At 56.9% G+C, this 55,144-nt stretch carries 57 protein-coding genes, 1 tRNA gene and 1 pseudogene (2 of these 59 only partly in view); 26 read left to right on the forward strand and 33 right to left on the reverse strand.

What is annotated here, in order from left to right; all coding sequences use genetic code 11:
- From HLUCCO03_RS04530 to cobA, 5 genes and pseudogenes are all read left to right on the forward strand, one after another.
- Positions 1-404, forward strand: partial view of a DNA translocase FtsK gene (locus HLUCCO03_RS04530; protein WP_027832132.1) — the 3' portion only. It extends 2,185 nt beyond the left edge of the window; only the last 404 of its 2,589 coding nucleotides appear in the window; its start codon lies beyond the left edge, outside the window; the stop codon is at positions 402-404.
- Between the two features lie 12 nt (positions 405-416).
- Complete coding sequence (gene lolA / locus HLUCCO03_RS04535; protein ID WP_027832131.1) at positions 417-1,073, forward strand: outer membrane lipoprotein chaperone LolA; 657 nt, start codon at positions 417-419, stop codon at positions 1,071-1,073.
- Positions 1,073-2,416: a replication-associated recombination protein A gene (locus HLUCCO03_RS04540; protein ID WP_027832130.1), complete on the forward strand. Its 1,344-nt coding sequence runs from the start codon at positions 1,073-1,075 to the stop codon at positions 2,414-2,416. Before lolA ends, HLUCCO03_RS04540 begins: the two co-directional genes overlap by 1 nt.
- A 111-nt stretch (positions 2,417-2,527) precedes the next feature.
- Complete coding sequence (gene serS, locus HLUCCO03_RS04545) at positions 2,528-3,802, forward strand: serine--tRNA ligase (RefSeq protein ID WP_027832129.1); 1,275 nt, start codon at positions 2,528-2,530, stop codon at positions 3,800-3,802.
- 89 nt (positions 3,803-3,891) lie between these two features.
- A pseudogene (gene cobA / locus HLUCCO03_RS04550) lies at positions 3,892-4,638 on the forward strand (uroporphyrinogen-III C-methyltransferase); the annotation flags it as partial.
- A gap of 24 nt (positions 4,639-4,662) precedes the next feature.
- Here cobA and HLUCCO03_RS04555 read toward each other — a convergent pair.
- Positions 4,663-5,736 (reverse strand): 3-deoxy-7-phosphoheptulonate synthase, encoded by a 1,074-nt coding sequence (locus HLUCCO03_RS04555; protein WP_027832127.1) that lies wholly within the window; start codon positions 5,734-5,736, stop codon positions 4,663-4,665.
- Between the two features lie 123 nt (positions 5,737-5,859).
- Between HLUCCO03_RS04555 and HLUCCO03_RS04560 the strand changes: the two genes are divergently transcribed.
- The gene (locus tag HLUCCO03_RS04560; protein WP_027832126.1) at positions 5,860-7,683 is read left to right on the forward strand and encodes a DUF1631 family protein; all 1,824 of its coding nucleotides are present in this window, start codon (positions 5,860-5,862) and stop codon (positions 7,681-7,683) included.
- Positions 7,684-7,714: 31 nt separating this feature from the next.
- The gene (locus tag HLUCCO03_RS04565) at positions 7,715-8,128 is read left to right on the forward strand and encodes a PilZ domain-containing protein (RefSeq protein ID WP_027832125.1); all 414 of its coding nucleotides are present in this window, start codon (positions 7,715-7,717) and stop codon (positions 8,126-8,128) included.
- A gap of 54 nt (positions 8,129-8,182) precedes the next feature.
- Here HLUCCO03_RS04565 and HLUCCO03_RS04570 read toward each other — a convergent pair whose 3' ends face one another.
- The 7 genes from HLUCCO03_RS04570 to gloB form a co-directional block, all read right to left on the reverse strand.
- A complete protein-coding gene (locus HLUCCO03_RS04570) occupies positions 8,183-8,968 on the reverse strand; it encodes an enoyl-ACP reductase (RefSeq protein WP_027832124.1) in 786 nt (261 codons plus the stop codon).
- Positions 8,969-9,031: 63 nt separating this feature from the next.
- The gene (locus tag HLUCCO03_RS04575) at positions 9,032-10,648 is read right to left on the reverse strand and encodes an ABC transporter ATP-binding protein (protein WP_027832123.1); all 1,617 of its coding nucleotides are present in this window, start codon (positions 10,646-10,648) and stop codon (positions 9,032-9,034) included.
- A 1-nt stretch (position 10,649) separates the two neighbouring features.
- Positions 10,650-11,678 (reverse strand): ABC transporter permease, encoded by a 1,029-nt coding sequence (locus HLUCCO03_RS04580; RefSeq protein WP_027832122.1) that lies wholly within the window; start codon positions 11,676-11,678, stop codon positions 10,650-10,652.
- Entirely contained in the window at positions 11,675-12,760 is a 1,086-nt protein-coding gene (locus tag HLUCCO03_RS04585; RefSeq protein ID WP_027832121.1) for a microcin C ABC transporter permease YejB, read from the reverse strand. Before HLUCCO03_RS04585 ends, HLUCCO03_RS04580 begins: the two co-directional genes overlap by 4 nt.
- A 49-nt stretch (positions 12,761-12,809) precedes the next feature.
- Positions 12,810-14,624, reverse strand: a complete 1,815-nt coding sequence (locus HLUCCO03_RS04590; protein WP_027832120.1) for an extracellular solute-binding protein — start codon at positions 14,622-14,624, stop codon at positions 12,810-12,812.
- Between the two features lie 9 nt (positions 14,625-14,633).
- On the reverse strand, positions 14,634-16,367 hold the full coding sequence (locus tag HLUCCO03_RS04595) for a LysM peptidoglycan-binding domain-containing protein (RefSeq protein ID WP_027832119.1): 1,734 nt from the start codon (positions 16,365-16,367) through the stop codon (positions 14,634-14,636).
- Between the two features lie 160 nt (positions 16,368-16,527).
- Positions 16,528-17,322 carry a hydroxyacylglutathione hydrolase gene (gloB, locus tag HLUCCO03_RS04600; RefSeq protein WP_027832118.1) on the reverse strand — a complete coding sequence of 265 codons (795 nt, stop codon included), beginning with the start codon at positions 17,320-17,322 and terminating at the stop codon, positions 16,528-16,530.
- Between the two features lie 95 nt (positions 17,323-17,417).
- Here gloB and HLUCCO03_RS04605 point away from each other — a divergent pair, with 95 nt between their 5' ends.
- From HLUCCO03_RS04605 to HLUCCO03_RS04620, 4 genes are all read left to right on the forward strand, one after another.
- Entirely contained in the window at positions 17,418-18,239 is an 822-nt protein-coding gene (locus HLUCCO03_RS04605) for a class I SAM-dependent methyltransferase (protein WP_027832117.1), read from the forward strand.
- Positions 18,239-18,682, forward strand: a complete 444-nt coding sequence (rnhA, locus tag HLUCCO03_RS04610) for a ribonuclease HI (RefSeq protein ID WP_027832116.1) — start codon at positions 18,239-18,241, stop codon at positions 18,680-18,682. The genes HLUCCO03_RS04605 and rnhA overlap by 1 nt, the downstream gene beginning before the upstream one ends.
- Positions 18,683-18,697: 15 nt before the next feature.
- The gene (gene dnaQ / locus HLUCCO03_RS04615) at positions 18,698-19,408 is read left to right on the forward strand and encodes a DNA polymerase III subunit epsilon (RefSeq protein ID WP_027832115.1); all 711 of its coding nucleotides are present in this window, start codon (positions 18,698-18,700) and stop codon (positions 19,406-19,408) included.
- A 249-nt stretch (positions 19,409-19,657) separates the two neighbouring features.
- Positions 19,658-21,364 carry a hypothetical protein gene (locus tag HLUCCO03_RS04620; protein ID WP_027832114.1) on the forward strand — a complete coding sequence of 569 codons (1,707 nt, stop codon included), beginning with the start codon at positions 19,658-19,660 and terminating at the stop codon, positions 21,362-21,364.
- Positions 21,365-21,441: 77 nt separating this feature from the next.
- Here HLUCCO03_RS04620 and HLUCCO03_RS04625 read toward each other — a convergent pair whose 3' ends face one another.
- On the reverse strand, positions 21,442-21,756 hold the full coding sequence (locus HLUCCO03_RS04625) for an SCP2 sterol-binding domain-containing protein (protein WP_027832113.1): 315 nt from the start codon (positions 21,754-21,756) through the stop codon (positions 21,442-21,444).
- Between the two features lie 198 nt (positions 21,757-21,954).
- Between HLUCCO03_RS04625 and sohB the strand changes: the two genes are divergently transcribed.
- Entirely contained in the window at positions 21,955-23,019 is a 1,065-nt protein-coding gene (gene sohB, locus HLUCCO03_RS04630; protein WP_027832112.1) for a protease SohB, read from the forward strand.
- A gap of 24 nt (positions 23,020-23,043) precedes the next feature.
- Positions 23,044-24,042, forward strand: a complete 999-nt coding sequence (locus tag HLUCCO03_RS04635) for a YhdH/YhfP family quinone oxidoreductase (RefSeq protein WP_027832111.1) — start codon at positions 23,044-23,046, stop codon at positions 24,040-24,042.
- A gap of 219 nt (positions 24,043-24,261) precedes the next feature.
- Here the strand turns inward: HLUCCO03_RS04635 and HLUCCO03_RS04640 are convergent, their stop codons facing one another.
- From HLUCCO03_RS04640 to metH, 4 genes are all read right to left on the reverse strand, one after another.
- Complete coding sequence (locus tag HLUCCO03_RS04640) at positions 24,262-24,762, reverse strand: DUF934 domain-containing protein (RefSeq protein ID WP_036197495.1); 501 nt, start codon at positions 24,760-24,762, stop codon at positions 24,262-24,264.
- Positions 24,755-26,407, reverse strand: a complete 1,653-nt coding sequence (locus HLUCCO03_RS04645) for a nitrite/sulfite reductase (protein WP_027832109.1) — start codon at positions 26,405-26,407, stop codon at positions 24,755-24,757. The genes HLUCCO03_RS04640 and HLUCCO03_RS04645 overlap by 8 nt, the downstream gene beginning before the upstream one ends.
- Positions 26,408-26,735: 328 nt before the next feature.
- Positions 26,736-26,966: a DUF2970 domain-containing protein gene (locus HLUCCO03_RS04650; protein WP_027832108.1), complete on the reverse strand. Its 231-nt coding sequence runs from the start codon at positions 26,964-26,966 to the stop codon at positions 26,736-26,738.
- 42 nt (positions 26,967-27,008) lie between these two features.
- Complete coding sequence (gene metH, locus HLUCCO03_RS04655) at positions 27,009-30,716, reverse strand: methionine synthase (RefSeq protein ID WP_027832107.1); 3,708 nt, start codon at positions 30,714-30,716, stop codon at positions 27,009-27,011.
- 185 nt (positions 30,717-30,901) lie between these two features.
- Between metH and nfuA the strand changes: the two genes are divergently transcribed.
- The 3 genes from nfuA (at position 30,902) to HLUCCO03_RS04670 (ending at position 33,313) form a co-directional block, all read left to right on the forward strand.
- Complete coding sequence (nfuA, locus tag HLUCCO03_RS04660) at positions 30,902-31,489, forward strand: Fe-S biogenesis protein NfuA (RefSeq protein ID WP_027832106.1); 588 nt, start codon at positions 30,902-30,904, stop codon at positions 31,487-31,489.
- Positions 31,490-31,740: 251 nt separating this feature from the next.
- Positions 31,741-32,940, forward strand: coding sequence for a DUF445 family protein (locus HLUCCO03_RS04665; protein ID WP_027832105.1), 1,200 nt, complete (start codon positions 31,741-31,743; stop codon positions 32,938-32,940).
- 43 nt (positions 32,941-32,983) lie between these two features.
- Positions 32,984-33,313, forward strand: coding sequence for a hypothetical protein (locus HLUCCO03_RS04670; RefSeq protein ID WP_027832104.1), 330 nt, complete (start codon positions 32,984-32,986; stop codon positions 33,311-33,313).
- On the opposite strand, the gene HLUCCO03_RS04675 is transcribed toward HLUCCO03_RS04670, so the two are convergent.
- The 5 genes from HLUCCO03_RS04675 to HLUCCO03_RS04695 all read right to left on the reverse strand — a co-directional run bounded on the left by HLUCCO03_RS04675 (position 33,308) and on the right by HLUCCO03_RS04695 (position 35,508).
- Positions 33,308-33,628 carry a TusE/DsrC/DsvC family sulfur relay protein gene (locus HLUCCO03_RS04675; RefSeq protein ID WP_027832103.1) on the reverse strand — a complete coding sequence of 107 codons (321 nt, stop codon included), beginning with the start codon at positions 33,626-33,628 and terminating at the stop codon, positions 33,308-33,310. The genes HLUCCO03_RS04670 and HLUCCO03_RS04675 overlap by 6 nt on opposite strands.
- Positions 33,628-33,909, reverse strand: a complete 282-nt coding sequence (gene tusB / locus HLUCCO03_RS04680; protein ID WP_027832102.1) for a sulfurtransferase complex subunit TusB — start codon at positions 33,907-33,909, stop codon at positions 33,628-33,630. Before tusB ends, HLUCCO03_RS04675 begins: the two co-directional genes overlap by 1 nt.
- 23 nt (positions 33,910-33,932) lie before the next feature.
- A complete protein-coding gene (locus HLUCCO03_RS04685; RefSeq protein ID WP_027832101.1) occupies positions 33,933-34,283 on the reverse strand; it encodes a DsrE family protein in 351 nt (116 codons plus the stop codon).
- A gap of 1 nt (position 34,284) precedes the next feature.
- Positions 34,285-34,710: a sulfurtransferase complex subunit TusD gene (gene tusD / locus HLUCCO03_RS04690; protein ID WP_036197492.1), complete on the reverse strand. Its 426-nt coding sequence runs from the start codon at positions 34,708-34,710 to the stop codon at positions 34,285-34,287.
- A 102-nt stretch (positions 34,711-34,812) separates the two neighbouring features.
- Entirely contained in the window at positions 34,813-35,508 is a 696-nt protein-coding gene (locus tag HLUCCO03_RS04695) for a Bax inhibitor-1/YccA family protein (RefSeq protein WP_027832099.1), read from the reverse strand.
- A gap of 220 nt (positions 35,509-35,728) precedes the next feature.
- Here HLUCCO03_RS04695 and HLUCCO03_RS04700 point away from each other — a divergent pair.
- Both HLUCCO03_RS04700 and HLUCCO03_RS04705 read left to right on the forward strand, forming a co-directional pair.
- Positions 35,729-35,819, forward strand: a tRNA-Ser gene (locus tag HLUCCO03_RS04700).
- Positions 35,820-35,959: 140 nt separating this feature from the next.
- Positions 35,960-36,166, forward strand: coding sequence for a hypothetical protein (locus tag HLUCCO03_RS04705; protein WP_027832098.1), 207 nt, complete (start codon positions 35,960-35,962; stop codon positions 36,164-36,166).
- Between the two features lie 19 nt (positions 36,167-36,185).
- On the opposite strand, the gene hemH is transcribed toward HLUCCO03_RS04705, so the two are convergent.
- The 4 genes from hemH to HLUCCO03_RS04725 all read right to left on the reverse strand — a co-directional run bounded on the left by hemH (position 36,186) and on the right by HLUCCO03_RS04725 (position 38,733).
- Positions 36,186-37,295, reverse strand: a complete 1,110-nt coding sequence (hemH, locus tag HLUCCO03_RS04710) for a ferrochelatase (RefSeq protein ID WP_027832097.1) — start codon at positions 37,293-37,295, stop codon at positions 36,186-36,188.
- 43 nt (positions 37,296-37,338) lie between these two features.
- Positions 37,339-37,770 carry a TIGR01244 family sulfur transferase gene (locus HLUCCO03_RS04715; RefSeq protein WP_027832096.1) on the reverse strand — a complete coding sequence of 144 codons (432 nt, stop codon included), beginning with the start codon at positions 37,768-37,770 and terminating at the stop codon, positions 37,339-37,341.
- A gap of 93 nt (positions 37,771-37,863) precedes the next feature.
- Positions 37,864-38,289 carry a YeeE/YedE family protein gene (locus HLUCCO03_RS04720; protein WP_027832095.1) on the reverse strand — a complete coding sequence of 142 codons (426 nt, stop codon included), beginning with the start codon at positions 38,287-38,289 and terminating at the stop codon, positions 37,864-37,866.
- Between the two features lie 3 nt (positions 38,290-38,292).
- Positions 38,293-38,733, reverse strand: a complete 441-nt coding sequence (locus HLUCCO03_RS04725) for a YeeE/YedE family protein (RefSeq protein ID WP_027832094.1) — start codon at positions 38,731-38,733, stop codon at positions 38,293-38,295.
- Between the two features lie 416 nt (positions 38,734-39,149).
- Here HLUCCO03_RS04725 and HLUCCO03_RS04730 point away from each other — a divergent pair, with 416 nt between their 5' ends.
- On the forward strand, positions 39,150-39,569 hold the full coding sequence (locus tag HLUCCO03_RS04730; RefSeq protein ID WP_027832093.1) for a phasin family protein: 420 nt from the start codon (positions 39,150-39,152) through the stop codon (positions 39,567-39,569).
- Between the two features lie 23 nt (positions 39,570-39,592).
- On the opposite strand, the gene HLUCCO03_RS04735 is transcribed toward HLUCCO03_RS04730, so the two are convergent.
- The 10 genes from HLUCCO03_RS04735 to HLUCCO03_RS04780 form a co-directional block, all read right to left on the reverse strand.
- Entirely contained in the window at positions 39,593-40,222 is a 630-nt protein-coding gene (locus HLUCCO03_RS04735) for a TetR/AcrR family transcriptional regulator (RefSeq protein WP_027832092.1), read from the reverse strand.
- Positions 40,223-40,241: 19 nt separating this feature from the next.
- A complete protein-coding gene (xthA, locus tag HLUCCO03_RS04740) occupies positions 40,242-41,054 on the reverse strand; it encodes an exodeoxyribonuclease III (protein ID WP_027832091.1) in 813 nt (270 codons plus the stop codon).
- Positions 41,055-41,141: 87 nt separating this feature from the next.
- Positions 41,142-41,879 (reverse strand): hypothetical protein, encoded by a 738-nt coding sequence (locus HLUCCO03_RS04745; protein ID WP_027832090.1) that lies wholly within the window; start codon positions 41,877-41,879, stop codon positions 41,142-41,144.
- Complete coding sequence (locus HLUCCO03_RS04750) at positions 41,876-42,397, reverse strand: DUF2878 domain-containing protein (protein WP_027832089.1); 522 nt, start codon at positions 42,395-42,397, stop codon at positions 41,876-41,878. Before HLUCCO03_RS04750 ends, HLUCCO03_RS04745 begins: the two co-directional genes overlap by 4 nt.
- Positions 42,394-43,665, reverse strand: coding sequence for a cyclopropane-fatty-acyl-phospholipid synthase family protein (locus HLUCCO03_RS04755; RefSeq protein WP_027832088.1), 1,272 nt, complete (start codon positions 43,663-43,665; stop codon positions 42,394-42,396). Before HLUCCO03_RS04755 ends, HLUCCO03_RS04750 begins: the two co-directional genes overlap by 4 nt.
- Positions 43,653-44,576 carry a DUF1365 domain-containing protein gene (locus HLUCCO03_RS04760; protein WP_051603973.1) on the reverse strand — a complete coding sequence of 308 codons (924 nt, stop codon included), beginning with the start codon at positions 44,574-44,576 and terminating at the stop codon, positions 43,653-43,655. Before HLUCCO03_RS04760 ends, HLUCCO03_RS04755 begins: the two co-directional genes overlap by 13 nt.
- A 2-nt stretch (positions 44,577-44,578) precedes the next feature.
- On the reverse strand, positions 44,579-45,844 hold the full coding sequence (locus HLUCCO03_RS04765) for an NAD(P)/FAD-dependent oxidoreductase (RefSeq protein ID WP_027832086.1): 1,266 nt from the start codon (positions 45,842-45,844) through the stop codon (positions 44,579-44,581).
- Positions 45,841-46,641, reverse strand: coding sequence for an SDR family oxidoreductase (locus tag HLUCCO03_RS04770; RefSeq protein ID WP_027832085.1), 801 nt, complete (start codon positions 46,639-46,641; stop codon positions 45,841-45,843). Before HLUCCO03_RS04770 ends, HLUCCO03_RS04765 begins: the two co-directional genes overlap by 4 nt.
- Positions 46,638-47,105, reverse strand: a complete 468-nt coding sequence (locus HLUCCO03_RS04775) for a nuclear transport factor 2 family protein (RefSeq protein ID WP_027832084.1) — start codon at positions 47,103-47,105, stop codon at positions 46,638-46,640. Before HLUCCO03_RS04775 ends, HLUCCO03_RS04770 begins: the two co-directional genes overlap by 4 nt.
- The gene (locus HLUCCO03_RS04780) at positions 47,105-48,058 is read right to left on the reverse strand and encodes an acyl-CoA desaturase (protein ID WP_027832083.1); all 954 of its coding nucleotides are present in this window, start codon (positions 48,056-48,058) and stop codon (positions 47,105-47,107) included. The genes HLUCCO03_RS04775 and HLUCCO03_RS04780 overlap by 1 nt, the downstream gene beginning before the upstream one ends.
- Before the next feature lie 72 nt (positions 48,059-48,130).
- On the opposite strand from HLUCCO03_RS04780, the gene HLUCCO03_RS04785 reads away from it, so the two are divergent.
- Complete coding sequence (locus HLUCCO03_RS04785) at positions 48,131-49,147, forward strand: FAD-dependent oxidoreductase (RefSeq protein WP_027832082.1); 1,017 nt, start codon at positions 48,131-48,133, stop codon at positions 49,145-49,147.
- A gap of 6 nt (positions 49,148-49,153) precedes the next feature.
- Here HLUCCO03_RS04785 and HLUCCO03_RS04790 read toward each other — a convergent pair whose 3' ends face one another.
- The gene (locus HLUCCO03_RS04790; protein WP_027832081.1) at positions 49,154-50,620 is read right to left on the reverse strand and encodes an HD domain-containing protein; all 1,467 of its coding nucleotides are present in this window, start codon (positions 50,618-50,620) and stop codon (positions 49,154-49,156) included.
- A 114-nt stretch (positions 50,621-50,734) separates the two neighbouring features.
- Between HLUCCO03_RS04790 and HLUCCO03_RS04795 the strand changes: the two genes are divergently transcribed.
- The 6 genes from HLUCCO03_RS04795 to HLUCCO03_RS04820 form a co-directional block, all read left to right on the forward strand.
- On the forward strand, positions 50,735-51,943 hold the full coding sequence (locus tag HLUCCO03_RS04795) for a SpoIIE family protein phosphatase (RefSeq protein WP_027832080.1): 1,209 nt from the start codon (positions 50,735-50,737) through the stop codon (positions 51,941-51,943).
- Between the two features lie 14 nt (positions 51,944-51,957).
- Positions 51,958-52,449 carry an STAS domain-containing protein gene (locus HLUCCO03_RS04800; RefSeq protein WP_027832079.1) on the forward strand — a complete coding sequence of 164 codons (492 nt, stop codon included), beginning with the start codon at positions 51,958-51,960 and terminating at the stop codon, positions 52,447-52,449.
- A gap of 24 nt (positions 52,450-52,473) precedes the next feature.
- On the forward strand, positions 52,474-53,541 hold the full coding sequence (locus tag HLUCCO03_RS04805; RefSeq protein ID WP_027832078.1) for an NAD(P)H-dependent glycerol-3-phosphate dehydrogenase: 1,068 nt from the start codon (positions 52,474-52,476) through the stop codon (positions 53,539-53,541).
- A 26-nt stretch (positions 53,542-53,567) separates the two neighbouring features.
- On the forward strand, positions 53,568-54,017 hold the full coding sequence (locus tag HLUCCO03_RS04810; protein WP_027832077.1) for a histidine phosphatase family protein: 450 nt from the start codon (positions 53,568-53,570) through the stop codon (positions 54,015-54,017).
- Between the two features lie 89 nt (positions 54,018-54,106).
- Complete coding sequence (locus HLUCCO03_RS04815; protein WP_027832076.1) at positions 54,107-54,676, forward strand: DUF1285 domain-containing protein; 570 nt, start codon at positions 54,107-54,109, stop codon at positions 54,674-54,676.
- A gap of 203 nt (positions 54,677-54,879) precedes the next feature.
- A protein-coding gene (locus HLUCCO03_RS04820; protein WP_027832075.1) for a peptidylprolyl isomerase crosses the window boundary here: on the forward strand, positions 54,880-55,144 show its 5' portion. 197 nt of this gene lie beyond the right edge of the window; 265 of the gene's 462 nt are visible here — the first part of the coding sequence; it begins with the start codon at positions 54,880-54,882; its stop codon lies off the right edge, out of view.

Raw genomic sequence — 55,144 nt, forward strand, 5'->3', positions numbered from 1 at the left:
GCGACATGCTTTACCTGCCGCCCGGATCCGGGTTGCCGGTGCGTGTGCACGGTGCATTCGTGGACGACGACGAAGTCCACCGGGTTGTCAGTGCCTGGAAAGCCCGGGGCGAGCCCGTCTATGTGGACGATGTGCTCAACGGTGCCGAAGGCGAGAATCTGCCGGGTGTGCCTAGCCTGAGTGAAGGGGGTGGCGACAGTGAGGGTGATGCCCTGTTTGATGAGGCTGTGGCCTTCGTGACCGAAGGCCGGCGAGTTTCGATTTCATCCGTACAGCGGAAATTCAAGATCGGCTACAACCGGGCGGCAAACCTGGTCGAGGCTATGGAAGCATCCGGAGTGGTCAGCGCCGCCGGGCACAATGGTGCCCGCGAAGTTCTGGCCCCGCCGCCACCAAGAGATTAGGAGTACAGATCAATGACGCAATCGCAGAAGGGTTTATGGTTGGTATCCATGCTGGCAGCGTTGCTGGTATTTGCATTGCCCGCCCAGGCGGAAGAAAGTGGGGAAGCGGCCGCTGCCGAACTGGCCTCCATGCTGGAAAGTTATGAATCGTTTCAGTCCGACTTCATCCAGATCGTGGTGAATGAAAATGGTAAACGGGTGCAGGAAAGCCGTGGTTCCCTGAAGGCAAAACGCCCGGGCCTGTTTTACTGGGAGACCAGCGAACCCCATTCCCAGTTTGTCGTCAGTGACGGCAGCAAGGTAGAGGTCTATGACCCTGACCTTGAACAGGTGACCGTTCACAGTCTGGACGAAAAGGTCTCTACAACGCCGGCACTTCTGCTGAGTGGCGAAGTGGACAACCTAGATGAAACCTACAAGGTTTCCATGCAGTCCGGCGGCGATGATACCCGTGAGTTTACCCTGGAGCCGAGGAGCGAGGATTCTCTTTTCGTGTCGTTGCGGCTGACCTTCTCCGGAGGCGAGCTTCGCGAGATGCGCATGGAGGATTCCATGTCACAACTGAGCGTGCTCAGCTTTGAAGGCATCGTCCTTAATGAAGATGTCAGTGACAGCGCTTTCGTACTCGAGTATCCGGACGAAGTGGATGTGATCCGGGACGGGGCCTGATGCAGGAGAGCCTGTTCGGCGAACAGCAGGGGTTCCGGCCCCTGGCTGCACGAATGCGCCCCGCCAGCCTGGACGAGTACGTGGGCCAGGCCCACCTGGTGGGTGAGGGCAAGCCGCTCCGGCGGGCAGTGGAGCAGTGTCAGCTTCATTCCATGATCCTCTGGGGGCCTCCGGGCGTCGGCAAGACCACATTTGCCCGCCTGCTGGCCAACCTCGGCGACCTCAGCTTCGAGACTGTCTCCGCGGTTCTGAGCGGTGTAAAGGACATCCGCGAGATCGTAACCCGGGCGAAAGACCGCAAGCACACCGAAGGCCGGGATACCCTGTTGTTCGTGGACGAGGTTCACCGCTTCAACAAGAGCCAGCAGGACGCGTTCCTGCCCCACATCGAGGATGGCACCTTTATCTTTGTAGGGGCCACCACGGAAAACCCTTCCTTCGAACTCAACAGCGCCCTGCTGTCCCGTACCCGGGTTTACGTACTCAAGAATCTCGCGGATACCGATATTCTGGAACTGCTGAACCGGGCGTTAATCTCACCGGAAGGCCTGGGTGGACGCTTTTCAGTTGAGCACCCCGTGCTGGATCTTATGGCATCGGCTTCCGGTGGTGACGCCAGGCGGGCGCTGAACATCCTTGAGGTAGCCACGGACCTGGCCGAGCCCGATGGCGAGAACAGCGCGAAGATTACCCGAGACCACCTGGAGCAGGTGCTGCAGACCAGCCTGAGGCGTTTCGACAAGGGCGGTGATGTTTTCTATGACCAGATATCAGCCCTGCACAAGTCTGTGCGCGGGTCGGACCCGGACGGGTCCCTGTACTGGCTGTGCCGGATGCTCGATGGCGGCTGTGATCCCCTGTATGTTGCCCGCCGGCTGGCAAGGATTGCCAGTGAGGATATCGGTAACGCCGATCCACGGGCGCTGCAGATCTCCATGGACGCCTGGGAGGCCCAGGAACGGCTTGGGTCACCGGAAGGGGAGTTGGCCCTTGCCCAGGCCGTTACCTACCTGGCGATGGCTCCGAAGAGCAATGCGGTCTACAAGGCATTCAACCAGTGCATGGCCGACATCCGCAATGATCCGGACTATGAGGTGCCGGTGCATCTGCGCAACGCCCCTACCAAACTGCTGAAGTCCCTGGGCCACGGGGACGAATACCGTTATGCCCACGATGAGCCCGAAGCCTTTGCCGCCGGGGAATCCTACCTGCCAGAATCCATCCATGGGCGCAGGTACTATGAACCGGTAAACCGTGGTCTGGAAATCAAACTCGCTGAAAAGCGGGAGCGGCTGGATGAGCGCAACCAGGCCAGCCCCCGCAAACGTTATCCCCGGAACTGAACTGCCCCGCCTGCAACGCCTGCTGTAGCCATAGACCTCGTCGCAGGTATAATGCCCAGTCAATCGTGTAAAACAGACATTTACCTTTGAACCGGAAAACTCAGGATAACCATGCTCGATCCCAAACGTGTCCGCACTCAGACTGAAGAGATCGCCCGTCGCCTGGCCATCAAGGGCTTTGATTTTGACAAAGCCACCTTCGATCAGCTGGAAGAACGCCGTCGGGCGATCCAGGTAAAAACGGAAACATTGCAGGGCGAGCAGAACCGCCGGTCCAAGTCTATCGGTAAGGCCAAGGCGGCTGGTGAAGACATCCAGCCACTGCTGGATGAGGTGGAGGATCTCAAGAAGCAGAAGTCCGACGCCGAAGACGAACTGCGGGCATTGCAGGAAGAGCTGAACGGTTTCCTGGCGACCATTCCGAACCTGCCCGACGAGTCTGTCCCTGCCGGTGAGAGTGAAGAGGACAACGTGGAGGTTCGCCGCTGGGGTACCCCGAAACGCTTTGACTTCGAGCCCAAGGATCACGTTGTCCTGGGGGAAGCCCTTGGTGGCCTTGACTTTGAAACCGCCACCAGGCTGGCCCACTCCCGTTTTGCGGTCATGCGTGGCCCGGTTGCGCGGCTGCATCGGGCGCTGGCCCAGTTCATGCTCAACCTGCACACGGAAGAGCATGGCTACATGGAGGCGTACGTACCCTACCTGGTGAATGCAGAAACCCTTTATGGCACCGGCCAGCTTCCGAAGTTCGAGGAAGACCTGTTCCGCATGGACGGGGAAAAACCCCTGTACCTGATTCCCACTGCGGAGGTGCCGGCGACCAACCTGGTCAGCGATACCATTCTTGATGCGAAAGAACTGCCCCTCAAGATGGTGTGCCATACCCCCTGTTTCCGCAGCGAAGCCGGCTCCTACGGCCGTGATACCCGGGGCATGATCCGCCAGCACCAGTTCGACAAGGTGGAACTGGTGCAGGTGGTTCGCCCCGAGGATTCCGAAGCGGCACTGGAGGCACTGACGGGTCATGCGGAGAAGGTACTGCAGTTACTTGAACTGCCTTACCGGCTGGTCGATCTCTGCGGCGGTGATATGGGCTTTGCGGCGGCACGCACTTACGATATCGAGGTGTGGCTGCCGGGCCAGGATAAATACCGGGAAATTTCCTCCTGCTCCAATACCCGGGATTTCCAGGCACGGCGCATGCATGCCCGTTGGCGTAATCCGGAAACCAACAAGCCTGAACCTGTCCATACCCTGAACGGTTCCGGCCTAGCCGTCGGCCGCGCACTGATTGCGGTCATGGAAAACTACCAGCAGGAAGACGGCAGCATTCTGGTTCCCGAGGTCCTGAAGCCGTATATGGGAGGTCTGGAAAAAATACAATGAGTGAGAGATCCGACGATGCACCAGGGAAGGGCATTGGTGCAAAGCCTGCACCAGTCCGGTACCGCAAGAATCCGGTAACGGACAACCCCAACAGTTCCGAGGGTGAGGTGGCCCTTGTCGGCGCGGGCCCGGGCGATCCCGAACTGCTGACGCTGAAGGCCTGGAGGCTGATTCGCGGGGCAGATGTGGTGCTGTACGACCGCCTGGTATCGCCGGAAATCCTGTCGCTCATCCCGGACTCTGCGGAAATGATTCATGTGGGCAAGCAACGTGCAAACCACACCTTGCCCCAGGATCAGATCAACAACCGGCTCGTTGAGCTTGCCCGTCAGGGCCACAAGGTGGTGCGGCTCAAGGGTGGTGACCCGTTTATTTTCGGCCGTGGAGGTGAGGAGATAGAAACCCTCGCTGCTGCCGGTGTGCGTTTCCAGGTAGTCCCGGGGATTACCGCCGCCTCCGGATGTGCGGCCTATGCCGGCATACCGCTGACCCACCGGGACCATGCCCAGTCAGTCAGGTTCGTTACCGGCCATCTCAAGAACGATACCTGCGATCTGCCGTGGAAGGATTTTGTCCAGAACAATCAGACCCTGGTGTTTTACATGGGGCTGGTTGGCTTGCCCATCATCTGTCGCCAGCTGGTAGCCAATGGCATGACGCCGGATATGCCGGTAGCGCTGGTGTCCCGCGGGACCACACCGCAACAGCAGGTTGTCACCGGTGACCTGTCCAATATTGTTGAGCGGGTAGAGGAACATGGGGTGCCTGCTCCCACGCTGGTGATCATTGGCAGGGTGGTAACCCTGAGGAACAGGCTGGACTGGGTCGGCGGCTGAGTGTTCAGCCGCACCAATGAGTTCTTAGCCGCGACGCTTCGGCAACACATCCCTGAGTTTGTCCCGCATCTCGTACAGGGCTTTCTCGGTGGTTTCCCAGTCAATACAGGCGTCCGTCACTGATACGCCGTATTTCAGGTCCGCCAGGTTCTCCGGGATCGACTGATTTCCCCAGTTAAGGTTACTCTCCACCATCAGGCCCTGGATTGACTGGTTGCCTTCCAGGATCTGGTGGGTGATATCCTGGATAACCAGTGGCTGAATCGCCGGATCCTTACTGGAGTTGGCATGGCTGCAGTCCACCATGGTGGACTGACGCAGCTTGGCTTTCTCAAGGGCCTGTTCGCACAGGGCAACACTCACGGAATCGTAGTTGGGCTTGCCACCGCCGCCGCGAAGAACCACGTGGCCGTAGTTGTTACCACGAGTGCGGATGATGGCCACCTTGCCCTGCTGGTCGATACCCAGGAAGCTGTGGGGGTGAGAGACCGACTTCATGGCATTGACGGCGACGTCGAGGCTGCCATCGGTACCATTTTTGAAGCCGATGGCCATGGACAGGCCGCTGCTCATTTCCCGGTGGGTCTGGGATTCAGTGGTGCGGGCGCCGATGGCCGACCAGGAAATGGTGTCCTGCAAGTACTGCGGGGAGATGGGGTCGAGTGCTTCCGTTGCCGCAGGCAGACCCAGCTCCGAGATGTCCAGCAGCAGGCGACGGCCAATATGAAGGCCCTGCTCGATATCAAAGGTGTCGTTCAGGTGCGGGTCGTTGATCAGGCCTTTCCAGCCCACGGTGGTACGGGGTTTTTCGAAATAGACCCGCATGACGATCAACAGGGTATCACTGACCTCGTCAGCGAGTTTCTTGAGCTTGGCGGCGTATTCACGGGCTGCTTCAACATCATGAATGGAGCAGGGGCCCACCACCACAAACAGGCGATGATCCTTGCCGTCCATGATGTCGTAAATAGCCTGACGGCCTTTTTCCACGGTTTCGGCGGCCTTGCCGGAAAGCGGCATTTCCTGCTTGAGCGCTTCAGGGGTGATCAATGGTTCCTGACTCGCCACATTCAGATTCTCTAGTTTGGTGCCCGACATGCTGTTGTTATCCCCGTCGCATAAACATGACTGGCCGGCGTTTAGTTGCAGTAAACCCCGGCGAGTTGGTTATACTGCGTTATTTGATGAACCTTTTCAACGCTTCTGACGCGCGGAGAACGGATGCAGCAGAGCACGCAGAAAAAGCGGGAAGTACTGCCCCGGAAACGGGTTGCAGAGAAGATGGCCGACGTGCTCTCCGGCATCCGTGTACCAGAGCTTCCGTACCCCGCCCGAAAACTGCCACCGGACGCTGTCAGTGACTGGCGCCCCCTGCTGCTGTCGTGCTGGACGGAGCAACGGGACGAGCCGGTCACCCGTGTTATTCGTTCGGTTTCCCTGACCTGGTCCGTCCGGCAGATCAACGCTGCCTATGTTGCCGATCGCATCATGGGCGTGTTCCTGAAAACCAGTGGCCTGCATCCGGAGCTGGCCCGCCGCATTGCCCGGCTCAGATTCTTTTTTGCCTGGCGCATGGACCTGGAAGGCGCCGGTGCTCTCCCTGATACGCTGATCCAGTGGCTGAACAGCCTGCAGGACTGTCGCGGCTGGAGTGCGTCCGGCGGCCGTTCGGCCAGAGCGGTTCTCGACCAGCTGGATGCACTGATCATTGCGGTTTCCGGCAGTTTCGATTCCGGTGATGTGGAACCGGTGCTGGCATTCTGTCGCCAGTGGGAGCAGGACGCCGCCAGACGTGAGCAGCAGAACGACCGGCTTCGCCAGCGCCTTCTAGCCACGGAAGAAGGTGCCGCCAGGCAGCGGCGTGCCGAGCAGACCGCTCGCGCGCTGGTAGGCCGGGCGTTGCAGAATCGCCAATTACCCCAGGCGGTCGTCAGTTTCATCTTTGATCACTGGTTCGGGTTGTTGAAGCAGATTGTCTGGGGGGAGGGTACCGGAGGGGAGAACTGGCGCCATGCCGGCAAACTTCTGGAATGGCTGGTGTGGATCGGCGACCCCGACCTTTCCGACAGTGACCGCAATCGTCTTTACACTGTTGGCGAACAGATTGGAGACCGCATATCCGACGTGTGGAAGCGCGTGCAGAAGAAACCCCTGGAGGAGAAAGCGCTGGAAGGCGTTCAGGCGGTAATGGTGGCCCGTCTCAGAGGAGAAACGCCGGACCTGGTGCCCGCGCTACCGCCTGGTGACCGGTTCTCCTGGAATCCGTCCTGGCTGACCTTTTCCCCGCCCGATGAACATGAGATATCCCCTCTCAAGGGCAAGTGGTACGTGGAAGGTGAGGGCGAAAACGAGCAGCGTCGGTTCTTTTTTGCATTGTTGGAGGACACCGGCGAAGTGCTCTGGACCAACGGCGCCGGTGTCAAACTCCGGGTTTTGTCCTGGGCCCGGTTTGTCGAGGGTCTGGAGAGTGGCACATTGCGGCCGCTGCCACCGCTCAAACCGTTCGGAGAGGTATTGGCGGAAACCATCACGTCTCTCTCAGGGGTGCTTGATCGCCAGAAACAACAGCGGGAGCAGGCGGCGAAGGAAGCCAGGGCCCGTGCCGAGGCGTTGCGTAAGGAAAAAGCCGAAGCAGAGCGGCAGCGCCAGGAAGAAGAAGCAGCGCGACAGGCCGAAATTGCACGCCAGAAAAAAGCGGTGGAAGCGCAGCGCCAGGCCGAAGAAGAGGCGGAACAGCAGCGTCTGTTGCGTGAGAAGGAAGCAGCTGCGCGGGAACTGGTCGATGGCATCAAACTCGGTGGCTGGATAGTCGAAGAGAACAGCGCCAAAGGGCAGGGCCCGGTCCGCCTCAAGCTGGCCGTCCGGATCAACGCCTCACGGAAACTGGTGTTTGTGGACCGGCTTGGGCTGAATCGCCGCGAGTTCCTGGTGGATCAGCTGGTGGACGATATTGTTGCCCGCCGCATTCGTGTACTGGGAGCATCCGCGGAATTTGACGACACCCTTTCCAGGGTTGTGGGGCGAATCCGGGTAGGCCGGAACTGATCCGTTAATGGGCAACGGCAGGTAGAAGACTATGAGCGATGTTGATTACAACTTCGGGAACTACGACGATTCACCTGAATCGGGGGATAACCGTTCCGAGTACCGGCTGACGGCAAGTGCAAAGGTTACGATAGAGCTGGAATCAGCGGTTCCGGACGACGCCGGAGACAGTGCTTCGCGAACCCTGGTCTCCCGGACCAGTGATCTGTCGGCCAGGGGGATCCGGCTGCTGACATCCGAGCCCCTGACAACGGGGGCCATCCTCCCCGCCTGGGTAAACCTGGAGGAGATTTCCGAACCGTTCAGACTGATGGTTGAAGTGGTCTGGTGCCGACCCGCAGAGGAGAGTGGTGGTTGGCTGGTCGGGCTGCAGATTCTGGAATCGGACGATACCGCCTTCCTGGAGTGGGTTGAGGCAGTGGCACGGGCGATGTCAGAGGGGTAAAGGGTAGCGGAAGTTCCCGGCAGGGCTTGCCCCCACCGGGATCACCGGGCGCTCTCAGTCTTCCAGTTCGCCCATGCCGGTAATATTGAAGCCGGCGTCTACGTACATGATTTCACCGGTGATACCGCTGGCCATGTCAGAACACATGAAAGCCGCGGCGTTACCCACTTCGTCAGTGGTGACATTCCGGCGCAGGGGAGCCCTGCGGGCATTCTCGGACAGCATGCGGCGGAAGCTCTTGATGCCGGAAGCCGCCAGGGTCTTGATGGGCCCGGCGGAAATGGCATTCACGCGGATGCCGTCACGGCCCAGGCTGGCTGCCATGTAGCGGACATTGGCCTCAAGGGAAGCCTTTGCCAGCCCCATCACATTGTAGTTCTGCAGTACTTTTTCCGCACCCAGGTAGCTCAGGGTCAGCAGAGAGCTGTTTTCGTGCAGCATCTTGCGCCCGGCCTTGGCAAGGGCCACAAAGCTGTAGGAACTGATGTCGTGGGCGATCCGGAAGCCTTCACGGGTGGTCACGTCGACATAGTTGCCGTCCAGTTCATTGGCCGGTGCATAACCCACGGAATGGACGATGACATCGATATCATCCCAGTGTTTGGCCAGTTCAGTGAAAACCCCTTCGATTTCATCATCACTGGCAACGTCGCACGGAAAGATCAGTGAGCTGCCCCAGCCTTCGGCAAACTTCTCCACCCGGGACTTGAGTTTTTCATTCTGGTAGGTAAATGCGAGTTCCGCACCTTCTCTGGCGAAAGCGTCTGCGATGCCATAGGCAATGGAATGCTTGCTTGCGACGCCAACAATCAGTGCTTTCTTGCCACTGAGTAATCCCATAACGATTCTCCCTGTGTTTCAGTTTAAGGCATTATCCATGAACCGTTGCGGCACGGGTAACGCTCAATTGGTCGTAGTATCCGGCGCAGTTTGCCGAGTGTAGAAGAGTGCCGCGCCAAGAAGTTCACGGGTGTACTCGTGTTCCGGTGCGCTGAAAATTCCGGCCGCTTCGCCATACTCCACCACCTGGCCGTTCTTGAGTACCAGCAATTTATGGCTGAGTGCTCTGACCACAGTCAGATCGTGGCTGATAAACACATAGCTTAGACCATATTTGTCCTGTATATCCCTGAGCAGGGTGATCACCTGTTTTTGCACGGTGCGATCAAGCGCCGAGGTGGGTTCGTCCAGAATGATCAGTTCCGGCTGCAGGACCAGGGCCCGGGCAATGGCGATCCGCTGGCGCTGGCCCCCGGAAAATTCGTGTGGATAGCGGTGGCGGGCGTCGGGGTCGAGGCCCACATCATTCAGCGCCTGAATCACCTTGCGGTCCTGTTCTTCCGGAGTGGCCGGCGAGTGTATCTCCAGGCCCTCCCGGACGATTTCCGCAACGGACATGCGAGGGCTGAGGCTGCCGAAAGGATCCTGGAACACAATCTGAATGCGGCTGCGCCAGGGGCGGAACTGTTTCTGGTCCAGATGGGACAGTTCCTCCCCCATCAGACGGATACTCCCGGTGCTGCCCGTAAGCTTCAGCAACGCATGACCGATCGTGGTTTTACCACTGCCGCTTTCCCCCACAATACCCAGGGTTTCGCCCTGATTCAGGGAGAAGCTGGCATTGTCCACAGCCTGGAACCAGGCTTTCGGTTTGCCCAACAGGCTCTTTCGGGTAATAAATCGCACATCCAGATTCTGAACATCCAGCAGTGGTTTATTATTGATCATGGCACCGGAGGGCGAGGCCGGTGGCTCGGCGTCGAGCAGGCGACGGGTGTAGGGGTGCCGGGGATGATCGAACAGCGTATCGGTAGCGGCCTCTTCAACCAGCAGGCCACTCTCCATAACCACCACATGATCCGCATACCGGCGCACGATGGAAAGATCGTGGGTGATCAGGAGAATCGCCATCCCCAGTTTATGCTGGAGGTCTTTCAGCAACTCCAGTACCTGTTTCTGAACGGTCACATCCAGGGCTGTCGTGGGCTCGTCTGCAATCAACAGGTCGGGCTCATTGGCCAGGGCCATGGCAATCATTACCCGTTGCTTCTGGCCCCCGGACAACTGGTGAGGGTAACTGTTCAGCCGTTCCTCCGGGGACGGTATACCGACAAGTTCCAGTAACTCGATGCAGCGAGCTTTCGCCTGCGGACCTCGCATGCCCTTGTGAAGAGCCAGGGTTTCGCTGATCTGCTTCTCCACCGTATGAAGCGGGTTGAGGGAAGTCATCGGTTCCTGGAATATCATGCTGACCTGGCGGCCACGAATCTGTCGCAGCCGCTTCTGGCTTGCTTTCAGCATGTCTTCACCTTGAAAAAGGATTTCACCTGTCGGGTAGCTGGCGTGGCGCTCGTCGAGCAGGCGCAGAACAGACAATGCCGATACCGATTTTCCGGAGCCGCTTTCTCCGACCAGCGCCACGGTTTCCCCACGGTGGATCGTCAGCGAGAGCTTCCTGACTGCCTGAACGGAGCCATCAAATGTGACGGACAGATCCTTGATTTCCAGAAGCTGCGACATATCAGTTCTTTCTCGGGTCAAAGGCATCACGCACCGCTTCGCCCACGAAGACCAGCAGGGTCAGCATAATGGAAAGCGACACGAATGCCGAAATCCCAAGCCAGGGTGCATGCAGGTTGGATTTGCCCTGGGCGATCAGCTCACCGAGGGACGGAGAGCCCGAGGGCAGGCCAAAACCCAGGAAGTCCAGGGAAGTCAGCCCGGTGATAGCGCCGGTGAGGATGAACGGCAGAAAAGTCAGGGTGGCGACCATGGCGTTCGGCAGTATATGACGGAACATGATCTTGCGATTACCCAACCCCAGCGCTCTGGCAGCCTTTACATATTCGAAGTTACGGGCGCGAAGGAATTCAGCCCGTACCACATCAACCAGGCCCATCCAGCTGAACAGCAACATGATGCCAAGCAGCCACCAGAAATTCGGTTGTACGATGCTGGAAAGGATAATCAGCAGGTACAGCACCGGCAGCCCGGACCACACCTCAATGAATCGTTGCCCGACCAGGTCGATCTTGCCACCGTAGTAGCCCTGGATCGCCCCGACAACGACACCCACGATACAGCTCAGCAAGGTGAGAATCAGACCGAACAATACTGAAATCCGGAATCCATAGATGACCCTGGCAGCCACATCACGGCCCTGGTCGTCTGTACCGATCCAGTTCTCGGAACTCGGTGGTGCCGGTGAGGGCACATCCAGGTCATAATTGGTGGTGTCGTAACTGAAGCGGATCGGCGGCCAGATCATCCAGCCATGGGCTTCAATTTCATCGGCAATGAACGAATCCCGGTAATCCGCTTCCGTTGGCAGAAAACCTCCAAAGGTTTCTTCCGGTACCTTCTGGATCACCGGGAAGTAGAGGTCCCCCTTGTATGAGGCCACCAGCGGGGCATCGTTGGCGATCAGCTCAGCCACCAGGGAAAGGCCGAACAGGGCCAGGAATATCCACAGCGACCAGAAACCGCGTCGATTCTTGCGGAAGTTGCGAAGCCGTCTTTGCTGGATTGGGGTCAGATTGAACAGGCTCATGACCCCTCCCGGCTTTCAAAATCGATACGGGGATCCACCAGAACGTAGGTGATGTCGCTGATCAGCTTCAGTACCAGCCCCATCAGCGTGAAGATATAAAGCGTTCCGAAGATTACCGGGTAATCCCGGTTCAGGGCCGCTTCGAAGCCCAGCAATCCGAGCCCGTCCAGGGAGAAGATCACTTCAATCAGCAGGGAACCGGTAAAAAACAGGGAGACCAGTACGCCCGGCAAACTGGCGATGACGATCAGCATTGCATTGCGGAATACGTGGCCGTACAGAACCTGCTTTTCTTCCAGCCCCTTGGCACGGGCAGTGACCACGTATTGCTTGCTGATTTCATCCAGGAAGGAGTTCTTGGTCAGCAGGGTGAGGGTGGCGAACCCGCCAATGACGTTGGCAGTTACCGGCAGGGCCAGGTGCCAGAAGTAATCGCCGATTTTCTGGTACCAGTTCAGTTCATCGAAGTTGGAGGAAGTCAGGCCCCGCAGCGGAAACCAGTCCAGGTAACTTCCGCCTGCGAAGAGGACAATCAGCAGTATGGCGAACAGGAATCCGGGTATGGCATAACCGACGACAATGGCGGAACTGCTCCAGACGTCGAATCGGGAGCCGTCTGTGACCGCCTTGCGAATGCCAAGGGGAATGGAGATCAGATAGATGATCAGCGTTGACCAGAGCCCCAGGGAAATGGACACCGGCATCTTGTCGAGTATGAGCTCAATGACCGTCCGTTCCCGAAAGAAGGATTCACCAAAATCGAACGTGGCATAGTCGCCCAGCATCTGGATGAAGCGCTCATGGGGTGGTTTGTCGAAGCCATACATGACTTCGATTTCCCGCAGCAGTTCATCCGGCAGGCCGCGAGAGCTGCGGCTGTCACCGCTGGCGGAAGAGACCTCCTCGCCAATGCCACCACCGCCTGCCCGGGCCAGTGCGCCACCGCCATGGCCTTCGGTCTGCGCAATCATCTGCTCAACCGGGCCGCCTGGCGCCGCCTGAACAATGATGAAATTGAGTAGCATGATCCCGAACAGGGTCGGGATAATCAGTGCCAGGCGTCTGAGAATGTAACTGCCCATTCAGCGCAACTCCGTATTCAGAACTTCCGACGTCGTTACGATCATGGGGTTAGCGTTCTATCCACCAGTTATCAATATCCACACCGTTCTTGGGGACAGTGTCAGGACGCTTCAGGAATGACCAGTAGGCGACTCGATCCTTGGGCATATACCAGTTGGGGATCACGTAATGCTGATGCAGCAGAACCCGGTCCAGGGCCCGGACCCGGTGCACAAGCTCTTCCCGTCCCGGCGCCTGGATAACCATCTCGACCAGTTCATCAATCACAGGATCCTTCACGCCCATGTAGTTGCGGGAACCTTTGGCGTCCGCCGCTGACGAGTGCCAGTATTCCCGCTGTTCGTTACCAGGGGAGTCCGACTGGCCAAGGCCCTGCACAGTCACGTCAAAATCGAATTCCCTTACCCGCTGGATGTACTGGTTGGTATCCACCAGACGAACCGACATGTCGATACCGAGTTTCCGGAGATTGTTTCTGAAAGGAAGCACGACACGCTCGAATGTCTTCTGGTGCAGAAGCATCTCGAACTCCAGGGGTTCTCCGTTCTCCTTGTTGACCATTTTGCCGTCCCGGATCTCGTATCCTGCCGCCTGGAACTCTTCCATGGCTTTGCGGAGGTTGCCCCTGAGGCCTTCTTTTCCATCCGTAGAGGGTGGCTCATATTCGTCAGTAAAGACTTCCGGGGGAAGGTCGTCTCGGAACTGTTCGAGGATCTCCAGTTCACGACCTTCAGGCAGCCCGGAGGAGGCCAGTTCACTGTTCTCGAAATAGCTTTTCGTGCGGGTATACTGGCCGTAAAACAGGTTTTTGTTGGCCCACTCAAAGTCAAAGCCATAAGCCAGTGCCTTGCGCACCGCCGGATCGCTGAACTTGTCCTTGCGCGTATTGAATGCAAATGCCTGCATGCCGGCAGGGCGTTCGTGCTCGATGGCCTCGGTTTTTATCTTGCCGGATTCAAACCTGTCGCCAGTATAGGCTGTTGCCCAGTTTTTGGCAGAGGACTCCACACGGAAGTCGAAATTGCCGGCCCGGAATGATTCCAGGGCAACGGTGTCGTCCGAGTAGTATTCATAGCGGATCTGGTCGAAATTGAACCGGCCTTTGCGTACCCCAAGGTCTTTTGCCCAGTAGTCATCCACGCGTTCGTAGGTGATGTCGCGGCCGGCGTCATAATCTTCAATCCGGTACGGGCCGCTGCCCACCGGTATGGTGAGCCCGTTTCGCCCGAACTCACGGTCTTCCCAGTAATGGCTGGGCAATACCGGCAACTGCCCCAGAATCAATGGCAGTTCGCGGTTGCTGGTGTCGCCGAAATCGAAACGGATTCTGTGCTCATCCTCGACGGTCACCTTGCTGACATCCGAGTAATAGTTGCGGAAAAACGGGTGACCTTCGGTGGTAAGTATTTCATACGAAAACTTTACGTCTTCGGCGGTAATGGGTTCGCCATCCTGGAAACGGGCCTCCTCGCGGAGGTTAAATATGACGTAGCTGCGGTCCTCCGGTGTTTCGATGGATTCCGCTATCAGGCCGTAGGCAGAGAAGGGTTCGTCGTCCGAGGATTCAAGCAGCGTGTCGTACAGGTAGCTGTTCAGGCCGGCAGCGGCGACCCCTCTGGTTACGAAGGGGTTAAAGGAATCATACCCGTTTGCGACAACGCTAAGGTTCAGCGTTCCACCCTTCGGAGCGTCCGGGTTGACGTAGTCAAAATGGGAGAACCCGCTGGAATACTTCGGGTCGCCATGCATTGCAATCCCGTGCCGTGGTTCAGGATCTTCCGCATGGGCCTGCCATGGCAACGCAGCCATGGCCAGCATGGTAAGGGCTCTGGTAAGGGACGAGGCTGTTCGGGTTATAGTCATAGATCTCGGTCAGGGGCTGTTTCTGATGTCGACATAGAGTACCAGACTTTGACCGGGCTGAAGATAACGTGACATGTTGAGATCGTTCCAGCTTGCGATATCCCTCACATTCAACGCAAAGCGATTGGCAATGGTCGAGAGCGAGTCGCCCTTGCGGACCTGGTAACCCACTTTGCGGACCATGCCTTTGCCCCGGTCGTTACTCGCCAGCATGGCAGGCTGCTTGGACTTTGACCAGATGACCAGTTTGTTGCCCGGGATCAGCGGGTCGCCAGGCGCCATCCCGTTCCAGGAAGCCACCTGCCTGACTGACACGCGGTGTTCGCGGGCTATATCCCAGAACGTATCGCCGGAACGTACCGTGTAGTCCACGCGTTTGCCATTGCTGTTCTTGCCGCTGCTCTGCTGCTTTCTTGCCAGTCGTTCATTGGCGCTGAGCGCGTAGGTGCCTGATTGCTTGGCTGCGGCAGGGATCATCAGCCGCTGGCCAACGCGAATGATGTGGCTGTCCAGGTTGTTAACCTGCTGGATAACCGATGACTTGGTGGAGTGCCGTTTGGCGATGGTGCTGAGTGTATCGCCGGATTTTACTTTGTAGTTGCGCCAGGACACCCGTTCATCGGGGTCGATCTTGTCCAGGGCGGCGGTGAATGTTTCGGCTTTCTCCCGCGGAATAAGCAGCCGATGGGGGCCGTCGGGTGCAGTGGCCCAGCGGTTGAAGGAAGGGTTCAGCAGGTAAATTTCATTAATATCCACTCCTGCCAGTTCCGCCGCCTGTGCAAGATCGATCTGGGAACCGGTTTCCACAATCTCGAAATAGGGTTCATCTTTCAGGGCCGGCAACTCGATACCATACTTTTCCGGTTCGTTGAATATCTTTGCCAGTGCGATCAGCTTTGGTACGTAATGACGGGTCTCCCTCGGCAAATCCAGAGACCAGTAATCCGTAGCCGCATTCTTGTTGCGGTTGCGTCTCATGGCGCTGGAAACGGTACCACCGCCACTGTTATAGGCAGCCAGTGCCAGCATGTAATCGCCGTTAAAACGGTTTGCCAGCCTGTCCAGGTAGGTCAGCGCAGCATCTGTGGCAGCAATGACATCGCGTCGGTCGTCGTGCCACCAGCTCTGGGTGAGACCGAAATACTTGCCGGTAGTTGGAATAAACTGCCATAACCCGGCCGCGCGCCCGTGCGAGTATGCAAACGGGTCAAATGCGCTTTCAACCACCGGCAGCAGCGCAAGCTCCGTGGGCAGGCCCCGCTTTTCGGCTTCCGTGACTATGTAATGCAGATATCGGCTTCCGCGCTCTACAACCTGGTCGATGTAGCGGGGATGTTTCTTGTACCAGTTGAGCTGGGCCTGAACCCTGGGATCGCTGCCGTCATGATCCAGCGCGAAACCGGATCTCAGTCGCTGCCAGAGGTCGGCTTCCGCGACTTCCTCTTCAGATTTTTCCTGTGTCGGCGTATCCAGCTTCTTTCTGGCGTTTTCAGCAGCTTCCTTGAGGGACGGGTCGATGGCGTCGTCGAGTTCAGTGCGGGAGGACTTGTCCGCGGAGCCGCTGTCCGGGTCCGTTTCTATGGCTTCCTTGAGGTCTTCGTCGCCGGCGGCAACCGTTACTGTCCGGGATTCAAGAGGATTGGCGGAAGTTTTTGATTCGTCCGGCTCTTTGGGCTCGAAGATACTGCAACCACTGGTAAGCGTGCCAAGAAGAAACAGAACTGATAATCGAGAGACCGACATATTACGACTTCCGGTTGGCTGGACGGCGCCGGGACACGTGTCTGGAATCCCGGCATATTTAGTAGTTTACGGAGCAAAGGTTACACGGATTCTATTGGAACGGTTTTCAGAGGGTCAACAAGACTCTCGTTACGTCATTGATAGAATTTGTTACCTGTGGCTAGAAGGTATCCTTGCCATGCCGGGTTACTGCAAACACGTCGCTGTCGGAGTTGATGGTCAGCCCGGCATGCCTGGCATGCCTTTTTGCCGCTTCCACAACGGCGTCATCGTCCCAGCGCAGGAACGGGTTGAGCCGCTTCTCCTCACCGAGAATGGAGGGAACCGTTGGCTCGCCATCGTCCCTGCGTTTCTGGCACCGGGCTTCAAATTCGCGCAGCGGACCATCTTCAGGCAGCCAGTGCCGGGCAAACCTGAGATTGGCCAGTGTGTATTCATGGGCGCAGTAAACGGCGGTTTCATCCGGTAATTGGCGCAGTGTCTCCAGGGACTTCTTCATCTGTTCCGGAGTGCCTTCAAACAGGCGACCACATCCGCAGACAAACAGGGTATCGCCACAGAAAAGCACCGGGCGATCGTTGACGTGGCAATCCGTAAAGTAGGCAATGTGATCCAGGGTGTGGCCCGGTACTGCAAGCACACTGAAGGTGAGATCCTGCCAGACCACTTCGTCGCCCGGGTGAACCTCGCTGTTCGCTCCCTTGAAGGGAGAATTGGCCGGGCCGATGATACGGCAGTCCGAAACCGTGCCGGCCAGTTCGCCAACGCCACCCACATGATCGGGATGGTGATGAGTAATCAGAATCGTGTCGAGTTCCAGGCCGTGTTCTTCCAGAAACCGGATGGCTGGCTCCGCCTGTCCCGGATCCACAATAAGTGCCTTGCGATCTTCGGTATTGAACAGACACCAGATATAGTTATCACTGAAAGCTGGAATGGCGCTAATGGTCAGCATAGGCTCCCACATGTGCTGGACGAGTGTGACTGTTATCATAGTGCATTAATGGCGACGTCCCAACACCGCCCGGGATGGAACAGGGGAACGAAGCAATGACTTCAGCTGGCGAGATTGATTACTCTGCCCGACACGAAAGCTTTGAAAACTGGTTTCAGACCCCCCTCGGGCGCGCCCTGCTGGCTGATCAGAGAGCCTGTGTTGAACATTGTGTTGCAAGCCTTACCGGTGCCAGGCAGTTACAGGTCGGCCTGAGCCACCGCCTGCCACTGGCCAGTACAACGGATTTCGCCCAACGGATTCTCACCACGCCCTTATGGAATTCCGTCATCCCGGATGGTGTGGCTGTCTGCGACGCCGATGAATTACCCTTCCCGGGGGACTCCATGGATCTTGTGATCTTTCACCACACCGCTGACTTTTCTCCCCATCCTCATCAGGCGTTGCGTGAGGCTTCCCGGGTGCTTCGCGGCGAGGGCATGATTGTTCTTATCGGATTCAATCCCTTCAGCCTGTGGGGGCTCCGCAAACTGGTATCCCGCAAGCGGGCCGGCCCATGGGGAGGCCGTTTCATGATGAAGCGCAGAATGGAGGACTGGCTGCGGTTGCTGGATTTTTCAGTGGAATCCGCACATTCCTCGTTTTTCCAGGTGCCACTTCAGGGGGCGGCGGTGAAAGAGGGCAAGGGCCTCGTTGAGCGAATGTGCGGTAACCGGTTTCTGCCCGTTGGCGCCTATTACTGTATCCTTGCCAAAAAACGGGTTTACTCCAGGATCCCCCGCAAACCGGCCTGGCAGAGCAAGAAGGTGATTGCCTTGCCGGGCAGGGGCACCGTTGGAGCGTCCCGTACCTATCCCGGGAAAGGCCGGAGCGGCAACGTTGCCGTGCTGAATCATAATCAAATCGAGGAAAGCTGATGGCGGGTAAGGTTGTTCTCTATACCGATGGGGCCTGCAAGGGGAATCCCGGGCCGGGCGGTTGGGGAGTCGTGCTGAGCTATGGCAACGCCAGCAAGAAGCTGCATGGCGGTGAAGCCAATACCACCAACAACAGAATGGAGCTGATGGCGGCCATCCGCGGCCTGGAAGCACTGAAACGACCCTGTGAGGTGGAGCTTTATACCGACTCCCAGTATGTGCGCAAGGGCATTACCGAATGGATGCAGGGATGGAAACGGAACGGATGGAAAACGTCGGCGAAAAAACCGGTCAAGAATGAAGATCTCTGGCGGGAGCTGGACAATGAAGTGTCCAGGCACAAGGTAAACTGGCACTGGGTAAAAGGCCACTCCGGCAATCCGGGGAATGAGTTGGCAGACGAACTTGCCAACCGTGGTGTGGAAGAACTGGCGAATGCTTAACCAACGGGGCGGATAATGAGACAGATTGTACTGGATACGGAAACAACCGGTATTGATCCGGCGGAAGGGCATCGGATAATCGAAATAGGTTGTGTGGAACTGATGGAGCGCCAGACCACAGGGCGTCACTACCATGTGTATATCAATCCCGAGCGCGAGGTGGAGGCCGAAGCAATCACCGTCCACGGGATAACCAATGAATTTCTCGCCGACAAACCGAAATTCTCGGAAATCGCCGATGAGTTTTTCGACTTTATCAAGGGAGCCGAGCTGGTCATTCATAATGCGGCGTTTGATATCGGCTTTATGGACTCGGAATTTGCCCGTCTGAAACCGGTCCGAAAAACCGCTGATTACTGCGGCGTGGTGGATTCGCTGGCCATTGCCCGCAAGAAACACCCGGGCCAGAAAAACAATCTGGATGCCCTCTGTAAACGCTACGGAGTGGACAACAGTAGCCGTGATCTTCACGGTGCCTTGCTGGATGCCGAGATCCTTGCGGAAGTATACCTGTTGCTCACCGGTGGTCAGACAGCGCTGTCACTGGACGCCGGCAGCGACGAAGCCGGCGGCGAGGGTGGTATTCGCCGGCTGCCTGCAGACCGCAAGCCCCTGACGGTTGTCCGGGCCAGTAATGAAGAAGCGTCTGCGCACGAAAAGTTCATGGCCCTGCTTGCCAAACAGGCGGGTGACACCGTGTGGGACAGGCTGAAAACCGGGGAATGAGGGCCTGACGGACGGGATGAACAGCTGACAATGAGAACTGTGCCGGGCTGTACTTTTTGTTACATTCCTGCTTTCTTGAGGTACTTGAGTTTTGTGTTATAAGTAATGATAAGTTCGCGAGTTTTCGCGAACTTTTATTTTAGCTGGGAAGGGTAAATCCGGCTCATAAAAAGATCTCGAATAAAACCGACAGGGTCACATTCCAAGAACAGGACGCGGTAGTTTCCGCATAATTTACAGGAAGCGTTTATGGTTCAATCGTCTCTGGCGACGAAATCACAGTCATTTGATCTGGTCAAGAGTGAGATCGAGCAGACCATCAAGCAGGCAGAGTCCAGCCTGGAACGCTTTCAGGAAAACCGGGAGAGCGGTGAGGACCTGCAGAACTGTGTGGATTTTCTGAACCAGCTCCGTGGCATTTTCATTCTTGTTGAGCTGCGAGCCGGCACCCTGCTGTGCCAGGAAGCCGTCAGCATGGCGAACGATGTACCTGTCGGCGCCAACGATGACAAGAACATCCTCCTGACCACTCTGAACAGCGCTCTGTTTATTCTGCGCCGTTACGTTGAATACTACCACCAGCAGCGAGCCGATCACCCGGAACTGCTGTTGCCGGTGATCAATGATCTGCGCGAAGCCCGTAAAGAAAAACCTTATCCTGAATCCTGTTTCTTTGATGTGGATGTCAAGGAACGTCCGGACTTCTGTGCCGGTATTTCGGTGTCACCGTTCGAAGGCAACGAGGCCGAGTATGAAATCCTGGCGCGCCGGATGCGCCTGACATTCCAGGTGGCCTTGCTGGGAGTTCTCCGGGACAGGAACGAAGTGGTCAGCAAAAAACTGTTCGGACGGGCCGCCCGCGGATTCGCCCGTTTGTGTCAGGGGCAGCCGATGGGGCAGATGTGGTGCCTGGTGGCGATTGTCGCCGACACCATGCTCGACCGGGCAATGGGGTTCAGCAAAGCCCGCAAGCGCATGTTCATGCGGATTGAAAAGTATTCCCGGGAAGTAGTCTATGTCGGCAAGGTGGCGACAGCCAAGGATGCGCCGGACTCCCTGATAAGGGATCTTGTTTACCTGCTTTACCGCAGCGGGTCCGCGAACCAGGAAGTTACCTCGGTACTGTCTGCATTCCGTCTTGCGCCGGCTGAATTTCCGGACTCCATGCTGGATGCCCATGCCCGACGCCTGTACGGCCCGGGCTCCGATGTGCTCAAGTCCCTCTCCACCGCCCTCCAGGATGAGCTCAACCAGCTGAAGGACAAGCTGGATATCGTCGAGCGCGGTATCGAACCGGACCTGGCTGAACTGTCGTCCATTGCCGAGGCCCTGGAGCGTATGGCGAACACCCTGGTCATGCTCGACCTGAATCAGCTCGGCGCCATGGCCCGCGCAGAGGCTGCCAAGCTGCGGACCTGGGAGGAAGAGAAGCGGCTGCCGGCAGACGATGAGCTCTACAAGCTGGCCGATTCCGTTCTCGGAATTGAAGATGCCGTGATGCAGATTGTTACCCGGGGCATCACCTCCGAAACCGACGCCCTGGCTGGCGGACAAAGAAACCGTGAGGAGTCCCTTTACCTCAAGGAGGCCACCTTCGTGGTGGCCGATGAGGCCAAAAGTGCGCTTACACTGGCCAAACGGGCCATTACCGCATTTATCGAATCCGACTACGACAAACTTCACCTGGCCAACCTGCCGGCAACCCTGCACAGTATCTGGGGTGGCCTGCACATGGTGGATGATCCGGGTGCGGCGTCTGTACTGGAGCGGGTGGCGGCATCTATCCAGGAGCGCCTGCTGGATGCGAGGGAAGCACCGCAGCCTCAGGTTCTGGAAGCACTGGCGGACGCTCTGACGTCGCTGGAGTACTATATCGAGAGTATCGGCAAGCGTGAGGAGCGTAACGGGGATCTTCTGCGGCTGGCTGAATCGTCACTGGATGATGTGGGTTTGTAAAAACATCACCGGATAGCTGAATACGAAAAACCCTGCACGCGGCAGGGTTTTTTTATGGGGAATGTTCCAGGGGGCAATCAGCCCATCTTGAACAGCTCACCCAGTTTGGTAGCCAGCATCATGTCGCCTTCGGCGCGAAGCTGGCCGGCCATGAATGCCTGCATGCCGTCAGTTTCGCCTGACACGATGCCCTGAAGGGTTTCAGAGTTCATGATCAGTGTGACGGACGGGTCATCGTGGGCACCTTCGACGGCTTTGCAGGTGCCATCCTTGATAACCAGGTGATAGGTTTTGTCGTCTTCAATATCAAACTGGAATACCAGGTCCAGGCCTTCGGCTGCGTCTGCGTTGAAATTCTGTTCGAGTTTTTCAAATACCTGATCTACAGACATTATTTTACCCTTATTGATGTTTGTCGTGGCGTATTGACGGCGGGTGAGCCGACGTAGCCATTCGACTTTAGGGTGACTCCAAAGCGGTGTCAAGCTCGATCGAACGCTTGTTTTAATTTTCTTTATCGCCCGGATGGGTTGTACCTCCGGGCACCTCGGTTACAATCGAGCGCTCAAGAATAATCCTGGAGAAGCAACTTGGAATTTCTGACAGAGTTCGGTTTGTTCATTGCGAAAACGGTCACCCTCGTGGTGGCGGTGCTGGTCATTATTTCCGTGATCATGTCCGTCGCCCAGAAAGACAAGGACGACCACGGCGGAGACGGCGAACTGCGGGTTCGAAAACTCAATGAGAAGTACCGCAAGCTGAGGGAATCTCTGCAGGCTAGGCTGCGTAGTGACTCAGAGCGCAAGGCCTTCGAAAAGGCCCGCAAGAAAGAAGAAAAAGCCAGGGAAAAAGCGGCCAAGGCCAAACGTAAAGCCGGTGACACCGAGGAGGACGTAAAGCCACGGGTGTACGTGCTGGATTTTGATGGCGATATCAAGGCCAGTGATACCGACTCCCTGCGTCGCTCCATAACCGCTGTACTGAGCGTTGCGGAACCGGAGAAGGATGAAGTGGTTATCCGGCTGGAAAGCGGCGGTGGGCTGGTTCATTCCTACGGCCTGGCCGCAGCCCAGCTGGACCGTATCCGGGCCAAGGGCATCAGGCTTACTGCCTGTGTCGACAAGGTCGCCGCCAGTGGCGGTTACATGATGGCCTGCGTGGCCGATCGCATTGTGGCATCTCCGTTCGCGATCCTCGGCTCTATTGGAGTGGTTGCACAGTTGCCCAATTTCCATCGTTTTCTCAAAAAGAACGATGTGGATTTCGAGGTGCTGACCGCAGGCGAGCACAAACGCACCATGACCATCTTCGGTGAAAACACTGACAAGGGCAGGGCAAAGTTCCTGGAAGACCTTGAGGATACTCACGTGCTGTTCAAGGAATATGTCGGCGAACGCCGCCCGGGGCTGGATATCACAGCCGTCGCCAATGGTGATATCTGGTTTGGCCGCAGGGCCCTTGAGGTCAACCTGATCGACGAGATCAAAACCTCCGACGAATTTCTCATTGAAGCCTGTGACCGCGCGGACGTAATCTCGGTAAGTTACCAGCGCAAACGCACGTTACCGGAAAAACTCGGTCTTGCCACCAGCGCGGCACTTGAGCACACCGTCTGGCGGGTGCTGGGGGCCTTCCGTAACCAGAAAATCCAGTAAGCCAACGACTACGGGAACAGAATCATGAGCAACGATATCGAGTTCAAGGCATGGCGCGTTCAGGAGCAGGATGGCGAATACAAGGGGGCTGAACAGGTTCTCAAGGTATCTGACCTGCCTGAAAACGAGGTTCTGATCCGTGTTACCCATTCCTCCCTTAATTACAAGGACGCACTGTCTGCGTCCGGCAATAAAGGTGTAACCCGCAACTTTCCCCATACTCCGGGCATAGACGCCGCCGGTGAGGTGGTTGAAGCCTCGGCCGGCCCGTTGTCAGCGGGCGACAAGGTGCTGGTTACCGGATATGACCTCGGCATGAACACCGACGGAGGCTTCGGCGAATACATCCGCGTACCGGCCAGCTGGTGCGTTGCCATGCCAGAAGGCTGGGACGCGCGAACCGCCATGATTTATGGCACCGCCGGGCTCACCGCCGGCCTGTGCGTAAAGAAACTTCTCACCATGGGGGCAGCTCCCGAGCAGGGCAAAGTCGCGGTCAGTGGCGCCAGCGGCGCGGTAGGTAGTGTGGCAGTTGAGCTGCTTGCCAACCTCGGCTTCGAAGTGGTGGCCATCAGCGGCAAACAGGACCACGCCAATGCTCTCAAAGACCTTGGCGCTACCGAAGTGCTGGGCCGCGAAGCCCTGGCCACTGAAAAGAAACCCCTGCTGAAGCCGGTCTTTGCCAATGCAGTGGACACCGTAGGCGGCGGCCCGTTGGCGGAACTGCTGAAACAGATCCAGCCTGGCGGCTCCGTGTCCTGCTGCGGCCTGGTAGCCGGGCCACAACTGGAAACCACCGTGCTGCCGTTCATCCTGCGGGGTAACAACCTGCTGGGTGTCGATTCGGTTGAAATTCCACTGGCGGAAAAACAGGCGGTATGGGACAAGTTCTCTGGCGACTGGGCATGCAGGAAAACCGAGGCCTCGGCACGGGATATTGGCCGTGGTGAACTGGATGAGGCGTTGAAGGCGTTTCTGAAGGGGGAGTCTTCAGGGAAGATTGTTCTCGATCACTCCCTGTGAGGGAGGGAGCTGCTTGTTTGTCGGATTACGGCTTCGCCTAATCCGACCTACGGATGCTGCATCGAGCGGGGTCAGACGCCGAAATTTGCAAGAACGAAGAGGGGGCCGGTAACCAAAACTGTGCGGAGCCAGGGATGGCGGAGCCCAAGCCGAACAGGATGTCTTGAGGCGTGTTTTGGTTACCGGCTCCCTCTTCGTTCGTCAGGGGAGTAGAAATTATCAGGCCCGGCGGCGGAAAAGCGGTATATCTGTATCCGTCGCGGCCTGGTAGCCCTGGGTGAAGAAATTCAGGCAGCGGGCCGCCTTGTTGATGTCCTTGTCAGCCCGAAGCACATAGGTGTCAAAGCCACAGCGCTTCATGAACTGAAGCTGATCCAGCAACACATCCCCCACGGCACGCAGCTCATTCCGGTAATTCAACCGTTCCCGCAAGAGCCGGGCAATACTGTAACCGCGTCCATCACTGAACTTCGGAAAGTTCACCGCAATAACCGGTAACTCATTGACCACACCGGCCAGCATCTCCGGCTCCTCATGGCTGTCCAGCCAGACCCCGATATCATCGCGGCCCTCGTAATGCTCCTTGCCCGCAAGCCAAAGCCCGGCCGGGATAAGTGCCGGCTCCGGGGGCACAACCAGAGATTCGCCTTCAGCAGGCGTGGGGACGATAACCCAGTCGTCCTGACGGACAGAACCGTCGCTGGTGATCACATCAGGCATAAACCCGCTCCTTGAATGGCTCAATGCCGATACGGCGATAGGTGTCCAGGAAAGGCTCTTCCTCGGTGCGGTGATCGACGTATACATTAATAATCTTCTGAATCACTTCAGGCATGTCATCCCGGGCGAAGGAAGGGCCCAGGATCTTGCCGATGGCAGCATCGTGGTGGGACGAACCGCCGAGACTGATCTGGTAGAACTCCTCGCCTTTCTTGTCGACGCCCAGCACACCGATGTTGCCAACATGGTGGTGACCACAGGCGTTCATGCAGCCGGAAATATTCAGGTCAATATTGCCAATGTCGTACAGGTAGTCCATGTCATCAAACTGGCGCTGAATCGCTTCCGCGACCGGTATGGACTTGGCATTGGCCAGGGCGCAGTAGTCGCCACCCGGACAGCAGATCACGTCTGTAAGGGTATTCAGATTGGCCGTTGCAAAGCCCATGGGCGTAATGCTCTGCCAAAGCTCAAACAGCTGATCTTTCCGGACATCGGCAAGAACCACGTTCTGCTGATGTGTTACCCGGACTTCGCCAAAACTGTACTGGTCCGCCAGATCGGCAATCTGCTCGAGCTGACGGTCGCTGACATCGCCCGGGGGTGTGCCGGTTTTCTTCATGGTCAGTGTGACAATGGCGTAACCCGGTTTTTTGTGGGCATCCACGTTGTGGGCAATCCACTGGTCAAACTCACGGTTTTCGAAACGCTGTGTGGCCAGGGTTTCCGTAACATCCGGAACCTGCTGGTAGTCGGGCTCGGTAAAGTAACCCTTAAAGCGGTTAATGGCCTCGTCAGTCAGGCGGGTTGGTGAGTCCTTGATATGGGACCACTCATCCTCCACCTTGGCTGCAAAGCCCTCCGGTGTCAGCGCCTTGACCAGTATCTTGATCCGGGCCTTGAATTTGTTGTCCCGCCGGCCATAGCGGTTGTAGACCCGCAGCACGGCTTCCAGGTAAGTCAGCAGGTCATGCTCAGGCAGGAATTCACGAATCACCGGGCCCACCATGGGCGTTCGGCCCAGGCCACCACCCACATGAACGCGGAAACCCAGCTCGCCCTGTTCGTTGCGTACCATCTGCAGGCCGATATCGTGGACCTGGATAGCAGCACGGTCCGTATGCTCGGAAGCATTCACTGCCACCTTGAATTTGCGGGGCAGAAACGCAAACTCGGGGTGGAAGGTTGACCACTGCCGGATAATCTCGCAGTAGGGGCGGGGATCGGTTATCTCGTCCGCCTGAACACCGGAGAACTGATCCGTCGTGGTATTGCGAATGCAGTTACCGCTCGTCTGGTTGGCGTGCATCTCCACTTCTGCCAGCTCTGCCAGAATGTCCGGTACATCTTCAATAGCCGGCCAGTTGAGCTGGACGTTCTGGCGGGTTGTAAAGTGTGCATAACCTTTGTCATAGTCCCGTGTTATGCGGGCTAACCGGCGCAGCTGGGCAGAACGGAGCATTCCGTAGGGAACGGCAATACGCAGCATTGGTGCCAGGCGCTGCACGTATAACCCGTTCTGCAGTCGCAGCGGAAGAAACTCGTCTTCACGCAGCTCACCTGCCAGAGCCCTTTCGGTCTGATCACGGAATTGTGCAACGCGCTCGGCTGCTATTTGCCGATCGTGTTCGTCATAAACATACATAGTGGAACGTCCTGCTGAAACGCTGGAAATACAGCTTTGGTGCCTGTTCTTGCGGAGGAGAATATCACCGTGCCATTATTCTTAAAATGATTATTTCAAAATATGTTTATCGATTTGAGTGATATAGAAACCGATATATTGCTGGACGAATGTCAATTTTCCGCCTAGATTTAAACGAGCGTGCTCGAAAAAACAGATAACAAAACCATGGGGAAAGCGTATGAAGAAGACAATGAAATCCGATAGCCAGGCAGACGCGGTAGCAGCAGTATTACTGGTGATGCTTGCGGTAGCCTTCGCCGTGATCTGGGTGTCCGGTCAGTAGGATTTACTGCCCGGCCAGCACCAGTTTGACCACGACGATCAGGGCAACGACAAAACCCACGGTAAACAGAATGCCGGCGATGATGTAGGGCCAGGGGCTGTGGCTCGAGAAGTCTTCCTCCCGGCGCTTGTCGGACTGCACTCCCAGTGCGCCGGCAAGAATGCTCTGCATCACTTTCAGGACACCCGGTCCCTTTCTTGCGGGTGTTTTGTCGCTGTCCTGCTTCTCTTTCATGCTTTCGTTCCGGCCAATCAGATGTGAATCTCCCGGCGAATGTTATTCCGCCGGGTCGTAGGCGAGACTGGGCGCGAGCCACCGCTCAGCCTCGGCTTTGGATATCCCCTTGCGCTCAGCATAGTCCTCAACCTGGTCAGCGCCAATTTTGCCCACGGCAAAATATTTCGACTCGGGATGGGAAAAATACCATCCGGAAACGGCTGCCGTCGGAAACATCGCGAAGTGTTCCGTCAGTTCCAGGCCTGCATTATTCGGCGCATCCAGCAATTCAAACAACGTGGCCTTCTCGGTATGATCGGGGCAGGCCGGATAACCCGGCGCCGGGCGAATGCCCTGATACCGTTCGCGAATCAGGTCCTCGTTTTTCAGTGCTTCATCCTTTGCGTAGCCCCAGAATTTCTTCCTGACCCGCTCATGAAGATGTTCCGCGAACGCTTCGGCGAGGCGATCAGCGAGGGCCTTGACCATAATGGCGTTGTAGTCGTCATTTCGTTCCTTGAACTCAAGTGAAAACTCTTCCGCGCCAATGCCGGTGGTGACTGCAAAGCCACCCACGTAATCACAGGGGCCATCGCCTTCCGGTGCCACGAAGTCTGACAGTGCCATCATCGGCTTTCCGGGTGCCTTGTCATCCTGCTGACGCAGATGGTGCAGGGTGGTCAGCTCGGTTTCGCGGCGCTCGTCGGTGTAGAGCACAATGTCATCACCGCGGCGATTGGCGGGCCAGAAGCCAATAACGGCTTTCGCCGAGATCCTTTTTTCGTCAATCATTTGCCGCAGAATCTTCTGGGCGTCATCGAAGAGCGTCCTGGCTGCTTCGCCCCGTTTGGGGTCGTCGAATATGGCCGGATATTTGCCAGACATATCCCAGGAAATAAAGAACGGGGTCCAGTCAACGTAGTCGAGCAGCTTTTCCAGATCGTAGGTTTCGAACGATCTGACACCAATAAAGGACGGCCTGGGCGGCTCGTAATGGTCGAAGCCGAAGTCCGGTGCACGGTCACGTGCCTCTTTAAGGGAGATCAGCTTGGTGCGTTCACCCCGGTTCTTGCGGCGCTCGCGAATGTCGTGGTACTCGGTTCTTGCTGCCTCCACCAGGGCCGGTTTCGCGGTTTTGCTGAGCAACTGGGATGCCACGTTAACGCAACGGGAGGCGTCCGATACATAAAGGGCAATGTCGTTCTTGTACTGCTGCTCGATCTTCACAGCCGTATGGGCCTTGGATGTGGTGGCGCCGCCAATCATCAGCGGGATATGGAAGTCCAGCCGCTGCATCTCTTTTGCCACATGCACCATTTCATCCAGGGAAGGGGTGATCAGCCCGCTCAGGCCGATGATGTCCACATTCTCCCTGCGGGCGGTTTCCAGGATCTTGTCGCAGGGCACCATAACGCCGAGGTCCAGCACCTCGTAGTTGTTGCACTGCAGCACCACGCCCACGATATTCTTGCCGATGTCGTGGACATCGCCTTTTACCGTGGCCATCAGAATCTTGCCCTTGGCCTTCTGTTCCTCGGTTTTCTCTGCCTCGATGTAGGGAATCAGGTGGGCAACCGCCTGTTTCATGACCCGGGCACTCTTGACCACCTGGGGCAGGAACATCTTGCCGTCCCCGAACAGGTCGCCGACCACGTTCATCCCGTCCATCAGCGGGCCCTCGATAACCTCGATAGGGTGCTCGGCGCGCAGGCGGCAGGCCTCTGTGTCGTCGATGATGTAACTGGTGATGCCTTTGACCAGGGCATGTTCCACTCGCTTCTCGACCGGCCACTCGCGCCAGGCGAGGTCTTCCTCCTGGGTTTTTCCACCCTTGCTGCGGTAGCGCTCGGCGATCTCCAGCAGGCGGTCAGTAGCGTCGGCCCGGCGGTTCAGTACGACATCCTCGACCAGCTCCTTCAGCTCGGGCTCGATCTCGTCATAAATCACCAGCTGCCCCGGATTGACGATACCCATGTTCATGCCGGCCTTGATGGCGTGGTAGAGGAATACCGAGTGGATAGCCTCCCGCACCGCGTCATTGCCACGGAAGGAGAAGGACACGTTGCTCACACCCCCGGAAATAGACGCGTGGGGCAGGTTGTCCCGGATCCAGCGGGTGGCATTGATGAAGTCCACCGCGTAGTTGTTGTGCTCTTCTATGCCTGTGGCAATGGCGAAAATGTTGGGGTCGAAAATAATATCCGCGGCGTTGAAACCGATGTCTACGAGCAGGTCATAGGAGCGCTTGCAGATTTCAGTCTTGCGCTCAAAGGTGTCCGCCTGCCCATCTTCGTCAAAGGCCATCACCACCACGGCAGCGCCATAGCGCATGCAGTCCCTGGCGCGTTTGAGAAACTCCTCTTCGCCTTCTTTCAGGCTGATGGAGTTCACTACCGCCTTGCCCTGGATGCAGCGTAGCCCGGCTTCGATCACATCCCACTTGGAGGAGTCGATCATCAGGGGAACCCGGGAGATGTCCGGCTCGGAGGCCACCAGGTTCAGGAAAGTCACCATGACTTCCTTTGAATCCAGCATGCCTTCATCCATGTTGATATCGATGATCTGGGCACCGTTTTCAACCTGGTCACGGGCAACGCTCAGAGCTTCCTCGTACTGCTCCTCCTTGATCAGGCGCAGGAAACGCTTGGAGCCGGTAACGTTGGTCCGCTCGCCCACGTTGATAAACAGGGTGTTCTCGTCGCCGGTGAAGGGCTCCAGGCCGGACAGGCGCAGGGCTTTCTTCGGTTTGGGAATCCTGCGTGGCGGATACTTGGACACCGCATTGGCGATGGCTTCGATATGGTCCGGGCGAGACCCGCAACAACCGCCGATGATATTCAGGAAGCCGTCGCGGGCGAATCCCTCAATGATTTCCGCCATCTCCTCCGGCGTCTGATCGTATTCACCGAATTCATTGGGCAGCCCGGCGTTGGGGTGGGCGCTGACGTAAGTGTCTGCCTTGTTGGATAATTCTTCCACATAAGGACGGAGGGCATCAGCACCGAGGGCGCAGTTGAGACCCACCGAAATGGGCTTGGCGTGGGCTATTGAGTTCCAGAATGCCTCGGTGGTCTGGCCCGACAGGGTGCGGCCAGAGGCATCCGTGATGGTTCCGGAAATCATGATCGGCAGTTCAATGCCGCTGTCGATGAAATACTGCTGGGTCGCGTAGATAGCCGCCTTGGCATTAAGGGTGTCGAAAATGGTTTCGATCAGGATCAGGTCACAACCGCCCTCAACCAGGCCCTCGACCGCCTCGTAGTAATTGTCCACCAGGGTCTGGAAATCGACGTTGCGGTAACCCGGGTTGTTCACATCGGGTGATATCGACGCCGTACGGGAGGTAGGCCCGACAGCGCCTGCCACAAAGCGTGGCTTGTCCGGATTACGGGCGGTGAACTCGTCGGCCACCTGGCGCGCCAGTTTCGCCGCTGCCACGTTCAGCTCCTTTGCGATCGATTCAAGGCCGTAGTCTGCCTGGGACAATTGCGTTGAGTTGAACGTGTTGGTTTCGATAATATCTGCACCGGCGTCCAGGTAATCCGCATGAATATTGCGGAGCAGGGCAGGCTGGGTCAGGTTGAGCAAGTCGTTGTTGCCCTGGACTTCCCGGTCATAATCGGCGAATCGTTCGCCGCGGAACGCTTCCTCGTCCAGTTTCAGGTTCTGGATCATGGTGCCCATACCGCCATCAAGAATAACGATACGTTGCTTCAGGGCGTTACCAAGCTGTTCCAGGCGGTCCAGACGAGAGTTGCGATCGGTCATAGAAATTAATTCCGGGTGTCGTATTAGTCACAATGGCGCGGGATCATAGCAAAATTGGCGGATGTCGTCCCACGGCTTGATGATGTTCATCAATTAACCGCTTAAAGTCTGACTATTTTACTTGGTCTTTCATGTTGGAGCGAACTCACTTAAAATACGGTTAAACTTACTGACAGGTTGCGATTATGGCATTGGTTACGGTGACAGATCCCGCGCGGGATTACCTTGCACAACTTATCGAAAAACAGGATGTCGAAGGCATGGGCGTCCGGATCTTCGTGACCCAGCCCGGAACAAAGAATGCCGAGACCTGCCTGGCGTATTGTCCGCCCAACGAAGTTGTGCCGACTGACGAGCAGATTGATCTTGGCAAGTTCACCCTGTTTCTGGATCAGAACTCGGTTCCTTTTCTGGAGGAGGCTTTCGTTGACTACTCCAAGGACCAGATGGGCGGTCAGCTGACCATCAAGGCTCCCAATGCCAAGGTGCCAAAGGTGGACGACGATGCACCGCTGCCGGACAGAATCCAGTACGTGCTGGCGTCCGAGATCAATCCCAACCTGGCTGCCCATGGCGGTGACGTATCGCTGGTTGAAGTGGTTGACGGCTCGGTTGCCGTGCTGCGCTTCGGTGGCGGCTGCCAGGGCTGCAGTGCTGTTAGCCTGACCCTGAAGCAGGGCGTCGAGTCCACGCTGAAGGAGCGGGTTCCCGAGATTTCCGCTGTACGGGATGTGACAGACCATACGGTAAAAGAAAACGCCTATTATCAATAAGGTAGCGACGGTAATTAAAGTCAGATACGAAGCCGGCAATTGCCGGCTTCTTTTGTTTTGGAGCTGATATTTGTCAGTTGCAGGCGTGCCGCGCTATCGTTCCCATGGTGGCGGCACGGCCAATGCTGATTTTTTTCATTTGCTTCATTATCAGTCACATAATCAGATTCAAACGATGGGCATAATGCCCGTCTGATCTTAACTGGCGCGTCCTCTGAACTGTTCCCGCCACTCATACACTGGGGTTTGTCTTGGTTGATGTCGCACTTCTGTCTGTGCCACTGGTGGCCGGCATGGTTGGATGGTTTACCAACTGGCTGGCCATCCAGATGTCATTCTATCCCGTTCAGTTTGTGGGAATGGGATTCATTGGCTGGCAGGGGGTTATTCCCCGGAAGGCCGAGAAAATGGCCCATATCTGCATTGACCGCACGCTGCAGCAGTTTGGTGACCTGAACGCGGTGTATCAGAAGCTGGAGCCCCACAGAATCGTGGAGCAGGTGATTTCCCAGGTTGGCCCGCGCATGGACGAATACATCGATGAGGTCATGTATGAAATTCAGCCGGTATTGTGGGACAACCTGCCACTGTTTCTCCGCAACCGCATATACCAATGGGGCCGGGAACAGCTGCCGGGACGCATCGAGTCGCTGGTGGAGGATTTTGGCGATGACCTGAACGATCTGGTAGACCTGAAGGCGCTGCTCAGTCGTGAACTGGAGAGTCATCCGGATCTGATGAACCGTATATTTCAGCAGGGAGGTTCAGTGGAGCTGCGGTCGGTTATGAACCGGGGGGCCATCATCGGCGGCATCCTTGGTGCCTTTCTTGCGCCGCTCTGGGCCCGATACCCGGAACCCTGGTTGTTGCCGGTGGGTGGCTTTGCGGTGGGCTTCCTCACCAACTGGATCGCTATCAACCTGATCTTCCGCCCACTTCGGCCACGGCGTTTTCTTTTCTGGAAGATCCAGGGGCTGTTCCTCAGGCGCCAGCCGGAAATCAGCGAGGTCTGGGCGAGGCTGGTGGCAGAGGAACTGATTACCGTCGAGAAAGTTGCTGATGCGATGATCAACGGTGATCATGGTGACCGTACCCGGGCCATCATCCAGAAGCATCTGCGGCCACTGCTGGATAACTCGGTGGTGATGAAGCTTACCGCTCAGGTCACTGTCGGCATGACAGGTTACACCGAGCTGAAAAAAGCGATGAACGACAAGGCAGTGCTGGCTACCGCGGACGTATTCGGAGATCCGGCCTTCAACCGCGAAAGGGCCCCGGTGGTGGCAGGTGTTCTCGCCAGCCAGATGAAATCCCTTGGCCCCGCTGAATTCCAGGACATCCTGAGGCCGGCCTTCCGCGAAGAAGAGCTCCAGCTTATGCTGGTGGGGGGCGTGCTGGGGGCATTGGCCGGAGGGCTTCAGTTTCTGGTATTGGGGAATGTATTTGCATGACAGGCTCAGGCCCGGCTTCGCAGACTGACCAGAAGGGCAGTGTATGAATTTTGGATGGACACTCGTTATTCAGGCGCTTGTAACAGTGGCAGCGGTATTGTCAGCGCTTGCCATATTCTGGTTCGCTGTGGTGAAGCCGTATCTGGATCGCAGGGTCGAGGAAATGATTGAGGCGGCCCGTGCGATAGAGCCCGGCGTTAAAAAAGGCGTGCGGCAGGGGATCGAAGAGACGCTGCGGGAACTGCCTGAAAGCACGGTCAAGGAATCCACGCGCCAGTTCCTGCGGTTCGGGTCGGGGCTTGTCGAGAACGGCCTGAGCAGTTTTCTCGGCGATGTTCCGGGCCAGGGCAAAAAGCCCCGCAAGGACCTATAGGCAGTTTGTCGGCCGGGGCAGGCCGGCAATACGGCAGGCGGTCTTTGCCGGCGTTCCGGGGAACAGCTGCATCAGATAGATGCTGTTGCCCTTTGTTTCACCAAAAGCCTCTTTTACCGCTTTTACGAACAGCCGGTTCGACGGCGGCGACATTTCATGCTGTTTGTAAAAATAACGCAGGAAGTTGATGATTTCCCAGTGATTGTCAGTCAACGTGATGCCGTCTTCGTCGGCAATCGCCATAGCGGCTTCGGGAGACCACGCCCAGGCATCTTCGAGAAAGCCTTCGTTATTTCGTTCCGGCATGGCTGTCATCACCAACTGATCACCCTTTGTGCCCTGGCGGTCAGGGCCACCATTTCATCATAGTCAATTGCCTGGGCAACGCTGGCGTCCCCGGGAATGGCCCTGGCCTTCAGGTCGGGCGACAGGGCATAGACGCAGCCCTCCAGTGTCAGGCCTTTGTCTACCAGCGCCAGAACACCGTTCTCGGTCAGCAGGAGTGCATCCTGGTTCTCCAGTGACGAAAGGCAGCTTTTGAATGCTGGGTGTCCCGGGCGTTTGTTCAGAATATGCAGAGTCCTGATGGATGCCATTGCTTGCCATTCCTTCCTTTATGCTAGCTGAGACTGATGACGTGGTCGTATTCGCCCAGCAATCCGGCATTCGTATCGGCCAGTGTTATGCCGGCAATCATTGTATGCTGATCCAGCCCGAAGCGGTGGCAGGACTGCTGGTCCGCATACAATGCGGTAACGCCGAATATGGTGGCAGCCGCCAGGTTCCGGTCAACAGCCTTCTGGGAAATAGCGGCGGCCTCTTGCTCCCTGCGCAGCCAGTTCACGCCATCGCCGGTAAAGAGAAGGGCGACGGGCTGGTCGAACGCGGCCAGGGAGAATGCCATATCCAGTGCTTCGCGGCCGCTCCAGTCGCCATAGGGTGCCTGGTTCATGATCACAAGGGTTTTCATGTCAGCTTCCACCATGAAAATAGATAACCCGGTCTGAGCGCGCAACTCCTTCCACCCATTCACCCAGGCCGGCTATGGAAAACGGCGCTGCGATATTGTTGGCACCCAGTTCATAGCGCTTTTGTTCTCTCTCATCAACAATCCCCCGCCTCAAAGCCGAGGCAATGCAGGCCACGCCGGGCACCGCGTTCTGGTTGAGGAATTCACACCATTGCCGGGACCAGTTGGGTTCGTCTGACGGAGGGCTGGCCAGGGCGGAAGCAAGATGAACGCCATCACCATAGAGGAATACCCGGTCAATCCTGTGTCCCGCGGCTACCGCGGCCCTGGCAAAGAAAAGGGCCGTCTGTGGCGCCTGTGAGGAGTAGGGGGCGCCTGTGATCACCAGGGTGAACGAAAGCGTGGAATGAGAGATCTTGTTGCTCATCGGGGCTGCTTGCCTGATCCGTGTGAACCGCCAGTTTACCTTAAAACAAAAACCCCGGCGTTAACCGGGGTTTGTGTGGCAGTAGACTGTCACCGACGGTGATCAATCTTCGCCGCTGAACGCCATCAACAGGTGCAGAAGACTGACGAACAGGTTGTAGATGGCCACGTACAGGCCAACGGTTGCGATGATGTAGTTGCGCTCACCGCCGTTAATGATCCGGCTGGTTTCAAACAGGATCATGATGGAAGCGAAGATCGTGAAGCCTGCTGAAACCGCCAGGTGCAACACGGAGCTTTGCATGAAGAAAGCCAGCAGCATCGCGCCGATCAGCACAAAAGCACCGGCTGTCAGGAAGCTGGACATGAAGCTGAAGTCTTTCTTGGTAATGATTGCCGTGGCGGACAGGCCAATAAACGCGGTGGCTGTCAGTGCCAGGGCATTGGCAACGACCTGGGACGCGCCTGCGGCTACCATCTGGCCGATGATCGGGCCCAGCGTGAAGCCCATGAAGCCGGTGAGGGCAAAGGTGGTCACTATGCCCCAGGGGCTGTTTTTCAGCTTATAGGTCGCGAAGAGCAGGCCAATATAGCCCACAATTGTGATCAGGAAGCCGGGGTGAGCACCGTTCATGTTCAGGAATGCGGTCAGCGCGGAAAACGCGAGCGTCATTCCCAGCAGCATATAGGTGTTGCGCAGGACATTCATTGCGTCCGCGCTGACACCCGTCGTCCGAGCTTTGTCGGTGGCAGAATAGGCACCCTGGCCTTGCTGGACGCCGAATCGTCTGTCTTCCATCATAATCTCCGTCTGTGTGTCACAACTGGATAGAATCTAACACTCATCATAATGCCAGATATACAACTTTCAATCATTTACGACAGAAAAGGGTTTCGCGGATTCCATTAAATAGAGTTAATGTTTGTGCCGGGGCGGGTCTGTCTGGCCAGGGCGTTGACAGAGAAAGGAATTCCGGTATCATGCTCCCCGCTGTCGCAATGACGGCTGTGGAGAAAACGGTGGGCTGGCAGAGTGGCTGAATGCAGCGGTCTTGAAAACCGCCGAAGGTTAGTAGCCTTCCCGGGGTTCGAATCCCTGGCCCACCGCCACTTTCTCTTCCTTCTTTTTGAATTCGATTCCCTTATTCAAGCTCGATTCACGCTCGCCGGTCTACTCCGCTCAAAACCTGAGTTGGATTCAGCGCCGTTCGCCCCCACAATAGTATGTGTATTCCACAAAGGGGGCAGCGATGCAGGATTCAAAGACAAACCAGGAAACCAGAACCGACGATGTCCGGCACAACCGGAAATTCTCGGTGTCTGCCAATCGGGGCGGGGCAAGTCATAAGGTCCGGTATGTTGAAGCCGGCGGCGCTGCGGTGGATATGGAGGAGTGTGCGTTCTGTGAGTCGGTGCCTGAACTTTCAGGGAGCCCTGACAAGAACAGGACTCCCTGACGGCATCGCCGGATTCCGGCTATAAATCCCGGCCGGGGTACTGGGCCTGTTTCTGTTCTTCCGCCAGGCGAAGTCTGGTGGCCAGCTCCTCCGGCTGGTTTGTGGGTACTTTCCAGCCCTGCAGGTTTTCCTCGATCAGTTGGGTCAGAGCATTGATATGGCCTGGCGTGGCGTTGAGCGCGGGGATGTAGCTGAAGCCTTCGCCTCCCGCTTCCATGAAATACTCCCGGTTCTCCTCGTCGATCTCCTCAACGGTTTCCAGGCAATCCGACGAAAAACCGGGGCAGAATACATCAATGGATTTCACGCCCTTGCCTGGCAGAGACTTCAGGGTTTCATCGGTGTAGGGCTGCAACCATTCCTCCCGGCCAAAACGGGACTGGAACGTGGTCATGTAATCACCTTTGTGCAAGCCAAGCCGCTCCGCCAGCAGCCGTGACGTTTTATGGCATTCACAGTGGTAAGGGTCGCCCTTCTTCAGGTACTTCAACGGTACGCCATGATAGGAAAGAATCAGCTTCTCATTGCGTCCGTGCTCGTTCCAGTGCGCCTGGATGTGGCTGGCCATGGCCTCGATATAAGGAGGATAGTCCGGGTAATGGGAAATAAACCGAAGATCCGGTAACCAGCGCCTGCGGGTGAAGTCATGGGCAATGGCATCGAAGGTGGATGCGGACGTTGATGCTGAATACTGCGGGTACAGGGGCAGTACCAGCAACTGGCGAACGCCCTGGGCCTGCATCTCGTCAAGCACTTTGGAGATACCCGGGTTGCCGTAGCGCATGGCAAAACCGACCACGATGTTGTTTCCGTACTTCGCCTGTAATTCCTTGCGAATGCCCTCAGCCTGATTTGCGGTATGGGTCAGCAGGGGAGATCCCGCCGGTTGCCAGACACTGGCATAGGCTTTGGCAGAGCGGCTGGGGCGGATTCGAAGGATAATGCCGTGCAGGATCAGCCACCAGATGGGGCGGGGCACCTCAACCACCCTGGGGTCCCAGAGAAACTCAGCCAGATAACGGCGCAGGGCGGAAGTGGTTGGTGCATCCGGAGTTCCCAGGTTGGTAACCAGTACTCCGGTCTTCTCTGGATGGTCATGGCGAAAGTTGGCGGTACCCTTGTACTGCATGGTGCTGGATCCTGGTAGCGTTGGTGTCCGGCGGGAGGATAGCTCAGGACTGCTTCTTTGCCTGCTGGGCCATTCTCGGTGCCAGGCCGCCGATGTCGTAGCCGGCGCCGCGGGCTTTATTGACAATGTCCTGCGCAGGTTCAGAGCGAGCTGAACTCAGAGCCCAGAGAACTGTACAGCGTGTTCCCGAGCGACAGAAGGCCAATACGGGTTTTTCAGCCTCCCGGATCATTGCGTCAAACTGATCCACATCGTTATCCAGGATATTACCGGACTCAACCGGCATATAGACCCACTGCATCCCGTGCTCGCGGGCCGCCGCTTCTATGTCTGCCATTGCGGGCTGGCCGGCTTCTTCACCGTCCGGCCGGTTGGCTACAAGGGTCCTGAAACCCAGTTTTGCCGCTTCGGCAATGTCGTCTACCGATAACTGCGGGGCTACGGAAATGGTTTCGTCGATGCGCCTGATATCCATACAAGATCCTTCAACCTGTCAGAAAAGCCAATGCATGATGCCACAGTCAGCCCACGGTGTCAGAGGGATGTCCGGGCGATATAGTGAGTTATTTCAGTTCGCAACCCTGTTTTTCTCGATCACTTCGAAAATGCCCATACCGGCAACCATTGCCACCACAAATACCAGGGCACCCGTTTCGCCGGCCCCAAGGGCTACCAGACCCGGTCCGGGACAGAAACCGGCCAGTCCCCAGCCGGCACCAAACAGCACGCTGCCGAGAACGAGTCTCTTGTCAGGGCGGTCTGACTCCGGCAGCCGCATATTGAAACCGAGAAACGAGAGGGTCCGTTTCCGGGCAATGGTAAAGGCGAAAAGACCCACAAGGACGGCTCCGCCCATCACGAAGGCCAGTGACGGGTCCCACTGCCCCGCGATATCCAGGAAGCCGAGAACCTTTTCAGGGTTGGCCATGCCGCTGACCAGCAAGCCGAAACCGAACAGCAGGCCGGCGCCGAATGAGGCAATATTGAATTTCATGGGTCAGGCTCCTGTAACAAGATGTCGAACGATATACACGGTGCCAAAACCAACGGCCATGAAGGTCAGCGTTGCAATCAGCGAGCGTGCAGACAACCGTGACAGCCCGCATACACCGTGCCCGCTGGTGCAGCCGGAACCATAGCGTGTACCGATGCCAACAAGCAGTCCCGATATCACAAGCAATGGGTAGCTGGCTTTAATCTCGATGGGGGGCAGGTCGGCTGTCATCATCCAGAGCAGCGGTGCGGCAATCATTCCGGCGAGGAAAGCGACACGCCAGAGTATGTCTGTCTTTCGCGGAGTCAGAAGTCCTCCAATAATGCCGCTGATGCCGGCAATGCGACCATTCAGCAATATGAATGCAGCCGCTGACAACCCGATAATAATTCCGCCTGCCAATGCGGACCATGGGGTGAAATTCTCCCAGGCAATGTCTACCATGCGGTGTATCCTCCCGGATGCATCAGTTTCTAGATATACTCTAATGTAATAACTATATATCTAATTGGTAGTAGGGAAAACCCCGACAGGTTCCGGGCATAAAAAAGCCCGGCACTGGTGGCCGGGCAGAGGCGTGCGAGTAGTATCCATGAAAGACTTCCAGACAAACCGGCGTCAGCAGGGACACCGGTACAGTGAAGTATTGACCATATTTTGAACACTTCAAGCCAGCGAACGATTCGTTTGATCACATTTTTTCATATTGAATGTGTGCTTATACTGAAGCCTGTCGTGATGGGGGTTTCAGGGCAACTGGGTGCCATCGCTTGCGGGAGATTCCGGCAGCTCACTGAAATTCAGGTTCCGCTGTAATACAATCATCGCTAACAGTGCTTTTATGTCTCCCGAGGTTTTGCATGTCTGATGAAAACGAGAACAAGCCGGAAAATGATGAACAGCTGGCGGGCAAGATAAAGGGGTCTGCGAGGCAGATCTGGCTTGCCGGGCTGGGCGCCTATACCAAGGCGGAAGAAGACGCCGGCCGTTTTTTCGAGCGCCTGGTCCAGGAAGGTGAGCAACTGGAAAGCAAAACCCGTGGCGTTGTGGAGAAACATGTCCGTTCGGTAGAGGACCGAGTGGGTGATGTAAGGGAAAAGGCAACGGGCACCTGGGACCGCCTGGAAAATCTGTTTGATGAGCGGGTGTCCGGTGCGTTACGCCGCCTTGGCATTCATCGGCGGGAGGAAATCGAAGCCATGGAACGTCGCATACAGGCTCTGGAAGCAGAGCTTGCCCGGCTGAGGGAAGAGTACGAAGACCGCTCCGAAGAGGAGTGAGCCGTTATCAACTTTATTGATGTTCAGAGGTAGTCCCGGCTCATCAGGTAGATCTGCTCTTTTTCATCCGGCCCCAGATAGGGCAGCATCAGGTACATCATCTGGTAGACGCCGCGGCCGGGGTCCATGGACTCCCGGTCTTCCAGGTGCGACAGGCTGTCGAAGCTGCTCCAGTAACAGGCGGTCAGGGTGAGCTGTTCACACAGGGCCTCAAGCTCACCTTCGGTAATCTCCATGATGCCCTGCCGCCTGAAGCTCTCGCAGATGACCCGGAAGCCGCTGGTTTTCTTCTTGAGTATGCGGCGGAAGCGCGTCTGCAACTGATCGTAGCGCGACAGCACGTTCACCAGGTCCTGGTAGAGAAAGCGGTAGCGGGCGACAGTTTCAAACAGCAGGTGCAGGAAGAAGCTCTGCTGGTCCAGGCTGATATCGGCATCGTCCGGCACCGCCAGAAGATCGTTCATCTCGTGTTCGTAACGGGTGAACAGCTCGCCGACAATATCCCCCTTGCTTTTGAAGTGGTAATAGAGATTACCCGGCGATATATCCAGTTCATCAGAGATCAGAAGGGTCGTGACATTGGGTTCGCCGATGCTGTTGAACAGCATCAGGCTTGCCTCCAGTATCCGGTCGCGGGTTTTGATTTTTTTCATGACGCGGCCTGAATGGGGGTCAGAGGTCGAAACTGGCCCACACCGGACAATGGTCCGAGGGCCGCTCCATGGCACGAATATCGTAGCTTACGCCAGCCGCTTTTGCTTTTGGTAAAAGCGTGTCGCTGGCCATGATCAGATCAATTCTCAGCCCCCTGCGAGGGTCCCGCTCAAACCCTTTGCTGCGGTAGTCAAACCAGCTGAAGGTGTCCGAGTCCTCCGGGTGCAGGTGACGAAACACGTCGGTAAAGCCCCGGCTTTCCACCTGTCCCAGCCACTCCCGCTCCTCCGGCAGGAAGCTGCACTTGCCCGTGCGCAGCCAGCGTTTTGCATTATCCGCTCCGATGCCGATATCCAGGTCGGTGGGGGAAATGTTCATGTCGCCCATCACCAGGATGTCACTGCTGGTTGCCTTCAGCTCATCCAGGTAGCGCATCAGGTCAGCGTAGAATTTCTCCTTGGCGGGGAATTTCACCGGATGGTCACGACTTTCCCCCTGGGGGAAGTAGCCATTGATGACGACCAGCTTGCTGCCATTGACCGTGAAATGCCCGGTAATCAGCCGGCGCTGGGAGGCTTCACCGTCCCAGGGGTAGCCTTTCTGGATACTGTCTGGTTCTTGCCGCGACAGCAGGGCTACGCCGTAATGGGTTTTCTGGCCGTGGAAATGAACGTGGTACCCCAGTTCCCGTATGGCCTCTTCCGGAAAGTCTTCATCCGTTACCTTGGTCTCCTGCAGGCCGATGAAATCCGGGTTGAGCTGGTTGATCACGGCCTCAAGCTGGTGCAGCCTGGTACGGATACTGTTGACGTTGAAGGACACAAACATCATCGGCGGAAACTCTCTGTCGTCGGTATGTCGGGAACAGGAAGTCTACCACAACAGGCCAGGGCATCCGCGTTGGCTGCAAGGACGGTTTCAGCGGGTCAGTTCACATTCCGGAGTAGATTCCACCGTGTAGCGGATATGGGCGGTGTAGTTGGAATCCTTGTCTTTGCGGATATTGGTCAGGCCGACATAATCCGTCAGCAGGCCTTCGTCGTTGTATCCCAGCAGGATCGGATCCACCAGAAATCCCAGGATGGTACCGGAGGGCTTGATGCGGACTTTGTGGGCAGCATCGATACGGTCATCGTCTGCGGGCTCCAGTACAAAGCCGTAGGCTTTACCCCGGGTGGGCGCCAGGAAATCGAACTCTACACGTTCACCGGATTTCACCTCCGACCAGTGCTTCCGGACCAGATGATCGAAGCCTGCATCAGCGACCAGCGTCTCGCTGGCGTCTACTGAAAAGGTCTCGGTATCGCCTTCGGGGGTTTGCCATTCGATCCTCAGCTCGTCATCACCCTCGTTTGTTATAGCCATGACTTCGTCAAAGTCCGGTTGCCGGAAGTCAACGGTGGGGCGCAACAGGGATTCGCTGTAGGAAAGTTTCTTCTTGGCGAACTCGGTGTCTCCATTGCGAACATAGGTAACTGTCTGTTGGCTGGGCCGGAAAACGCCTTCTGAACACTCCCCTTCTACCACGTGACGTTCCTCGTAGAGGGTCTTGCCGTCGTCCTCTGATGTCGCTTCACCGGTAAACCGGACTTCATCGGACGAGACTGCCTGAAGGGGCAGTAAACAAGTTAAAACAAGGAGGGTTGACCGTTTCATCGTGCCAGCTCCGGGTAAAGATATTTGCGCAGGTAAAGCAGCGCCGGGAACACTACGAGCCATCCGGCAGCCAGTGCGACAAGTGATACTGCCGGGTCAGGCAGTTGCACCGCGCCCAGTTTGCTCGCAGACCAGTAGGCAAAAGGCCCTGCAACCGGTGCGCAGACAAATGGCAGCCACGCCTTGCTGCTGATCCAGGACAGGGAATGGGACAGGGTGGTCATGAAAATCGCCCAGATGCCCACCAGCCAGATGGGTGTGAGCACGATGCTGCCCGTGCCATCATCCAGGACTCCGGTCCGGAACCAGATCCCGTCCAGCACGCCACCAATAACGGTGCCGGCACCAATAAACTGCAATTCGGTGAGCCGGTGTTTGCTGATAAAGGCAATGTGAAACACCAGCAACAGCGCTACAAAACCGGCCGCGAGCAAGCTCGGGTAGAGAACACAGACGAGCCAGCCGGCCTGAAACAGCACAAAATTGATGGTCTTTCGGGCAGTATCGGACTGGATCATACGCTTAGAATATTCGCACGCTTGTTGCCGGGCTTGGCAAACACGATCTGGGATACACCTATGGCGCGTTCACTGAACCCCGCCTCACAATAGGCGAAATAGAAGTGCCAGAGCCGCCGGAACGCCTGGTCATAGCCCAGGCTGTCGAGTTTTTCCCGGTGGGCCATAAACCGTTCACACCAGTCATGAAGCGTGCGTGCGTAATGGAAGCCGATGTCTTCAGCGTGAGTCAGTACCAGGTCGGAGCCGGTTCGCACTGAGCCGAGAATTGCGCCAAACGAGGGAATGAAGCTGCCCGGGAAGATGAACCTCTGGATGAAGTCCACATTCTTCAACGCTCTGCTGTATCGCTGTTCCGGCATATTGATCGCCTGGATCAGCGCAAGCCCGTCAGGCTTCAGTAGCCGGCTGATCTGGGAAAAATAGCTGTCCAGGAACTGTGGGCCCACGGCTTCAATCATTTCGATGGACACCAGCTTGTCGAACTGGCCCTCCAGATCCCTGTAATCGTCAAACAACAGGGTGATTCTGTCTTCCAGGCCTTCCGCTTTCACCTTCGCTTTCGCAAGTTCCAGTTGCTCGGAAGAGATGGTCGTGGTGGTCACATGGCAGCCAAAATGTTTTGCGGCATGAACCGCAAAGCCACCCCAGCCGGTACCGATCTCCATAACACGGTCACCCGGGCGCAGGTCCAGCTTCCGGCAGATGGTATCCAGTTTGTGTACCGCTGCTTCATCAAGGGTTGCATCCGGGCGGGGATAGATAGCCGCGGAATACATCATGGTAGGGTCGAGGAATGTCTCGAACAGGTCATTGCCCAGGTCATAGTGGGCGCTGATGTTTTTGCGGGAGCCGTCCCGGGTGTTCCGGTTCAGCCAGTGCAGCCCCTTCAGGGCGGGCTTGGTGATCCAGCTGAACCGGTCTTCGAATTCGTTCATGCGGTCAACGTTGCGGGTAAAGAAGCGCAACAGGGCGACCAGATCCGGCGTCGACCAGTCACCGGCCACATAGGATTCTGCCGCACCGATGCTGCCACCGGTCAGCAGATCCTTCCAGGTACTGTTGTCATGGATAACCAGTTCCGCCGGGGCAAAGCGGATGTCGCCATCACCGAACGCCAGGGTTTGCTGGCCGGCTTCACGGATGGTCAGGGAACCCTCTTTCAGCAGCGACAACTGCTTGCAAACCAGGTTCTTTGCCACCCGGTTACTCAGGGGGACATGTCTGCCGGCGCCTGTGGAATCGAGTGAGGTGTTCAGGTTCTCCATGAGCTTACCTTTCCGGTTGTCTTTGTTCGGTCCGCGGCCTCGGTTACATCGAGGCCTGAATCTTCGCTCCCCAGCCTGTGGGCGGGGTCGCTTTCCGGTAACTTGTCGGGGTGGGTAAAGAAGGGCACACCCTTGAGTTTCAGTTTCAGTGCGTGCCAGTAAATTCCACCCACAACCTTCAGCGCCTCGACGGGAAATTGCCTGAGACTCCTGTGAAGTTCTCTACGATCGAGGGGGGTACGGCGGACCACTAAAGTGGCATCAAAATGTTTGCTATTGTCCTGGAGCACGTTCATGTGGATGCGCACCTCCGGCCCCCTGAAGCTGAAGGTCCATTGATAGTGCTGATCCATCGGGTTGAAGGGCGAGACATGAAACCGTTTGCCAAACCCGAAACGTTCAGTTCGCCAGCCCGCGCTGGTTGGCTCTGCCCCTGTGGTTTCCAGGCAGTACACGTGGCGATCTTTCCAGGGGGTATTGGTAATCTGGGCCAGGATAACCCTTGGTACGGCACCGGTGGCCGGGTCGTCCCCCGCGCTATAGCAGAAGTAGAAACTGACCGGGTTAAACACATAACCGAAATACCGGGGGTGGGTGATCAGCTCCACCGCGCCGTCCGGTTGCCAGCCCGTCGCTGTCCGGACCTGGTCTGTCACTGCCTGGAGCAGGTTGTCCTTCTCTGGCCTGAAGTAGTCCCGGCGTCTCAGGGAAAGCCAGTTGAACTTTTCCAGCGAGAACAGTCGGCTGATGCGGGTAACAGAGTCCCACTCACGGAGGTCCAGCGCCAACATGCCGGTGCTGTAACTGAACTCATGATGAACCGGCGCCAGGCGACGATGGCGAATGGTGCCTTCCAGCCACTGGCTGTGGAGCCTGTTATCCGTATGTCTGTCCAGGACGGCCGCGTTCATCATTAGAGCTCCACACCCAGGGCCCGGGTAACCCGGAGAGCACTGCATACACCGTCTTCATGGAAACCGTTGAACCAGTAAGCGCCGCAGAAATGGCTGCGGTTGTGCCCGCCGATTTCGTCGTAGCGCTTCTGTGCCGCAACTGCCTCCAGGGTGAATACCGGGTGGGCGTAGTCAAATTGCTTTATGATCCTTTCCGGATCAATATCGCGACTTCGATTGAGCGTTACGCAGAAGGTTTCCGGTGCATCATCAAAATTCTGCAGGATATTCATGTTATAGGTGACGGAAACCGGCTCGGTGCTGTGCTGCGGGATGAAATAGTTCCAGGCCGCCCAGGCAAGCCTGTTCGACGGCAGAACCGAGCTGTCTGTGTGCAGTACCACGTCATTACGCTGGTAGGTAATGGCACCCAGTATCTCCAGTTCCTGTTTGGTGGGGTCGGTGATCATCCCCAGGGCCTGATCGCTGTGACAGGCGAATACCACCTGGTCGAACTCCTGCTGTGCATCGTTGACCGTGATCACCACCTTGTCCGGATGGCGCACCACCGAGGTGACGGGGCTGTTCAGATGGGTATGGCCACCCAGCCGTTCCATCATGGCGTCCACGTACCGTGCGGAACCGCCAGAGATCACCCGCCATGTGGGCCTGTCATCCACGGACAGCATGCCGTGGTTATTGAAAAACTGCAGGAAGAAACGGATCGGGAACTGTTCCAGCACAATCTCCGGGGCAGACCAGATGGCCGCCCCCATGGGAACGATATAGTACTTGCGGAAATACCGGGAATAGCGGTTGCGGTTCAGGTATTCGCCAAGGCTTTCGTTGTCACCGATGTTACCCTCCGCCAGGTCCACGCGGGATTCCTTGTTGAACCTGAGTATTTCGCGAATCATCCTCAGGAACGGAAGATTCAGCAGGTTTTTTCTCTGGGCAAACAGCGTGTTCAGGCTGGTGCCGTTGTACTGAAGGCCAGACGCATGACAGTCAACACTGAAGCTCATGTCACTTACCTCGGATTCAACCCCGAGCCGGTCCATAAGCTTGATAAAGTTGGGGTAAGTCCAGTCATTGAAAACAATAAAACCGGTGTTCACCGGCCACTCCCGGCCTCCGGCGGTGACTGATTCGGTATTGGTGTGCCCGCCGGCATAGCTGCCGGCTTCAAACAGTTCAACATCGTATTTTTCCGCCAGGAGCCAGGCCGTTGTCAGCCCCGATACACCCGCACCGATGACGGCAATACGCTCACGCTTGTTACTCATCCATTGGATTCCTGTTCTTTCCTGCTTTGCCGGCTCATGCTGGCTGCCATTCGGTCAATCAGGCCCTGGGGCAGGGCGCCGAGGAGTTTGAGTGTCCAGGTGAAACGCCTGGGAAAGGCGATCTCGGTTCTGCCCTTGCGAAGACCACTGACAATCCGGGTTGCCGCCTCTTCCGATGAGACCAGGAATGGCATCGGGAAATCATTGCGGTCGGTCAGGGGTGTTTTGACAAACCCCGGCGACACAACAACTACATCAATGCCTTCAGACGCCAGATCGGCCCTCAGTGAGTGAGCGAAATACGTCAGTGCTGCCTTGGAAGCGCCATAACCTTCCGCCCGCCCGAACGGGAACCACCAGGCTGAAGAGCTGACAATCACCAGTGTGGCCGGCCGCCCCTGCTGGGCCGTCCGGCGGAGTGCGGGCAGGGCAATGTCCAGACATCGGGCGGTGCCAACCACATTGGTGGTCACGTTATGGTCGATAATGCTGCTGTCGTAGTCCGCAATTTCCAGGTACTCGCAGGTACCTGCATTGAGGATGGCCATGTCCAGGCTGCCGAAGGCTTCAAGGTCGGCGGCGATGGCCTGGAGCGCCTCCCGGTCCGTGGTGTCCGCCCTGGCGGGCTTCATCCGCTCAGGGGCCAGGGCACACAGCTGATCCAGCGCTTCCTGCCTGCGACCGGTGATGACTAGCCTGTGGCCCTGCTGCATCAGTTCCCGGGTGACCGCTTCTCCGATGCCGGAACTGGCGCCGGTAATCCAGATATTAGAGGTTGATTCCAGCCGTTGACTCATCCTGCCTGGCTCCTGATCCAGCGAATCACACCGCCCATGACCGGCAGGTTTTCATAGAGCAACTGACCCACGTCGAAATAGTCCCGATGGGAGGTAACACGCCCCTTGCGGATAACCAGTTGGCTGATGCCATCCACTTTTACAGGTTTACCCTTGCGGATGCGTTTGTGTTGCAGGTGCATGACCCAGGGAATACACACGTCCGGGCCATTGATGACAGGTTCGCCAAAATCGAAGCCGCAGGAAATCACGTTGGCATAGGCATCGGAAAAATAATCGGTGAGTTCAACGATGCCCCGGACGGAGGAAAAGGGATCCGTAAAGCGCACGTCGTCACTGTATACGCTGCCCAGTTCTGCCATGTTGCCAGCGCAAAGGTTATTGAACAGTTGCTTGAAACGGCCGAGGGTTTCGTGAACCGAGGTGTCCTTGTTGCTCATCTCGATGATTGAGGCGGTCGTCATTATCTTTTCCTCCTCATTGCGTCCAGTTTGCGGGTTTCTTCCTGAATGTGCTCGGGGATCGGGTTCATGTCCCAGATGATTCCAAGGCGATCGAGTATCCAAAGGCCATACCATGTCATATCCACCTCATACCACCGGAATCCCTGGCGCACGGATTGTGGCCAGCGATGATGGTTGTTGTGCCAGCCCTCGCCCATGGTAATCAAGGCAAGCCAGACATTGTTTCTGCTGTCGTCATCGGTTTCGAAACGACGCTTGCCCCAGACATGAGACAGGGAATTGATCGAAACCGTGGCATGGAAAAGTACAACCGTGGAAATGAAGAACCCCCACACCAGCAACTGCAGACCATTGGTGCCCAATCCTGGAGCCCAGGCGGCAAGTGCTTCGCCCAGCGCGTAGATGGCGACGGCAGCCGCCGCTGGTACCAGCGAGTCGAAACGGTTGAGAAAGCGCAATTCCGGGAATTTCATCCAGTCTTTCACCCTGCGTTCATCCATGGCAAAACCGGCGTCGCAGGTGAACCAGCCCACATGTGACCACCAGAAACCACCCTGATGAGGGGAGTGCAGGTCTTGCTCGTCGTCGGAATGCTGGTGGTGGTGCCGGTGGTGGGCTGCCCACCATAAGGGCCCCCTTTGTGCCGCGCTGGCACCAAGAACACCAAACAGAAACTGGGCCATACGGCTGGTCTTGAATGTCTTGTGGGCAAAGTACCGGTGATAGAATCCGGTGATGGCGAACATGCGGACAGCGAAAAACGCAACCGCAAACACCACAGCGAAGGTGCTGGTGCCGGTGATGATGACCAGCAGACAGGCCAGGTGAAGCGCTATAAAAGGCACTACCCTGAGAAAATTGAAAGCTCTTGAGTCGGTGTCGAGGTGATCCGAACCCGCAGTGGAGTCGAACCATCTCAGAATGTTTGTCAGCCAGTTTTGCACTCGGGTCATACCCTGATTGCCCTTTAGTTCGAAGTTTTTGCCTTTACGTTTCTTCAACCGAATTTGGATGCACGATAACCAATGTTTAACCAAACCGATCAGATGGCTGATATACGCCGGATAGCCATAGTTGGTTCAGGGCTGGCGGGCCTGACAGCTGCACTTTTACTTCAGCGGAACAATCTCGAGGTTACGGTGTTCGAGAAAAGTCGTGGCCCGGGCGGGCGTATGGCCGCGAAACGGGTGCCGGGTGGCTCGGCGGACATCGGTGCACAGTACTTTACGGCAAGAAATCCATCTTTCCTTGAGTTTCTCGGCCAGTACGCTGGTGAGAGCAGTTTTGGCGCCTGGCGGGGGCGCTTCGGCTATCAGAACAGTGAGGGCAAATGGGAGTCCTTTCCGGACGAAGACCGGTACGTGGGCATTCCCCGCATGACCGCCATCACACGGAAACTGTCTGAAACCGTGGAGTTACGGACACAGACCAGGATTCAAAGGCTGGTGCCCGATGCCCGGGCCTGGGTGTTGCAGGATACCGATGGCCGATCTCACGGGCCTTTCGATGCGGTGATCATAACCGCTCCTCCTGCCCAGGCACGGGATATTGTCACCAACAGCCAGCTGCATGATCTGGCAGCGGAACTGGATGACCCTGTCCTCCATATTCAGCCGTGCTGGGCCTGCGCAGCTTATTTCAAGGAACCACTGTCGGTGTCATACGATGCCATGCGATGCCAGAGCGATGTGCTTTACTGGGTTGCCAACAACTCCAGCAAGCCTGGCCGGGAAGATTCGGGGCAATGGTGGGTTCTGCACGCCAATCCGGAGTGGTCCCGCGACAATGAGCACACCTGCGCAGAGCAGGTTGCTGACGCAATGGTCTGCGCCTTTCAGCAGGTGGCTGGCTGCAGCGTGAAGCCCGATGACGCAGTGACCCATCGCTGGCTGTACGCAAAATCGTCATCTACCGATAACCCGGGCTTTCGCTGGTTCGGGGACCAGCGTATTGGCCTGGCGGGTGACTGGCTCAGCGGCGGCCGGGTCGAAGGCGCATTCGATAGCGCCGAGGGCCTTGCGGAAAAGATATTGTCGCTTTGAGATCCGTCAGTGTTCGTCAAGCACCTGGGGGCGCACGTAGAAGTGGCTGATGGTGCCGTCGCTGAACTTGCTGAAGAAGGCACTGATATCGGTGATCTTCTTCAGGGAGCGTTGACGGTTGATGGGGTCCCTGACCAGCACCTTGATGCCGTTGAAGTTGTCCTGGATATTGGAAAACCGGGCCCGCATTGAGCAGGTCACTACCTGCTCCGGGTCCAGGTTCAGTTCCCGGGCCAGCCAGCTGCTATGGTCGCTGATGCCCCGGGCTGACAGATCCTCGCGGGTGTCCAGATGATTCAGCTTGATGCGGTCCACAATGCAGCGGGAGTAGCTGGAAGGCTTCTTCCGCGCCACCTTCCGGAACGCCTCCCAGAAAAAACTGTCCGTCAGTTCGGCAAAATACCGCATGTTGCTGAGGCAGGTATCCACCCAGTCAAAGATCTCCGGGTCTTCCAGCACCTCATTGATGGCTTCCCGCAACAGCCAGTCGAATCCCAGTGCGGTTTTATGGGCATAGACCTTGCGGTACATCTGGTGGCGGCTGTAGACAAAATCCTCAAGCGCACCCAGGCCTTTCTGGGTGATGGCCAGGCCAAGCCAGGGCTCCCTGACATCCCAGCCAAAGCGCAGGTTGCTGAGCAGATGGTCAAGGTTGAAGCCCCCTATGGTGACCGAGGAATGGAAGCCGTCCCTGAGCATGTAGTCGGCCCGGTCAGCGTCAATTTCACCGGAAACAATGGATGACAACAGATCCATTACCAGCCGCGGGGTTTCCGCATCACTGAGCACACCGGATTCGGCGTCCTCGCCGGCAATAAAGTTCCAGAAGGTCCGGGCATGGCGGCAGAAGGCATCACTGGGGCTGACATCGGTGGTCTCCATGATCCCGATGACATCTCTGGCGTCCAGCCCCGCGGCATCCAGGTCGATTGAAGAAAGCACCTCATGGGCAACCCGCACGGAGTAATGCTCGTGCTCAAGCTCACCGGGCCGCTCGGAATGATAGATCGAATAGTCGACACCTTCCCAGAGGTCTTCGAAACGGTCCGGCCGGGACATCAACTCATGAATCCGACGGGCCTGGGTAAATTGATGGGAGAAGCTGGAGTGGCCGCTGTCGTGCAACAGGCAGCCCAGGCGTATGGTCTTGGCCAGGTAATCAATGGCGTCCAGTTGACTCAGGCTCAGGTCTGTCTGGTCGCTGAGCTGGCGCTCCCGCAGGTAGGCGTCAATCATCGAGCGGAACATGCGGGTGCCCACATGCATGACACCGATGCTATGAAGAAAGCGCGAGTGAGTGGCGCCGGGGAATACCAGGCTGAGAATATCGTTCTGGCAGATATTGCGCAGGCGTTGAAACAGGGGATGGTCAATAACCTTGATTTCATGCCGGTATAGCGGAATGCCGCCATGAACCGGGTCCATGATCAGCTTGTCATAGGCCCCGAGCAGATCATTTACGGCACTTCTCATTGATTACAACCTCCCAAAAACATCAAACATGTCTTGTTATATCACAGGGGCGTGCCAGAATAGATATCAGAAGGCCAATTTCCCGTTTACCGCTGGTAGTTTAGGGCAACAATCATGACATCGCGCACCGAGCGCATTCTTATAATTGATTCCGATGAGCATGCCCGTTCGGAACTGGGTCGGTACCTTGAGGCCAGGGGTTTCTATGTGACCGGTTATCCCGACCTGAATTCGGCCCGTGCCCTCTTTGATGACAGTATTCCGGACATCATTTTCGCCGATATGTCACCGGAAGCCATCGGGGAATTGGCCGGCAGGCTCGAAGACGCTGAAACCTTCACCCCGATCGTTGCCTGTTATTCCACCGAGAACGCGCCCGAAGTGGTCAATGCGCTGCGGGCAGGGGCCGCCGATATCGTGCTTAAACCCTGCTCTGACGATCGTGGTGCCCTGGACGACGTAATCGGCAAGCTGTTTGACCGGGTACGGGTGAACCGTCTGAATCAGCTTTACCGGCAGGAACTGGAAGAGGCAAACCGGGACCTGAGAGACGGTATTGCCGAGCTGCGGGCGGACCAGCGGGCAGGGCGCAAGGTCCAGTTACGCATGCTGCCAGATAAAGAACAGGTGTTGTCGGGCCTTTCTATCGATCACCTGATCAAACCATCTCTGTTTCTCAGTGGCGACTTTCTCGATTACTTTCGTATATCAGAAGACAAGGTGCTGGTTTATATTGCCGATGTGTCGGGCCATGGCGCAAGTTCCGCATTCGTAACGGTATTGCTTAAAAACCTGACCAACCGGCTCCAGCGTAACCTCAGGCGGGGTTCCAGTGACGACATTCTCTATCCGGAGCGATTCCTGCAGCGGATCAACACCGAATTGCTGGACACCGGGCTGGGCAAACACGTAACGGTTTTCGTGGGGATTATCTCTACGACAGATCGCAGGCTTCGGTACTCTGTGGGGGCCCATTTTCCCATGCCGATTCTGTCCTTCGAGGGTGGGAGCACGGAGTTTCTGGAGGGGAGCGGGCTGCCGGTAGGGCTGTTCGAGGCTCCGGCGTGGGAAGTCTACGAAGTGCCGCTGGAAAAACCGTTTCACCTGATTCTGTTTTCAGACGGTATACTGGAGGTCATCAAGGCGAAAAGCCTGGATGAAAAGGAAAAGACATTACTTGAACTCGTCTCGGGAGGTAGTCACACTATCGCATCGCTGAGCGAGGCTCTGAATCTCGACGAGATCACAGAGTTACCTGACGATATTGCTATCGTATCCGTAACGGATGCCGTTTCCGGTATCGATAGCCCAACGTCGAATTAGTGGCAGTGGATTCAATGGCTGGTTACAAGATCCTGCAAGCTGAAAAACAGGGCATTTATGTCCTCAAGTTTATTGGAGAAATCCGGCTGAACCTGTGTTCGACGCTGGATAACCTTGTTGAGTCCATCACTCAGGACCCCGACTTCAAAACCGTGGTCATTGATCTCACAGAAACCGAGATTATTGACAGCACCACCCTGGGATTACTGGCCAAGATCGCCATGGCGGCCCAGAAACGCAGCAATTTCCTGCCAACGATGATTTCCACTAACCCGGATATTACCCGAATCATTACTTCCATGGGGTTCGACAAGATCTTTATTATTGTCAGAGAACCCGCATCCCGTATCGAGGAACTGGAAGAAATACCTGTATTGCGTGCCAGCGAGCAGGACGTTCGGGACAAGGTGCTGGATGCGCACCGGGTGTTAATGGGCCTGAACAGCCGCAACCGGGAAGAGTTCAAGAACCTGGTGCGCGCCCTGGAATGCGAAGATTCCGGCTGAACCAGCAAGCAAAACGGAACAACTATGCCTGACAACAAAGCCCCCCGGCCAACGGAACCCTCTCCAACGGGCCATGATGTGGCGGTCCTTGGCGGTGGCAGTTTTGGTACTGCCATGGCCAAGGTACTGGGTGAAAATGGCCATACCGTGCATTTCTGGATGCGCGATGAAGCCCAGGCCGACGAAATCCGCAATACCGGCATCAACCGCCGTTACATGCCGGACGTCAGGCTTACCGGCGATATCCAGCCTACAACCAGCCTTCCGGAAGCCATCGGCAAGGCGGAAATAGTACTGGTTGCCATTCCCAGCAAGGCCTTCCGGGCCGTCATTCGGGAAAACAGCTCTGAATTCCGTGAAGGACAGATTGTTGTCAGTCTGACCAAGGGTATTGAAGAGCACGGCTTCAAGCTGATGAGCGAGATCCTGCAGGAAGAAATTCCCCGGGCGCGGATCGGTGTGCTCAGTGGTCCCAACCTGGCAGGCGAAATCGTTAACCATGACCTGACCGCGACCGTCATCGCTGCCAAGGATCCGGACGTGCGACGAACGGTCCAGGAATTGCTGGGCTGCGAATACCTGCGGGTATACGCCAATGTTGACGTTTACGGGGTTGAACTCGCCGGGGCGCTGAAAAACATCTACGCCATTGTGGCCGGGCTCGCTTCGGCCCGGGATCTTGGTGAGAACGCCAAGGCCATGCTCATTACCCGTGGCCTGGCAGAGATGAGCCGCTTTGCGGTCAGCCTCGGTGCCAACCCGATGACCTTTATGGGCCTGGCCGGTGTTGGCGACCTGATTGTGACCTGCACTTCCCCGAAAAGCCGTAACTTCCGGGTGGGGTATGCCGTCGGCAAGGGCCAGGCCCTTGATGATGCCGTAGCCGATCTGGGGCAGGTGGCAGAAGGTATCTATACGCTCAAGCTGGTCAAGGAAAAGTCCGAAGCCATTGGCATTTATATGCCTCTGGTCCGCGGCCTTTACGAGATACTTTATGAAGGTGCATCCATCAGTGCGGTGATTAACTCTTTGATGATGTCGGTCCAGAACTCCGATGTGGAATTCATCCTGCCTCGCACCCTCAGTCAGTAGGGCTTCGGCATATCCGGAGGTAACCAGTGCACTTGATTATCATGCGTCACGGAGAAGCCGGGTGGCACAGCCTCGACAGGGAACGGGAACTGACGGAATTCGGCCGCCACGGAGTTGCAGACGTTGCGGCCCAGATTGCGGAATCCCCCTGGCGGCCCGAACTCATCTGGTGCAGCCCGCTGGTACGTGCACGGCAGACCGCCGCGATCGCCTCCGAGATTCTCAATTGTGCGGTAACTGAAAAAGACTTCATTACCCCGGACGATGACCCCGGGCGCTGCCTGGATGAACTGATCGACGCAGCGCCTTCTCAACTTATGATCGTGTCCCACATGCCTTTCGTGGGTAGCCTCTCGACTTTGCTGGTGGACGGCCACCGCAAGGGAATCCCGTTTATGACCGCCCAGGCCGTTGTGCTGGAAATGCCTGTTGCCGGGCCGGGGTGCGCAGATGTCCGGGCCCAGTTCCTGCCCTGAGACCCTGGCCGGAATCATTGTTTGTTCCCTTTAAAACCCGCACGGCAACACCCATAGTAGATTGAGGATTGATTCAGGGAGTGTGCTCCATGACCCAGAAGCCGGAAACGATTGCAGAACAGGTTGAAAATGCCCAGTCCACGGATACCGGGCTGCCGCCACTGGAGAAATGGAACCCCGATCTGTCCGGAGACATTGACATCGTCATAGCGCGGGACGGTCAGTGGCTTTATGAGGGCAAGCCCATTGGCCGGGAAGCTATTGTAAGGTTGTTTTCGACGATTCTCCGCCGGGAGGATGATGGTCATTATTACCTGGTCACACCGGTGGAAAAATGGCGCATTCGTGTGGAAGACGCGCCGCTGCTGGCCCATTCTCTGCGTGCAAACGGCAAGGGCAGGGAGCAGGTGCTTACGGTTACGACCAACACCGGGGAAACCATCGAGATTGGTGAGGAGCACCCCCTGTATGTCGGGACCTACGACGGCACTGACGAGCCCCGGCCCGTGGTGAAGCTGCGCCACGGGATTGAGGCGCGGCTTGTGACCGCGGCTTATTACGATCTGGCGGACCTTGTTGCCGAAGAAAACGACGGCGATGAAACGGCGATAGGTGTCTGGAGTAACGGGAATTTCTATAAAATAGCCGCCAACGGTTGAATTACCTGGCATCGTCCCAAATAACTCACGGTAGAAAACGCAGTCCGACACTTGTTAAACTGTGCTTTCGAACTTGTTACCGAGCCTGGCTCTCTAACGAGGCCCGGTGGTCGTAAGTCCCTCTGTGCAGTCTGGCTGTTCAAGATTACTTTCGATTACCCAAATTTAAATCAAACAGTCATTGCGACACGCAAGGAGATCACATGGCCCAACCTCGTGTTGTCACCATCCATTACACGCTCACCAACGACCAGGGAGAAGAACTGGATTCCTCCCGTGTAGAAGGTCGCGAGCCTCTGTCTTATCTGGAAGGTGCTCAGAACATCATCGGCGGACTGGAAAATGCGCTGAACGAAAAGAACGCTGGCGATCAGGTAAAAGTATCTGTTGAGCCTGCTGAAGGTTACGGCGAAGTCAACGAAGAGCTGGTTCAGCCGGTTCCCCGTTCCGCGTTTGAAGGTGTGGACA

This window comes from Marinobacter sp. HL-58 (assembly GCF_001314605.1).
Taxonomy (GTDB): Bacteria; Pseudomonadota; Gammaproteobacteria; order Pseudomonadales; family Oleiphilaceae; genus Marinobacter.

Excerpts from the sequence above, each read along its gene's own strand:
- HLUCCO03_RS04705 (WP_027832098.1), top strand. The coding sequence starts at position 35,960 with ATGCAGGATTCAAAGACAAACCAGGAAACCAGAACCGACGATGTCCGG.
- HLUCCO03_RS04805 (WP_027832078.1), top strand. The coding sequence starts at position 52,474 with ATGCCTGACAACAAAGCCCCCCGGCCAACGGAACCCTCTCCAACGGGC.
- HLUCCO03_RS04750 (WP_027832089.1), bottom strand. The coding sequence starts at position 42,397 with ATGATCCAGTCCGATACTGCCCGAAAGACCATCAATTTTGTGCTGTTT.
- hemH (WP_027832097.1), bottom strand. The coding sequence starts at position 37,295 with ATGCAGTACAAGGGTACCGCCAACTTTCGCCATGACCATCCAGAGAAG.
- gloB (WP_027832118.1), bottom strand. The coding sequence starts at position 17,322 with ATGCTGACCATTAGCGCCATTCCAGCTTTCAGTGATAACTATATCTGG.
- HLUCCO03_RS04715 (WP_027832096.1), bottom strand. The coding sequence starts at position 37,770 with ATGGATATCAGGCGCATCGACGAAACCATTTCCGTAGCCCCGCAGTTA.
- HLUCCO03_RS04730 (WP_027832093.1), top strand. The coding sequence starts at position 39,150 with ATGTCTGATGAAAACGAGAACAAGCCGGAAAATGATGAACAGCTGGCG.
- HLUCCO03_RS04595 (WP_027832119.1), bottom strand. The coding sequence starts at position 16,367 with ATGTCGGTCTCTCGATTATCAGTTCTGTTTCTTCTTGGCACGCTTACC.
- HLUCCO03_RS04650 (WP_027832108.1), bottom strand. The coding sequence starts at position 26,966 with ATGAAAGAGAAGCAGGACAGCGACAAAACACCCGCAAGAAAGGGACCG.
- rnhA (WP_027832116.1), top strand. The coding sequence starts at position 18,239 with ATGGCGGGTAAGGTTGTTCTCTATACCGATGGGGCCTGCAAGGGGAAT.
- HLUCCO03_RS04620 (WP_027832114.1), top strand. The coding sequence starts at position 19,658 with ATGGTTCAATCGTCTCTGGCGACGAAATCACAGTCATTTGATCTGGTC.
- HLUCCO03_RS04785 (WP_027832082.1), top strand. The coding sequence starts at position 48,131 with ATGTTTAACCAAACCGATCAGATGGCTGATATACGCCGGATAGCCATA.
- nfuA (WP_027832106.1), top strand. The coding sequence starts at position 30,902 with ATGGCATTGGTTACGGTGACAGATCCCGCGCGGGATTACCTTGCACAA.
- tusD (WP_036197492.1), bottom strand. The coding sequence starts at position 34,710 with ATGAGCAACAAGATCTCTCATTCCACGCTTTCGTTCACCCTGGTGATC.
- lolA (WP_027832131.1), top strand. The coding sequence starts at position 417 with ATGACGCAATCGCAGAAGGGTTTATGGTTGGTATCCATGCTGGCAGCG.
- HLUCCO03_RS04780 (WP_027832083.1), bottom strand. The coding sequence starts at position 48,058 with ATGACCCGAGTGCAAAACTGGCTGACAAACATTCTGAGATGGTTCGAC.
- HLUCCO03_RS04760 (WP_051603973.1), bottom strand. The coding sequence starts at position 44,576 with ATGAACGCGGCCGTCCTGGACAGACATACGGATAACAGGCTCCACAGC.
- HLUCCO03_RS04560 (WP_027832126.1), top strand. The coding sequence starts at position 5,860 with ATGCAGCAGAGCACGCAGAAAAAGCGGGAAGTACTGCCCCGGAAACGG.
- HLUCCO03_RS04775 (WP_027832084.1), bottom strand. The coding sequence starts at position 47,105 with ATGACGACCGCCTCAATCATCGAGATGAGCAACAAGGACACCTCGGTT.
- dnaQ (WP_027832115.1), top strand. The coding sequence starts at position 18,698 with ATGAGACAGATTGTACTGGATACGGAAACAACCGGTATTGATCCGGCG.
- HLUCCO03_RS04570 (WP_027832124.1), bottom strand. The coding sequence starts at position 8,968 with ATGGGATTACTCAGTGGCAAGAAAGCACTGATTGTTGGCGTCGCAAGC.
- HLUCCO03_RS04605 (WP_027832117.1), top strand. The coding sequence starts at position 17,418 with ATGACTTCAGCTGGCGAGATTGATTACTCTGCCCGACACGAAAGCTTT.
- HLUCCO03_RS04735 (WP_027832092.1), bottom strand. The coding sequence starts at position 40,222 with ATGAAAAAAATCAAAACCCGCGACCGGATACTGGAGGCAAGCCTGATG.
- HLUCCO03_RS04675 (WP_027832103.1), bottom strand. The coding sequence starts at position 33,628 with ATGACAGCCATGCCGGAACGAAATAACGAAGGCTTTCTCGAAGATGCC.
- tusB (WP_027832102.1), bottom strand. The coding sequence starts at position 33,909 with ATGGCATCCATCAGGACTCTGCATATTCTGAACAAACGCCCGGGACAC.
- HLUCCO03_RS04795 (WP_027832080.1), top strand. The coding sequence starts at position 50,735 with ATGACATCGCGCACCGAGCGCATTCTTATAATTGATTCCGATGAGCAT.
- HLUCCO03_RS04755 (WP_027832088.1), bottom strand. The coding sequence starts at position 43,665 with ATGGAGAACCTGAACACCTCACTCGATTCCACAGGCGCCGGCAGACAT.
- HLUCCO03_RS04585 (WP_027832121.1), bottom strand. The coding sequence starts at position 12,760 with ATGGGCAGTTACATTCTCAGACGCCTGGCACTGATTATCCCGACCCTG.
- metH (WP_027832107.1), bottom strand. The coding sequence starts at position 30,716 with ATGACCGATCGCAACTCTCGTCTGGACCGCCTGGAACAGCTTGGTAAC.
- HLUCCO03_RS04640 (WP_036197495.1), bottom strand. The coding sequence starts at position 24,762 with ATGCCTGATGTGATCACCAGCGACGGTTCTGTCCGTCAGGACGACTGG.
- HLUCCO03_RS04770 (WP_027832085.1), bottom strand. The coding sequence starts at position 46,641 with ATGAGTCAACGGCTGGAATCAACCTCTAATATCTGGATTACCGGCGCC.
- HLUCCO03_RS04645 (WP_027832109.1), bottom strand. The coding sequence starts at position 26,407 with ATGTATGTTTATGACGAACACGATCGGCAAATAGCAGCCGAGCGCGTT.
- HLUCCO03_RS04765 (WP_027832086.1), bottom strand. The coding sequence starts at position 45,844 with ATGAGTAACAAGCGTGAGCGTATTGCCGTCATCGGTGCGGGTGTATCG.
- HLUCCO03_RS04670 (WP_027832104.1), top strand. The coding sequence starts at position 32,984 with ATGAATTTTGGATGGACACTCGTTATTCAGGCGCTTGTAACAGTGGCA.
- HLUCCO03_RS04590 (WP_027832120.1), bottom strand. The coding sequence starts at position 14,624 with ATGACTATAACCCGAACAGCCTCGTCCCTTACCAGAGCCCTTACCATG.
- HLUCCO03_RS04635 (WP_027832111.1), top strand. The coding sequence starts at position 23,044 with ATGAGCAACGATATCGAGTTCAAGGCATGGCGCGTTCAGGAGCAGGAT.
- HLUCCO03_RS04725 (WP_027832094.1), bottom strand. The coding sequence starts at position 38,733 with ATGGTAGACATTGCCTGGGAGAATTTCACCCCATGGTCCGCATTGGCA.
- HLUCCO03_RS04815 (WP_027832076.1), top strand. The coding sequence starts at position 54,107 with ATGACCCAGAAGCCGGAAACGATTGCAGAACAGGTTGAAAATGCCCAG.
- HLUCCO03_RS04540 (WP_027832130.1), top strand. The coding sequence starts at position 1,073 with ATGCAGGAGAGCCTGTTCGGCGAACAGCAGGGGTTCCGGCCCCTGGCT.
- HLUCCO03_RS04555 (WP_027832127.1), bottom strand. The coding sequence starts at position 5,736 with ATGTCGGGCACCAAACTAGAGAATCTGAATGTGGCGAGTCAGGAACCA.
- xthA (WP_027832091.1), bottom strand. The coding sequence starts at position 41,054 with ATGATGTTTGTGTCCTTCAACGTCAACAGTATCCGTACCAGGCTGCAC.
- HLUCCO03_RS04800 (WP_027832079.1), top strand. The coding sequence starts at position 51,958 with ATGGCTGGTTACAAGATCCTGCAAGCTGAAAAACAGGGCATTTATGTC.
- HLUCCO03_RS04625 (WP_027832113.1), bottom strand. The coding sequence starts at position 21,756 with ATGTCTGTAGATCAGGTATTTGAAAAACTCGAACAGAATTTCAACGCA.
- HLUCCO03_RS04685 (WP_027832101.1), bottom strand. The coding sequence starts at position 34,283 with ATGAAAACCCTTGTGATCATGAACCAGGCACCCTATGGCGACTGGAGC.
- HLUCCO03_RS04790 (WP_027832081.1), bottom strand. The coding sequence starts at position 50,620 with ATGAGAAGTGCCGTAAATGATCTGCTCGGGGCCTATGACAAGCTGATC.
- HLUCCO03_RS04695 (WP_027832099.1), bottom strand. The coding sequence starts at position 35,508 with ATGGAAGACAGACGATTCGGCGTCCAGCAAGGCCAGGGTGCCTATTCT.
- HLUCCO03_RS04720 (WP_027832095.1), bottom strand. The coding sequence starts at position 38,289 with ATGAAATTCAATATTGCCTCATTCGGCGCCGGCCTGCTGTTCGGTTTC.
- HLUCCO03_RS04565 (WP_027832125.1), top strand. The coding sequence starts at position 7,715 with ATGAGCGATGTTGATTACAACTTCGGGAACTACGACGATTCACCTGAA.
- HLUCCO03_RS04580 (WP_027832122.1), bottom strand. The coding sequence starts at position 11,678 with ATGAGCCTGTTCAATCTGACCCCAATCCAGCAAAGACGGCTTCGCAAC.
- HLUCCO03_RS04575 (WP_027832123.1), bottom strand. The coding sequence starts at position 10,648 with ATGTCGCAGCTTCTGGAAATCAAGGATCTGTCCGTCACATTTGATGGC.
- serS (WP_027832129.1), top strand. The coding sequence starts at position 2,528 with ATGCTCGATCCCAAACGTGTCCGCACTCAGACTGAAGAGATCGCCCGT.
- HLUCCO03_RS04745 (WP_027832090.1), bottom strand. The coding sequence starts at position 41,879 with ATGAAACGGTCAACCCTCCTTGTTTTAACTTGTTTACTGCCCCTTCAG.